This window comes from Methylobacterium planeticum (assembly GCF_008806345.1).
Taxonomy (GTDB): domain Bacteria; phylum Pseudomonadota; class Alphaproteobacteria; order Rhizobiales; family Beijerinckiaceae; genus Methylobacterium; species Methylobacterium planeticum.
This window is the reverse complement of the sequence record NZ_VZZJ01000017.1, coordinates 53,538-110,514: the sequence shown is the minus strand read 5'-3', so window position 1 is coordinate 110,514 and position 56,977 is coordinate 53,538. Positions and strand designations below refer to the sequence as shown.

Below are 56,977 nucleotides of genomic sequence, written 5' to 3'. Positions count from 1 at the left end.
GATCCTCGCGGGCGGCGCGGCCGGGGTGGCGGCGGCCTTCAACACGCCGCTGGCCGGCATCGTGTTCGGCATCGAGGAGCTCGGGCGCACCTACGAGGCGCGCACCACCGGCCTGATCGTCGCCGCCATCGTGGCGGCCGGCCTCACCTCCCTCTGGCTCGTCGGCAACTACACCTATTTCGGCACCGCGCGCGCGACGCTGGCGATCGGCCCGGGCTGGATCGTGGTGCCGCTCCTCGGGGTGCTCGGCGGCCTCGGGGGCGGCCTGTTCAGCCGCATCGTGATCCTGTTCGGGCGGGGGCTCCCGGGCCGGCCCGGCCGGCTCATCGCCCGCCGCCCCGTCGCGTTCGCGATGCTGTGCGGCCTCGGCGTCGCCCTCTGCGGCCTCGCCACCGGGGGCGCCGTCTACGGCACCGGCTACGAGGAGGCCCGCGCCATCCTGCACGGGGACGCGGCCGTGCAGGCCGGGTTCGCGCCAATGAAATTCGCCGCCACCGTCCTGTCCGCGATCAGCGGCATCCCGGGCGGGCTGTTCGCCCCCTCGCTCGCCGTCGGGGCCGGCCTCGGCGCCCACTGGCACGCCCTGTTCCCGGAGGTCTCCGTCGGCGCCCTCGTTCTCGTCGGCATGGTCGCCTACCTGACCGGCGTGCTGCAGGCGCCGATCACCTCCTTCGTGATCGTCACCGAGATGACCCAGGACCACGCCATGATGATCCCCCTGATGGTCGCGGCCCTGGTGGCGGACGCCGCCTCGAAGCTCGTCTGCCGGGGCGGCCTCTACCACGCCCTCGCCGACATCCTCCTGGCCCGGGCCGACCCCGCCGCGCCGCCGGCCGCGCGGACGGCGTGAGCCGGGAAGACGGCTTGGCCGCAGGCCGGAACGGTTGAGCTTCCGCCGGGTTATCGCTCGATTCCCTCGACTGCGACGGATTGCACGCCATGACCCTCCTGAAATGGGCCCTCATCTGCTTCGTGATCTCGCTGATCGCCGGCGGCCTCGGCTTCACCGGCATCGCCTCGGGCGCCGGGTCCCTCGCCCGCATCCTGTTCGGCCTGTTCCTGCTGGTCGCGATCGTCATCGTGGTGGTGGCCTTCGCCATCGGCCAGGCGGTGTTCTAGCGCCGTGCCGGCGCAGCCGCGCGCCACGGCCGGCCCAGCGACGGCCGGCCAGGCCACGACAGGCCAAGCCATGACGGGCCAAGCCATGACGGGCCAGACGATGGCCGGGACGGTCTGCCTCGTCACCGGGGCGACCTCCGGCATCGGCTACGAGACGGCGCTCGGGCTGGCCCGGGCCGGCGCCCGCGTCGGCCTCGCCGGGCGCGACGCCCGCAAGGTCGAGCGCACGATCCGGGAGATCGCGGCGGCGGTGCCCGGGGCGGAGCTCGACGCTTTCGTGGCCGACCTCTCGGCGCAGGCCGAGATCCGGCGCCTCGCCGCCGAGGTGCTGGCCCGCTATCCCCGCCTCGACCTGCTCGTGAACAATGCGGGGGCGATCTTCGACCGGCGCGAGACCACGGTCGACGGGATCGAGCGCACCTGGGCCCTCGACCATCTCGGCTACGTGCTCCTGACCCTCGCGCTCCTCGACCGCCTCAAGGCGAGCGCCCCGGCCCGGATCGTCAACGTCGCCTCGGCCGCCCATACCCGCGGGCGCATCGATTTCGACGACCTCGAGGGCGCGAAGCGCTACAGCGCCATCAAGGCCTACGCGCAGGCCAAGCTCGGCAACGTGCTGTTCACCGCGGCCCTGGCGCGGCGGCTCGCGGGCACCGGCGTCACCGTCAACGCCCTGCATCCCGGCGTCATCAACACGGGGTTCGCCCGGAACACCGGCGGCCTCCTCGGCTTCGGCTGGGGCCTGATCCGGCCCTTCCTCAGCGCGCCGGCGGACGGCGCGGCGACCTCGCTCCACGTCGCCACCGCCCCCGACCTCGCGGGGGTCAGCGGGCGCTACTTCGCCCGCTCCCGGCCGGTCGCCCCCTCGGCCGAGAGCCAGGACCGCGCCGTGCAGGAGCGGGTCTGGGAGATCAGCCTGCGGCAGGTCGGGCTGACGGCCTGACCCGACCGCCCGGTCAGGCCGTCCGCGCCAGCCCCGCCGTGAAGGCCGCGTGGCCGCGCTCGAGCTCCCCCGAGAGGGCCCTGGCGATCAGCGCCCGGGTCTCCGCCACGCCGTAGAGGGCGATGAAGGAGCCGAAGCGCGGGCCGCGCGCCTCGCCGAACAGCACGTTGTAGATCGTGGTGAACCAGGCCTGCGACACGCCGGGGCGCCCGTCCGGGCTCTTGGCCTTGCCCGACAGGTCCGGGAAGTGGCGCCGGCCGACCTCGTAGACCACCGCCTGCAGGGCCTCCGGGTCGGTCGAGCCCGCGTGCCCGGCGAGGGAGGCCGCGAGGTCCTCGAGCGCCGCGCGCTCCTCCGGCGTCGGGGTCCGGTAGGTCTTGGCCGGGCGCACGAAGTCCCGGTAATAGGCGAGCGCGTGGCCGACCAGCCGGTCGAGGCCCGGATGGGTCTGCGGGCCGATGCCGTCGGCGTAGCGGCGGATGAAGCCCCACAGCACCGCCGGATCCTCGGCATTGGCCACCGCCACGAGGTTGAGGAGCATCGCGAAGGTCAGGGTCGTGCCCTTGCTCCCCGCCCCGCCCCCGACCGTCTCGGGCGCGGGCGGGGCGCCCGCGTGCAGGTGCCAGACCGGGTTGCCGAGGCGCAGCTTCGGATCCTGGCCCGGGTAGCGGTCGAGGAAGTTCAGGTACTCGTCGACGTGGCGCGGGATCACGTCGAAGAACAGGCGCTTGGCCTCGCGGGGCTTGTTGTACATGAACAGGGCCAGGGATTCGGGCGTGCCGTAGGCGAGCCACTCGTCGATGGTGAGCCCGTTGCCCTTCGACTTCGAGATCTTCTGGCCGCCCTCGTCGAGGAACAGCTCGTAGTTGAAGCCCTCCGGCGGCTCGGCCCCGAGGGCGCGGGCGATCTGTCCCGAGAGCTTGACCGAGTCGATCAGGTCCTTGCCGGCCATCTCGTAATCGACCCCGAGGGCGACCCAGCGCATCGCCCAGTCGGGCTTCCACTGCAGCTTGGCATGGCCGCCGGTGATCGGGGTCTCGTAGGCCTCGCCGGTCTTCGGGTCGCGCCAGACCAGGGTGCCGGTCCCGGCGCGGACCTCGTCGATCGGCACCTGCATCACCTCCCCGGTGACGGGGTGGAGCGGCAGGAAGGGCGAGTAGCTCGCCGAGCGCTCGGCCCGCAGCGAGGGCAGCATGATCGCCATCACGGCGTCGTAGCGCTCGGCGACCCGCATCAGGGTCGCGTCGAAGATGCCCGCGCGGTAGCACGCGGTGGCCGAGCGGAACTCGTAGTCGAAGCCGAAGGCGTCGAGGAAGCGGCGCAGCTCCGCGTTGTTGTGGGCCCCGAAGCTGTCATGGGTGCCGAAGGGGTCGGGCACCCGGGTCAGCGGCTGGTTGAGGTGGCGCGCCAGGAGCTCCCGGTTCGGCACGTTGTCGGGCACCTTGCGCAGGCCGTCCATGTCGTCCGAGAAGGCGATCAGCCTGGTCGGCACCCGGTCCTGCGTCAGGACCCGGAAGGCGTGGCGCACCATCGAGGTGCGGGCGACCTCGCCGAAGGTGCCGATATGCGGCAGCCCGGACGGGCCGTAGCCGGTCTCGAACAGCACCTCGGATTTCGGCTCGCGCTCCAGGCGCGCCACGAGCTTGCGCGCCTCCTCGAACGGCCAGGACGCCGCGTGGGCGGCGGCCTCGATCAGGGCGGGGTCGAGGGAGAGCGGGGACGGCATGATCAGGAACGACAATTCGAAGACGGGGATTTCGCGACGGGCCGCACCCTAGTGCGCTTTGCCGGGCCGCGGAATTCCCCGCGGCTGTTTTTGTGGCGCCGCCGCGGCCGGCGCCCCGCCGTTCCTCAGAACGGCGAGACGGGGAAGAAGCGCAGGTAGATCTCGGCGTAGCGCCCGTCGTCCCAGAGGCGCTGGAGCGCGTCGTCGAGGGCGCGGGCGAGCGCCGCGTCCTCCTGGCGGGTGACGAGGCCGATGCCCTCGCCGAAGTAGCGGTTCTCCAGGTAGTCGCCGCCGATCAGCGCGCAGCAATTGCCGGATTCGAAGCCGCCGGCGAAGAGCGCCAGCCCGAGCCCGTCGGCGAAGACGTAGTCGACCTCGCCCCGGCGCAGCGCGCCCTCCGCCGCCGAGAGGTCGGTGAAGTCCCGCGCGGCCGCCTTCGGAAAGAAGGCCCTGAGGTAGGCCGCGTGCGCGCTGCCGGCGATCACCCCGACGCTCCTCTCCGCCAGCGCCGCCGCGGAGGGCGCCGGCAGGCCGCGATCGGTGCGGGCGATGAAGCGGGCCGGCCAGCGGAAGAACGGCCGCGTCGCGAGGAAGCGCGCGCGCAGGGCCGGGGTCAGGGGGATCGCCGCCGCGACCACGTCGCCCTGGCGCTCGTTCAAGGCGTCGAGCAGCGTGTCGAAGCGGCGCGCCTGCACCGTGCAGGTGATCGCCAGGCGCTCGCAGACGGCGCGGGTCAGCTCCACCACGAAGCCCGTCGGGTTCCCGTCCGGCCCGGCGAAGTGCAGCGGCGGGAACTCGTCATCCGTGAGGAAGCGGACGGCGCGGCCGGTCTGGGGCGCCTCGACCCGCTCGCCCCGGCTGCGCGGGTTCCAGAAGTTCGGGATCGCCACCGTCCGGGTCTCGGCAGCAGGGGGCGCCTCGGCCCGGACCGGGATGGTTGCGCTCGCAACGAAAATGGGAATGATGGCCCATCGGGCTCGGCGAAGCGGGCCGGATCGGCGTGTGGGTCGGTTCGCACCGATGAGGCGCTGGCACAAGGCGGAGAAGGGTCGGCTCACCCTCCTCCCCTAGCACCGTTCCGGAGCCGGCGGGAGCGGGCACGTGTCGTTCCTCGGGACACCCTCGCCGTGGTCCGGCGCGCGGGCGCTGCCGCCGGAGCTCGCCTTCCTGCTGGCGCAGGGCGGCGACCCGGCCGCCCTCCTGCGCGCGGCGGCGCTCGCGCGTGCCAGCGGCAGCGACGGCGCCACCGCCCTGCTGCATGCGGGGCTGATGAGCGAGGAGGCCTATTACCGGGCCCTGGCGCGCGCCCTCGGCGCACCCTTCCTCGACGGGCCGATCCCGCTCCGGGCGGGCCTGCGCGTCCCCGACAGTCTCGCGGCCGGCTTCGCGCCGCTGGCGGCCGGCGCGCCCGCCGCCTTCGTGCTGGCGCCGCGCGGCTCCGAGATCGCTGAGTGGCTCGCCGGCCGCAGCCCGCCGGGGCGCGTGCCCGCCATCACCACGCCGACGCGCCTGCGCGCGGCGGTCTTCGCGGCGCTGCCGGAGCGGATCGCGGCCTACGCCTCGGACGCGCTCGGGGTGCGGCGGCCGGACTGGGCCTTCCGCCCCGGCCTGCGGCCGAGCCAGGCCGTCCTGATCGCCCTCCTGGTGGCGACGCTCGCCTGCCTCTGCGCCTGCCTGCCGCCCCTGGCCGTCCTCTGCGTCACCTGCGCGGGGCAGAGCGCCTTCCTGGCGATGGCGACCTTCCGGCTCGGCGCCCTCTGCATCGTCGCGCCGGTGGCGGCGCCCGAGCCGGGCCCCCTCGCCGAGCCCGACCTGCCCGCCTACACGGTGCTCGTCGCCCTCCACCGGGAGGCCGCCGTGGTGCCGCGCCTCGTCGCCGCCCTGACGCGGCTCGACTATCCGGCGACGAAGCTCGACATCAAGCTCGTGATCGAGGCGGACGATGCCGGGACCGCCGCGGCGATCGCCGCCGAGGCGCTGCCGCCCTGGTTCGAGGTCGTGGTGGTGCCGCCGGGCCTGCCCCGCACCAAGCCGCGGGCGCTGAACGCCGCCCTGCCGCTGGCCCGCGGCGCCTGCCTGGTGGTCTACGATGCCGAGGACGTCCCCGAGCCGGGCCAGCTGCGCCGGGCCGCCGCCCGCTTCGCCCGGGGCCGGCCCGACCTCGCCTGCCTGCAGGGCCGCCTCGTCATCGACAACGCCGCCGATTCCTGGCTCACCCGCTGCTTCGCCCTCGAGTACACCGCCCTGTTCGACGTCCTCGGCCCCGCCCTCGCCCATTGGCGCCTGCCGACGCCGCTCGGGGGCACCTCGACGCATTTCCGCACGGACATCCTGCGGGCGCTGCACGGATGGGATGCCTGGAACGTCACGGAGGATGCCGATCTCGGGATGCGCCTCGCGGTCGCGGGCTACGTCGTCGGCGACCTGCCGAGCGCCACGATCGAGGAGGCGCCGGCCGAGATCCGCCCCTGGCTGCGCCAGCGCACCCGCTGGATGAAGGGCTTCCTGCAGACGAGCATCACCCACGGCCGCCGGCCCTGGCGCAACCTGCGGGCGCTCGGACCCCTCGGGACGCTCTGCGCCCTCGCGCTGGTGCCCGGCACGGTGGTGTCGGCCCTGATCTACCCGTTCTTGATGGGGGCGGCCGCGCACGCCTTCCTGCTGCGCCCGGTGCCGGCGGGCCCCGAATTCTGGCCGAACCTGCCGACCGGCCTCGCCATCACGATCTTCCTCACCGGCGTTGCCGCCATGCTCCTGCCCGCCGCGCTCGGGGCGCTGCGCCGGGGCTGGATCGACCTCGTGCCCTTCGTGCTGGTGCTGCCGTTCTACTTCCTGCTCGTCAGCCTCGCGGCCTGGCTCGGGGTGATCGAGCTGATCCGCGCCCCGAACCGCTGGAACAAGACCGAGCACGGCCTGTCGCGCACCTCCCGCAGCGGCGCCCTCGCGCGGCGACCGGCCGGACCCGGTCCCGTCAGATCCGCTTCGCCAGCTCGGCCGCGGTCTCGTCCGCCGGGCGCTGCAGGTTGAGGGCGCCGATGAAGCGGTTCCGCCCGTCCATCACGTAGACCAGCGCCGTGTGCTCCATGGTGTAGTCGTCGCCCTTGGCCGGCACCTTGCGCGCGTAGGCCCGGTAGGCCTTGACCGCCGCGGCGACCTGGTCGGAATTGCCGGTCAGCCCGACGATGCGCGGGTCGAAGCTGCCGAGATACTGCTTCAGGCTGTCCGGCGTGTCCCGCTCCGGGTCGACGGTGATGAACGCGACCTTCATGGCCCGCGCCTTGTCGCCGAGGGCGGCGAGCACGTCGGAGATCTGCTGCAGGGTCGTCGGGCAGATGTCCGGGCAGTGGGTGAAGCCGAAGAACACGAGGTGCGTCGCCCCCGCGAAGTCCCGCTCGGTGACGGTCCGGCCGTCCTGGCTGACCAGGGTGAAGGGGCCGCCGACGCTCGCGGTCGCGACCGGCGCCCGCTCCGGCGCCAGGGTCAGCACGGCCGCCGCCGCGAGGCCGATCAGCCCGGCGAGGAACGCCCCGAGCGGCAGGAGCAGGCGGCGCGTCCGGTCGGAGAGCATGGGTTGTCCTCACCACAGGCGGCCGCCCCGGGGCGGCCCGGGCGTGGCGAACCACGCGGGCGCCCCCCTGGCAAGGGGGCATGCGGTCGCCGCGGGGTTGCGCGCCTGCGGCCGGGCCCCCGGCCGTGCCGCCGCGCACGCGGGGCGGGCCCCCGGCCGCGCCGCGGCCGTCAGGATGCCGCGGCGGCCTGGTCGGCCTCCGCCGGCAGGATGGCGGCGCCGCGGGAGAGCGCCTCGCCCACCATCAGGATCGCCGGGCCGTCGTAGCCGGAGGCCTCGATGCGGTCGGCGAGGTCGGCGGCGGTGCCGCGCACCACGGCCTGGTTCGGGCGCGTGGCGTTGAAGGTGACGAGGGCGGGGGTGCCCGGCGCCAGGCCCTCCGCGATGGCGCGGGCGAGCAGCACCCGCAGGGTGCGCTTGGGCATGTAGACCACCGTGGTCACGCTCGGATCGGCGAGGGCGCCCCAGTTCAGGTCCTCGGGCAGCGCCCCCCGGCGGTCGTGGCCGGTGACGAACTGGAGGCGGCGCGCCGCGTCGCGGTGGGTCAGCGAGACCCCGAGGGAGGCCGCCGCGCCCTGCGCCGCGCTCACCCCCGGCACCACCGTGACGGGGATGCCGGCGAGGCGGCAGGCATCGATCTCCTCGCCGGCCCGGCCGAAGACCAGGGGGTCGCCGGACTTGAGGCGCACCACCTGCTTGCCGGTTCGGGCGAGCTGCACCATCAGGGCGTTGATGTCGTCCTGGCGGCAGGAGGGGCCGTGCCCGGTCTTGCCGACCAGCATGGTGCGGGCCTCGCGCCGGGCGTAGTCGAGGATCTCGGGGGCGACGAGGTCGTCGTACAGGATCACGTCGGCGTTGCGCAGCGCCCGCAGCGCCTTGAGCGTCAGCAGTTCGGCATCGCCCGGCCCGGCGCCCACCAGGGTGACGGCCCCGCCCTTCGGGGCGGCCTGGGTCTCGCCGAGGAGGTCGGCGAGGTCGCGCGCGCCCGGGGCGCGGTCCGGCTCCGCGAAGGCCCGGTCGGTGAAGCGCTCCCAGAAGACGCGGCGCTCGGAGAAGCCGTGGAAGCGGGCGCCGACCGTCTCGCGCCAGTCGCGGGCGGCGGCGACCCAGGTGGCGAAGCCGCGGGGCAGCATCGCCTCGATGCGGGCCCGCACGGTCTGGCCGAAGACGGGGGCGGCGCCCTCCGTCGAGATGCCGACCACGAGGGGCGAGCGGTTAACGATGGCGCCGAACTTGACGTCGCAGAGATGGGGCCGGTCGACGGCGTTGACGATGGCGCCGGCGGCGCGGGCCGCCGCCACGAAGGCCACGCACTCCGCCTCGTCCTCCAGGGCGCCGATGCAGAAGGCCGCCCCCGCCAGATCCTCCGGCGTCCAGGCGCGCCGGTGCAGGGTGACGCGGCCGGCCACGACGTCGCCCGGCACGGCGGCGAGCTCCTCCGTCGGCTCGGGGGCGTAGACGTCGACCTCGGCGCCGGCGGCGGCCAGGAGCTTCACCTTCCAGGGCGCGCCGCCGTTCGAGCCGGCCAGGACCGCGCGCTTGCCCTGGAGCGGCACGAAGACGGGCAGGACCGCGAGGGGCTCAAGCCCTTGGCCGCGCGTCTCGCGGGGCTGGCGGGGTGTACTCATGGTGTCGATGCCGATCGGAGTTCAGGCTGGTCCCGTGAGGCGCCGCCCCTCGCGGGGCGGGCTCGGGGCTGGGGATGGTTCGGGCGGGATCGCGGCGGTGCCCCCGGCGCGGCCCTCGGCCTCCGGCTCCTCCCCGCGAGGGGGTGGAGGGAGGCGGCTCCCCCCAAGATGGCCCTCAAGCCGCGCTGCGCGCAAGCGGCTCGGGCAGGAGCTTGCGGATCTCCGGTATGCAGGAGCCGCAATTCGTGCCGGCCTTGCAGGCCGCGCCCACCGCCTCGACGCTGCCGGCGCCCGCCGCGATCACCCCCGTGATCACGTCGAGGCCGACGCCGTGGCAGGCGCAGACCGTGGGGCCGGCGGCCGCCGCGGCGGCGCGGCCGGAGAGCAGGGCGCGGCGCGCCGGCGCCTCGGGCTCGGCATCGGCGAACAGCGCCTTGGCGGCCTCCCAGTCGGGCTTCGCCTCGGCGGGCGCCAGCGACAGGCAGGCGACGAGGCGCCCGGCCTCGTAGACGGCGCAGCGGTAGCGGCCGCGGGCGTGGTCGGCGTACTCGGCGAGGTCCAGGCCCTGGAAGGCGCCGCGCATCATCAGGGCGATCTCGCGGGAGCCGTCCTGCGTGGCGAATTGCAGGGCCGAACCGCCCAGGATCGTGGCCCGCGCCCACCACCAGCCGGCGGGGGGCGCGTGCTGGTCGCGGGTCAGCAGGAACCCGCGCGAGCGGTAGGCCACGGGCCTGACCCGGGCGGGCGTCGCCTTCAGCTCGGGCTGGCCGGAGACGGGATCGGGCACGCCGCGCACCACCGCGCCGACCCGGGCCCTGGAGGCGGTGGCGTCGCTCCAGTGCATCGGCATGAACAGGCTGCCGGGGCGCACCCCCTCGGTGACCATCACCTCGAGCTCGGCGCCGCCGTGCTCGCTCGCGACCTCGCAGAGGCCGCCGTCCACGAGGCCGAGGGGCCCGGCGTCGTCGGGATGGATCTCGCAGAAGGGCACCGCGCGGTGGGCCGAGAGGCGCTGGCTCTTCCCCGTGCGCGTCATCGTGTGCCAGTGGTCGCGGACGCGGCCGGTGTTGAGCACCAGCGGATAGGCCGCGCTGGTGTCCTGGGCGAGGGCCGGCGGCTGCACCGCGACGAAGCGGGCGCGCTGGTCGAAGGTGAAGAAGCGCCCGTCCGCGAAGAGCCGCGTGCGGCCCCTCGTCCCGGCGGAGCCGCGCTTGGGGAGGGGCCATTGCACCGGCAGGTTCGTCGTGTAGGCGCCGTCGCTGATGTCGCTCAGCGCCCCGATGTCGAAATCGCGGGTGCCGTTGTTCTCGAAGGCCGAGAGCGCGGCGTGCTCGCGGAAGACCGCCGCGACCGACAGGTAGGAGAAGCCCCGGCCGTGGCCGAGGCGCCGGGCGACGTCGCTGAGGATCGCCCAGTCGGGCCGGGCCTCGCCGGGGGCCTTGAGGAAGCTGCGCTGGCGCGAGATGCGGCGCTCGGAATTCGTCACCGTGCCGTTCTTCTCGCCCCAGGCGAGGGCCGGCAGCAGAACCGTGCGCCGCCCCGCCGCCCGCGCCGTGTCGCTGTCGGCCATCACCTCGGAGACGACGTAGAGGTCGAGCCTGCGCAGGGACGCCCGGATGGCGTCGGCGCGGGGCATCGACACCAGGGGGTTGGTGCCCATCACCCACAGGGCCTTGATCTTGCCCCGCTCGATCGCCTCGAACAGGGCGACGGCCTTCATGCCCTCGCCCGTGATGATGCGCGGCGCCCCCCAGAAGCGGCGCACCCGGTCCACTTCCTCGGGGGCGAAGTGCATGTGGGCCGCCAGCATGTTGGCAAGGCCCCCGACCTCGCGCCCGCCCATGGCGTTCGGCTGGCCGGTCAGCGAGAACGGGCCCATCCCGGGCTGGCCGATCCGCCCCGTGGCGAGGTGGCAATTGATGATGGCGTTGCCCTTGTCGGTGCCCTGCGCCGACTGGTTCGCGCCCTGCGAGAAGGCCGTGACGACGCGCGGCGTGCGGGCGAACAGGTCGAAGAAGCCGCCGATCTCGGCCTCCGGCAGGCCGGTCGCCAGGGCGGTGGCGGCGATGCTCGGCGCGATGGCGCGGGCGCGGTCGAGGGCGGTGTCGAAGCCCGCCGTGTGCTCGGCGATGAAGCGCTGGTCGAGGGCGCCCCGGTCGGCGAGGTGGACCAGGAGGCCGGAGAACAGGGCCGTGTCGGTCCCGGGCCTGAGGCCGAGGAAGAGGTCGGCCTCCTCGCCCGTCTGGGTGCGGCGGGGATCGATGACGACGAGCTTGGTGCCGCGCTTCGTGCGCGCGTCGACCATGCGGCGGAACAGGATCGGGTGGCACCAGGCCGTGTTCGACCCCACCAGCACGATCACGTCGGCCTCGTCGAGATCCTCGTAGCAGCCCGGCACCGTGTCGGAGCCGAAGGCGCGCCGGTGCGCCGCGACCGCGCTCGACATGCAGAGCCGCGAGTTGGTGTCGACGTGCGGGGTGCCGAGGAAGCCCTTCGCGAGCTTGTTGGCGACGTAGTAATCCTCGGTGAGGAGCTGCCCCGAGAGGTAGAAGGCGATCGATTCCGGGCCGTGCCGCTCGGCGGTCCGGCGCAGGCCGCCCGCCACCGCGCCGAGGGCCTGCTCCCAGGAGACCCGGGTGCCGTCGAGCATCGGGTGCAGCAGGCGGTTCTCCAGGGACAGGGTCTCGCCCAGCGCCGAGCCCTTGGAGCAGAGGCGCCCGAAATTCGCCGGATGCTCGGGGTCGCCCGCGATCCCGGCGCCGCCCTGCCCGTCCGGGGTCGCGAGCACGCCGCAGCCGACGCCGCAATAGGGGCAGGTGGTCCGCACGACGGAAGACGGCTCCGGCACTTGGACGGTCATGGCAGGATCCTCAGGCGTGGTCGCGGTCGGCGGCGTTCGTCGGTCGCGCGGGCCGAAGGCCTCGCAGCAAGAGCCGGGCCGGCCGGCGCGGGGTCCCCTCCCGGCCGGGAGGGGACGGGGCTTGCGCGCTCAGTACACGTCGGCCTGGTAGCGGCCGGTCTTGCGCAGGGCGGCGAGGTAGGCGACCGCCTCGTCCGGGTTCTTGCCCCCGTGCTGGGCCGCGACGTCGATGATCGCCCGCTCCACGTCCTTGGCCATGCGCTTGGCGTCGCCGCAGACGTAGAAATGCGCGCCGCCCTCGAGCCACTTCCAGAGGTCGGCGCCGTTCTCGCGCATGCGGTCCTGGACGTAGGTCTTCTCGGCTCCGTCGCGGGACCAGGCCAGCGACAGGCGGGTCAGGACCTTGTCGTCGCGCAGCGTCGTCAGCTCGTCCTTGTAGAAGAAGTCCGAGGCCTGGCGCTGGTGGCCGTAGAACAGCCAGTTGCGGCCCGGCGCCCGGGTGGCGGCGCGCTCGCGCAGGAAGGCGCGGAACGGGGCGATGCCGGTGCCCGGCCCGCACATGATCACGTCCTTGCCGAGATCCTCCGGCAGCGCGAAGCCGTGCGCCTTCTGCAGGTAGACCTTGACGGTGGTCCTCTCGGACAGGCGCTCGCCGAGATGGGTCGAGGCGACGCCGAGGCGCAGCCGCGAGCGGTGGTTGTAGCGCACCGCGTCGACCGTGAGGGAGACCCGGCCCGGGTCGGCCTTGGGCGAGGACGAGATCGAGTAGAGCCGGGGCTGCAGCTCGTCGAGGGATTCGAGGAAGACCTCGGCGTCGGGCCGCGCGCCGGGGAACTTGTGGAGGGCGCCGAGCACGTCGAGATAGGCGGCGTCGCCGTCCGGGTCCTCGCCGGCGGCCAGCGCCTGCGCCTTCCGGCGCGCCTCGCCGGCGGTGAGGAGCGAGAGCAGCTGGTAGAGGCCGTCCGGCGCCGCCCCGAGGGCGTAGTCAGTGAGCAGGCGCTGGCGCAGGCTCTTGCCGCCGATGATCCGCTCGGGCCGGGCGCCGAGCTCGGCGATCACCGCGTCGACCAGGGCCGGAGCGTTGGCGGGGAACAGCCCGAGGCTGTCGCCCACCGCGTAGGTGATCGGCGTGTCCGTGAGGTCGATCTCGATGTGCCAGGTCTCCTTCTCGCCCCCCGGCGCGTTGAGGCGCGTGCGCGACAGGAAGGTCGCCTCGACGGGGTTCTCGCGGCAGAAGCCGAGCGGGCCGAGATCGGCCGGCTTCGCGGGGGCGTCGCCGGCCTCGGCCTTCCTCGGGGCGGCGCCGGCGCCCGCGCCGAACTCCTCCTCGAGCTTCTTCAGCATCCGGAGGGTGTCCTTGCCGCCCGGCTGGCAGAGGTTCAGGCGCTCCTCGTTCTTGAGGAAGATCGCGTTGGCGTAGTCGGCGCAATTGTAGCCGCACTGGCCGCAATCCTGCTGGGCCATGGCGGCCATCAGCTTCTGCGGCTCGGGGCGTTCCCTGGCCATCTCCATCCGGTCGGTGATCGGCAGGGAGGGGTCGTGCCAGGGCGCGTCGTCGTTGTCGGCGAGCCGCGGGCCGCCGGGCGCCTCGCCGGGCGCGAGCGCCGTCGCGCCCTCGACGGCGGGGCCGAGGAGGGCCGCGAAGTAGCCCGAGAGCCAGGAGCGCTGGTCCGCGTTGAAGGGGGCGGTCTCCGGGATGAGGACGAGGGGGGGCGTGACGTGCTCGCTCATGCTGCGGCCTTCAGGACGGGCTGGTCTTCGGCCAGCGAACGCAGGGATTCGGGCCCGGTGCGGGCCGTGAAGGCCTGGAAGCTCTCGGCCCGGCTCTCGCGGTCCTTGAGGTAGACGCGCAGCAGCGCCTCGACCCGGCCGGGGCAATCCTCGGCCTTGACCGCCTTCCAGATCTCGGTGCCGATCTTCGGGCTGTCGCCGAAGCCGCCGCCGACCACGATGTCGTAGCCCTCGACGGTGTCGCCCTCCTCCGAGACCACCACCTTGGCGCCGATGAGCCCGATATCGCCTATATAGTGCTGGGCGCAGCTGTGATGGCAGCCGGTGAGGTGGACGTTCACCGGAACGTCGAGCTCCGTCAGGTTCGCCTCGATGTAGTCGGCGATGACGAGGGCGTGGCCCTTCGTGTCGGAGGCGGCGAACTTGCAGCCGCGGTTGCCCGTGCAGGCGACGAGCCCGGCCCGGATGCTCGACGCGCTGGTGGTGAGCCCGAGCGCCGCCACGCGGGCCTCGACCTCCGCCACCTTCGCGTCCGGCACGCCGGAGAACAGGAAGTTCTGCCAGACCGTCATCCGGATGGCGCCGTCGCCGCACTCGGCGGCGATGCGGGCGAGCGCCCGCATCTGGTCGGTGGTCATCTTGCCGACGGGCAGGATCACGCCGATCCAGTTCAGGCCCGCCTGCGCCTGCGCGTGCACGCCCACATGCGCGAAGCGGTCCATCGGCCCGCGGGGGGCGATATGGGCCGGATCGACCCGCGCGAGCCGGCGGCCGAGGACCTCCTCGACGGCGGCGAGGTACTTGTCGAAGCCCCAGGCGTCGAGGACGTACTTCATCCGGCTCTTGTTGCGGTTGGTGCGGTCGCCGTTCTGGATGAAGACCCGCAGGATCGCATCCGCCACCTGGTTGCACTCGGAGGGGCGCAGCACCACGCCGGTGTCGCGGGCGAGGTCCCGGTGGCCCGAGATGCCGCCGAGCACGAGGCGCATCCACACGCCGGGCTCGACGCTCGCGCCCTCGATCACCCGCACGGCCTGGAAGCCGATGTCGTTCGTCTCCTCCAGCACCGGCATGACGCCGCCGCCGTCGAACGCGACGTTGAACTTGCGCGGCAGGCCGTAGAGCGAGCGGTCGTTCAGGATCCAGTTGTGCCAGGACTTGGCGAGCGGGCGCGTGTCGAGGAGCTCCTGCGCGTCGATGCCGGCCACCGGCGAGCCCGTGACGTTGCGGATGTTGTCGGCGCCCGACCCGCGGGCGGTCAGGCCGAGGTCGATCAGGCCGTCGAGGAAGGGCTGGCCGTGCTCGGGCGTGATCTCGCGGACCTGCAGGTTCGCCCGGGTGGTGACGTGGCTGTAGCCGCCCCCATGCGCGTCGGCGAGCTCGGCGATGCCGGCGAATTGCCAGTGCTGCAGGATGCCGTTCGGGATGCGCAGCCGGCACATGTACGAGTTCTGGGCCGGCGCCACCCAGAACAGGCCGTGGTAGCGCCAGCGGAAATTGTCCTCGGGCTTCGGCCCCTTGCCGGTGGCGGCCTCCTCGATCAGCCGGTTGTGGCCCTCGAAGGGGTTCTCGGCCCGCTTCCACTTCTCCTGCTCGCAGAGCTTGCCGCCGGCCTTCGCGGTGGCGTCCTGCGCCCTGATGTGGATCGCGTCCGGGCCCGTGGGCTCGGCGGGCGCGCCGCCGCCCTGGCCGAGGGCGAGGCCCCCCGTCAGGCGCGCCGCCGCGATGCCGGAGGCGAAGCCTTCGAGGTAGCGCTTCTGCTCGGCGTTGAAGTCTTCAGCCACGATCAGCCTCCTTCACGCTGCGAGGGTCTGGGGGGCGGACGGCGAGGCTGCCGGGCGCCCGAACATGAGGTCGTCGAGATGATGGGTCACCGGCTCGCCGGACCGGATCAGGGCCTTGCACCAGCCCTGCTCGCCGATGTCGCCGACGAAGACCGCGCCGATCAGGCGCTCGCCCTCGACCAGGAGCTTGCGGTAGAGGCCGGCGCCGGGATCGCTCAGCACGATGGCCTCGGCGCCCTCGGGGGTGTCGACCACGCCGGCGGAGAAGACGGGCAGGCCGGAGACCTTCAGGCTGGTGGAGAGGGCGGTGCCCAGATAGGCGCCGGCCTCCCCCGCGAGGTGGCGGCTCAGCACCTCGGCCTGCTCGTAGGCGGGCTCGACGAGGCCGTAGATCATGCCCCGGTGCTCGGCGCACTCGCCGAGGGCGAAGATGCGGGAATCGGAGCTGGTCATCCGGTCGTCGACCTTGATGCCGCGCCCGATCTCGAGGCCGGCGCCCTGGGCCAGGGCCACCGAGGGGCGCACGCCCACCGACATCACCACGAGGTCGGCCGGCAGCACGGTGCCGTCGGCGAGGGTCAGGCTCTCGACCCGGCCGTCGCCGTCGATCGAGGCGGTGTCGGCCTTGAGCATCACCTTGACGCCGCGCGCCTCCATGGCGCGCTTCACGAGCCCGGCCGCCGCGTGGTCGAGCTGGCGCTCCATCAGGCGGTCCATGACGTGGAGGAGCGTCGTGTCGATGCCGAGCCGGGCGAGGCCCACCGCCGCCTCGAGCCCGAGCAGGCCGCCCCCGATCACGATGGCGCGGGCGTGCTCGACCGCCGCCTTGCGGATGGCCGCGACGTCGGCGAGGTCGCGGAAGGTGACGACGCCGGGCAGGTCCATGCCGGGCTTCGGCAGGCGGATCGGCGTGGAGCCGACGGCCAGGACGAGCTTGTCGAAGGGAAGGACGTGGGTCTCGCCGACGATCGCCAGGGCGTTCCCGCGGTCGATCGCCGTGACGGGGGCGCCGGTGATGAGGCGGATGCCGTGGCTCTCGTACCAGTCGAGGCCCCGGAAGGCGCAGGCCGCCTCGTCGACCTCGCCGCCGAGCAGCGAGGAGAGCAGCACCCGGTTGTAGGCGGCCACCGGCTCAGCGCCGACCACGGTCACGTCGTAGAGGCCCGGCGCGCCCTCCGTCAGGCGCTCGAGAAAGCGCAGGGAGGCCATGCCGTTGCCGACGACAACGAGGCGCTCGCGCATCGCTGCCTGGGAATCCGTCCGGGAAATCGCCATCGCGCGTCGGGTTCTCATCCTCGGTGGTCGTGGGCGGTCCGCCACGAAAAAAGCCGCTGCCGCTCGTCTCCCGGCCGGGCAGCGCCCGCTGAGACGACCGGATCAGCGGCCTCGCTGACGGTGCTGCCCGTCGCCATTGACGGACGTGAGGATGGGAGCAGGTTCCGTGCCAGACGCCGGACGGCCTCGTAAGGGATTGGAACGGTTCAGAAATATCGCGCCCCGAAGGACCCGCTCGGTCGCGTGGCCGGCGCGCGTGCGATGCACAAATTTCAGGCGACTGAACGCGAATGCGGCAAGCCGTACCGTCCTGCGCGTGGCCAAGCTTTAGGCATGGGCGAGCGATGCGCGGCAAGGCCCGGCGCGCGCCGGCACACCCGACCGCGGGCCGGCCTTCCCCGGTCGGCGGCGGTTCGGGGTGGGGCGGATCAGATCAGGATCGAGAGGGCCAGCGCGAGGCCGATCGTCGGGGCGGTGCCGATCGCGAGCGCCCAGTGCCAGAGCTTCGGGGCCGAGGGCCCGCGGTTGTCGTTCGAGGGGCGCGGCGGCACGGCCCGAAGCCTGACGTAGCGCGACAGCTCCACTCGGTCGTGCCCGGTGGGCGGCAGGGTCGAGCTGAGGGAGCGGCGGCAGCTTGGCATGGCGAGCTGACAACGATGGTCCGCTCCGCCCGTTCCATGCAGCCGCAGGTATGTACGAACGCGACCCATGCTACCGGTGCTTATCGGGCCGGGCCGAGATCCGCGGCCTCGAACAGGTCGGGCCGGTAGACCGCCTCGATGGCCTCCCGCAGGTCGGGGCCGGCGGGGACCTGGCCGGCCGCCGCCATCTCGGCGAAGAGCCAGCGCGCCTGGCCGGGGCTCGGCGCCTGGGCCGCGGCGCCGAGGCGGATGTAGTCGGGGGCCCGGCGCCGGCGCCCGTCGGAATCGACGATGACCTCGCCCTCGAGGCAGCGGGCGATCAGCCCCGCATCCTGGGCCAGATAGGAGCGGCGCGCGAGGCGGTGGGCCAGCTCCATCCGGTTGGCGCGCTCCCCGCACCAGAGGCCCGCCCGCGCCACCGCGCGCACGAGAGGCAGGGCCGCCCCGCCGAGGCGACCCGAGAGGGCCAGCACCTTCTCGGGGCAGTCCGGCACGATCTCGCAGCCGAGCGCCGCGATCCGCCCGATCCCGGCCGCCACCGCGACGCCGTTCCAGGGGGCGCCGGCGCAGAAGCCGTCGACGAGGCCCCGGGCCAGGGTCTCGACGCTGTGCTGGGGCGGCACCGCGACGAGGCGGATGGCCGAGAGGTCGAGGCCGCCCCGCATCAGCAGGTGGCGCAGCTGGTAGGTGTGGCTGGAGAAGGGATGCACGGTGCCGAGGGTGAGCGGGCGGCCGAGCGCCCGCCGGTCCGCGGCCACCCGCGCGAGGGCGCGCGCCACGCTCTCCAGCCCGTCGTCCGGGGGGGCCATCGCGTCCCACAGGGGCTTCGAGAGGGTGACCGCGTTGCCGTTGAGGTTGAGCCCGAGCGGCACGGCGAGGTCCGCGGGCGGGCCGCTCAGGCCCACCGCGCTCGCCAGCGCCAGGGGCGCCAGCATGTGGGCGGCATCGAGGTAGCCCAGCGCCAGCCGGTCGCGCAGGGTCGCCCAGGAGGGCTCGGCCGAGAGGTCGAGGTCGAGCCCCTCCTCGCGGCCGAAGCCCATCTCGGCCGCCGCGATGAGCGGGGCGGCGTCGCAGAGCGGGACGTAGCCGAGATGCAGCCTCATCCGAGCAGGTCCGCCGTGGTGACGATCGCGCGGGCGATGTCGGCGATCTTGCGCTTCTCGTTCATGGCCTTGCGCCGGAGCTGCTTGTAGGCCTCGTCCTCGGACAGGCCCTTGATGCTCATCAGGATGCCCTTGGCGCGCTCGATCAGCTTGCGGTCGGCGAGCTCGCCCCGGGCCTCGGACAATTCCCGCTGCAGCCGCGCGAAGGCGTTGAAGCGCAGGATCGCGATGTCGAGGATCGGCTTGATCCGCTCCTGGCGCAGGCCGTCCACCACGTAGGCCGAGATGCCCGCATCGACCGCGGCCTGCATCATGGTGGAATCCGAGCGGTCGACGAACATCGCCACCGGCCGCTCCGCCTGGCGCGAGACCACCGACATCTGCTCCAGGATGTCCCGGCTCGGGCTCTCGAGGTGGATCACCACGACGTCGGGCTTCAGGGCCGAGACCCGCTCCAGCAGGTCGGCCGTGTCGGGGATGATCACGACGCGGCCGACGCCGGCCGCGCGCAGACCCTCCTCCAGGATGGCGGCGCGGGCCCGGCTGGGGTCGATCACGGCGACGGTGAGGCTGGATTCGGTCATCGGGGCCCGGCGTTGGGCATCTTGATTGGCGTCCGAGGGCGGTAGCGCGACGTCGATACCGGACGCAAGCCGCATGCCCCGGGGCCGGGCCCGGGCACATGCCCGACCGCGTCGGCGCCAAAATCGCCGTCGCGTTACCGAGCTGAAAGGAAACGGCCCAGGTTCCGCCGCAAAGCGCGGCGCATTCTCGGGGCGGTTCGGAGAGCAGGCGAGGTGCGCGGTGAGTCGCTTGATTCGGCAATGCCCGACCGACGCGATGCCGAGCGGCCTCGCCTCCGGCGACCGCTCGAGCGTCACCCTGCCCTTCCTGCCGACGCTGGTGACGGCCCTCGTGGTCGCGGGCGCCTCCTTCCTGTGCCGCGAGCCGGCGCAGGACAGGCCGGCGCAGGACAGGCCGGCACCGGCGGTCGAGCAGGTCCTGGTGATCGATCCTCAGGCCTACCCCGAGCCCGCCGCGCCGCCGCCGGGCCCCCGCGCGCCCGCCGCCCTCGCCTTCGCGCAGGCCTACCCCCTGCTCCCCGCCGAGCCGCGGGCGACGGCGAGCCGCCCCGCCCCCCGGATCGCCGCGATGCCGCCGCGGCGCCCGCCCTGCCTGCGCTGCGAGGCGACCCCGCGCCGGCCCGAGCCTGTCCTGGCCGCCCGGCCCGCGGAGGCGAAGGCCTGGGAGAAGGCCGTGGAGCCCGCCAGCCCCGACCAGGCCGAGGCGGAGGCCGAGGAATCGCTCCTGCCCGACCTCGCCCTCCCCTTCGCCCCGACCCTCGCGCCGGCCGCGCGGGCGGCCGGCCGGGCCGCCGACCTGGTGCGGACCGGCGCCGCCGCCCTCGGCGGCTCCGTCAGCGTCCTGGTCGACCGGCTGCGCTGACGGGGCCGGACCGGGTGTGCGCGCCCGCACCCGCCGCGGCGCCCCGGCACGCAAACGCGTGAGCAGGGTGGACCCTGGGGCCTCCCGGGACTAGGTGGACCTCGTCGCGGCTTGGCCGGCCCCGTCCGCTCGAGGGATTTCCGGGGAGACCCGGACTCCACCCGGGGATCCGGCGGGCCCGGGCGCGGCCCTCCCCCCGGGAACAGGGACCAGCATGGCAGCGAGGATCGAGGATTACGCCCTCGTCGGCGACGGGCGCACGGCGGCTCTGATCAGCCGGGACGGCAGCGTCGACTGGTTGTGCTGGCCGCGCTTCGACGCCTCCGCCTGCTTCGCGGCCCTGCTCGGCACGCGGGATCACGGCTTCTGGCGCATCGCGCCGGCCGCCAAGCACGTCGAGACGACGCGCCGCTACCGGGACGGCACCCTGGTGCTGGAGACGCGCCACAAGACCCGCGAGGGCGAGGTCCTGATCATCGACTACATGCCGGCCGGCGACGGCTCGCACCTGATCCGCCTCGTCGAGGGCGTGCACGGGCGCGTCGCCATGCGGATGGACCTGTCCCTGCGCTTCGATTACGGCTCGGCGGTGCCCTGGGTCTCCCACAACGAGCTCGGGGACCTCCGGGCGGTCTCGGGCCCCCACAAGGTGGTCCTGCGCACCAAGGCCCCCCTCCACGGGCTCGGCCAGACCACGGTCTCGGAGTTCACGATCCGGGCCGGCGAATCCCTGGCCTTCACCCTGAGCTACGGCGCCTCCCACGAGGACGACCCGCCGCCGATCGAGCCCCGCAAGGTCCTGGCCGCCACCGACAGCTTCTGGCGGGACTGGTCGCGCCATTGCGCCTGCGGCACGCCCTGGGACGACGTCCTCAAGCGCTCGCTCCTCACCCTCAAGGCGCTGATCTACATGCCGACCGGCGGGATCGTGGCGGCGCCCACCACCTCCCTGCCCGAGCAGCTCGGCGGCGTGCGCAACTGGGATTACCGGTTCTGCTGGCTGCGCGACTCGACCTTCACGCTGCTGGCGCTGATGGATGCGGGCTTCGTCGAGGAGGCCCGGGCCTGGCGCGACTGGCTGCTGCGGGCGGTGGCCGGCAACCCGGAGCAGGCCCACATCCTCTACGGCATCGCGGGCGAGCGGCTGCTGCCTGAGATCGAGCTCGACTGGCTGCCGGGCTACGAGGGCTCGAAGCCCGTGCGGGTCGGCAACGCCGCGTCGGCGCAGTTCCAGCTCGACGTCTACGGCGAGCTGTTCGACGCCCTCTACCAGGCCCGCCGCCGCGGCATGGCGAGCGACCGCGACGGCTGGCGCGTCGGCCTCGCCCTGATGCAGCATCTCGAGAAGGTCTGGAACGAGCCGGACGAGGGCATCTGGGAGGTGCGCGGCGGGCGCAAGCACTTCGTGCACTCGAAGGTGATGGCCTGGGTCGCCTTCGACCGGGCCATCCGCTCGTACGAGGAGGACCACCAGCTCGCCGGCGACGCGCCGGTCGAGCGCTGGCGCGCCCTGCGCGACCAGATCCACGCCGAGGTCTGCCAGAAGGGCTTCGATCCGGAACTCAACAGCTTCGTCCAGTATTACGGCTCGAAGCGCCTCGACGCGAGCCTGCTGCTGATCGCCCATATGGGCTTCCTGCCGCAGGACGATCCCCGCGTCGTCGGAACCGTCGAGGCGATCGGGCGCGGGCTCCTGCGCGACGGCTTCGTGCTGCGCTACGACACCGAGGGGCAGGCCACGGACGGCCTGCCGGGGGGCGAGGGCGCCTTCCTGCCCTGCAGCTTCTGGTACGCGGACAATCTCATCGGCCTCGGCCGCTGCGACGAGGCCCGCACCCTGATCGAGCGCCTGATCGGGGTGTGCAACGACCTCGGGCTGGTTGCGGAAGAGTACGATCAGGTGGAGAAGCGCCTCGTCGGGAACTTCCCGCAGGCCTTCAGCCACGTCGCGCTCGTGAACACGGTCCTCAACTACAGCCGGGCCGTCGGTCCGGCGAAGGAGCGGGGCGCGGCGGCGAAAGTCCAGGCTGCCCCTCGGGCACGGGCCGCGTCCGCCGCGGGCCCCGCGTGAGGGGTGCGACACCGAACGTGATGATCAGGAATTAGGAAGGCCCAGACATGAGCGGCGCAGATTCCGGCCCGAAGGCGGCGTTGAGCGAGGTCGAGAAGCTCAGCATCGACACGATCCGCACGCTGGCGATCGACGCGGTGCAGAAGGCGAATTCCGGCCATGCCGGCGCCCCGATGGCGCTGGCGCCCGTCGCCTACACCCTGTGGAACCGGTACCTGCGCTACGACCCGGCCCACCCGCACTGGCCGAACCGCGACCGGTTCGTGCTCTCGGCCGGGCATGCCTCGATGCTGCTCTACGCGATCCTGCACCTCGCCGGCGTCGCCCGCGAGGACGGCGGCAACGAGCCGGCCGTGCGCCTCGAGGACATCAAGCAGTTCCGCCAGCTCGACAGCCGCACGCCGGGCCACCCCGAGTACCACTTCACCACCGGCGTCGAGACCACCACGGGCCCCCTCGGCCAGGGGGTGGCGAACTCGGTCGGCATGGCGATGGGCGGTCGATTCCTCGGCGAGCAGCTGAACAAGCCCGACCTGCCGCTCTTCGACTACAACGTCTACGCGATCTGCTCGGACGGCGACCTGATGGAGGGCGTCTCGGCCGAGGCCGCCTCGATCGCCGGGCACCTGCGCCTGTCGAACCTGTGCTGGATCTACGACAACAACACCATCACGATCGAGGGCCACACCGAGCTCGCCTTTAGCGAGGAGGTCGCGAGCCGCTTCCTCGCCTATGGCTGGCAGGTGCTGCGCGTCGCCGACGCCAACGACGTGCAGGCGATCCGCTCGGCCCTCGAGACCTTCCTGCAATCCGCCGACCGGCCGACCCTGATCATCGTCAACTCGATCATCGGCTACGGCGCGCCGAACAAGCAGAACACCGCCAAGGCCCACTCGGACGCCCTCGGCCCGGACGAGGTGAGGGGCGCCAAGCGCGCCTATGGCTGGCCCGAGGACGCGCAGTTCCTCGTGCCCGACGGCGTGGTGGAGCATTTCCGCGACGGCATCGGCCGGCGCGGCGCCGAGCTCTTCGCGCAGTGGGAGGGCTTCCTCGGGGCCGCGAAGGCGAACGATCCGGAGCATGCCGAGGACATCGCGGCCTTCCTGGAGGGCCGCCTGCCCGAGGGCTGGGACCGGGACATCCCGGTCTTCCCGGCGGACGCCAAGGGCCTCGCCACCCGCGAATCCTCCGGCAAGGTGCTCAACGCCATCGCGCCGCACGTGCCCTTCATGCTCGGCGGCTCGGCCGACCTCGCGCCCTCGAACAAGACGAAGCTCGAATTCGAGGGGGCCGGCACCCTGTCGCCCTTCGAGCCGGGCGGGCGCAACATCCATTTCGGGGTGCGCGAGCACGCCATGGGGTCGATCGTGAACGGCCTCGGCCTCGTCGGCCTGCGGGCCTACGGCGCCACCTTCCTGGTCTTCGCCGACTACATGCGGCCCCCGATCCGCCTCGCCTCGCTGATGGAGCTGCCGATCTTCCACGTCTTCACGCACGATTCGATCGGCGTGGGCGAGGACGGCCCGACCCACCAGCCGGTGGAGCAGCTGCTCTCGCTGCGGGCGATCCCGGGCCTCGTCACCCTCCGGCCCGCGGACGCCAACGAGGTGGCCGAGGCCTACCGGGTGATCTTCGGCCTCAAGGACCAGCCGGCGATCCTGGCGCTGTCGCGCCAGCCCCTGCCGACCCTCGACCGGAACACCTACGCGAGCGCGGCCGGCGTCGCCAGGGGCGCCTACGTGCTGGCCGGCGGCGCGGAGACGCCCGACGTGATCCTGATCGGCTCGGGCTCGGAGGTGCAGCTCTGCGTCTCCGCCTACGAGGCCCTGAAGGAAGAGGGCGTCAAGGTCCGCGTCGTCTCGATGCCGTCCTGGGACCTGTTCGAGCGCCAGGACGAGGCCTACCGCAACAGCGTGCTGCCCCCCGAGGTGTTGGCGCGCGTCGCCGTCGAGCAGGGCTCGGTGATCGGCTGGGACCGCTACGCCGGCTCCGCCGGCACGGTCATCGGCATGCACACCTTCGGCTCCTCGGCGCCCCTCTCGGACCTTCTCAAGAAGTTCGGCTTCACCCCCGGGAAGGTGCTCCAGGCCGCCCGCGACCAGATCGCCCGGCACAAGCGCTGAACGGCCGGCGGCGGGGCGGGCCGGAAGGTCTGCCATGCGTGCCGGACGGTCTGGCAGCGCTCCGGCGTAGCCCCATCTTGAGGGGGGAGGCGCCGGCCGCACCGGCCGCCCGATTTTCGCGGCTCCCGGCCGCGCAAGCCGTCCCGCGCCGGCCGGCGGCGCGGGACGGGGCGCGCAGGGGCGCGCGGCAGGGTTTGAGACAGGGACCGGCGTCGCCGCTCCGAGGGGCGCCGCAACACGACCATCGCGGGAGAGATCGGCATGAACGCGCTCAAGGCCCTCCACACCGAATACGATCAGGCCGTCTGGCTCGATTTCGTGGCGCGCGGCTTCATCGCCGAGGGCAAGCTCAAGGCGCTCGTGGAGAATGACGGCCTGCGCGGCGTCACCTCGAACCCGTCGATCTTCGAGAAGGCCATCGGCGCCTCGAGCGAGTACGACGGCTCCCTCAAGGCCGTGCAGGAAGCCGGCGACCGCCGCGTCATCGACCTCTACGAGGGCCTCGCCATCGAGGACATCCAGAGCGCCGCCGACGTGCTCCGCCCGGTCTACGAGGCGAGCGACGGCGCCGACGGCTACGTCAGCCTCGAGGTCTCCCCCTACCTCGCCCTCGACACCGAGGCGACCCTCGTCGAGGCGCGCCGCCTCCACAAGGCGGTCGCCCGCGACAACCTGATGGTGAAGGTCCCGGCGACGCCCGCCGGCCTCCCGGCGATCCGCCGGCTCACCGCCGAGGGGATCAGCATCAACGTCACCCTGCTGTTCGCGCAGGACACCTACGAGGCGGTCGCCAACGCCTTCATCGACGGGCTGTCCGAGCGGGCCGCCAAGGGCGAGGACGTCTCCCGGATCGCCAGCGTCGCGAGCTTCTTCATCAGCCGCATCGACGCGGCGATCGACAAGCGCCTCGACGAGACGATCGCCGCCGCCAACGACCCCGACGAGAAGGCGGCCCTCGAGGCCCTCAAGGGCAAGGTCGCGATCGCGAATGCCAAGCTCGCCTACCAGCGCTACAAGCGCGTCTTCTCGGATGCCCGCTGGACGGCGCTCGCCCGGAAGGGCGCCAAGGCGCAGCGCCTGCTCTGGGCCTCGACGGGCACCAAGAACAAGGCCTACTCGGACGTGCTCTACGTCGAGGAGCTGATCGGCCCCAACACCGTCAACACCATGCCGCCCGCCACCATGGACGCGTTCCGCGACCACGGGACCGCGCGGGCCTCGATCGAGGAGGACGTGGCGGGGGCCGAGGCCGTGATGGCGCGGCTCGCACGCGCCGGCATCGACATCGACGCGGTGGCGCGCCAGCTCGTCGAGGAGGGCGTGCAGCTCTTCATCGACGCGGCCGACAAGCTTCTCGGCGCGGTGGCCGACAAGCGCGCCGCGCTGCTCGGCCACCGCCTCGACGGACAGACCCTCTGCCTCGGCGAGCCCCTCAAGGCCGAATCCGCCAAGGCCGCGGAGGCCTGGCGCGCGAGCGGCGCGATCCGGCGCCTCTGGGCCCACGACAGGAGCGTGTGGTCGAACGCCGACGAGGATCGCTGGCTCGGCTGGCTCCGCATCGTCGAGGACGAGCGGGAGAAGGCCGCCGATTACGCCGCCTTCGCCGCCTGGGTGAAGGAGCGCGGCTTCACCGATGCGGTGGTGCTCGGCATGGGCGGCTCGAGCCTCGGGCCCGAGGTGCTGGCCGAGACCTTCGGGCATCGCGACGGCTTCCCGCACCTGCGCATCCTCGACTCGACGAACCCCGACGAGGTCCGCGCCGTCGAGGCGGCGGTGGCCCTGCCCTCGACGCTCTTCATCGTGGCGAGCAAGTCCGGCTCGACCCTGGAGCCGAATGTCTTCCGCGACTACTTCCTGGGCCGCATGAAGGCGGTCGTCGGCGACGCGGCCGGTTCCCACTTCGTCGCCGTCACCGATCCGGGCTCGGCGATGGAGAAGGCCGCCCAGGCCGACGGTTTCGCCAAGATCTTCCACGGCGTGCCGCAGATCGGCGGACGCTACTCCGTGCTCTCCGCCTTCGGGCTGGTGCCGGCCGCCGCGATCGGCATCGACGTCGCCGAGTTCCTCGACACCGCCCGCATCATGGTCCGCTCCTGCGGCCCGGCCGTGCCCCCGGCCCGGAACCCCGGCGTGCTGCTCGGCACGGCCCTCGGCACCGCGGCCAGTACCGAGGGGCGCGACAAGGTCACGATCATCGCCTCGCCGGGGATCGCCAGCTTCGGCGCCTGGGCCGAGCAGCTCATCGCGGAATCGACGGGCAAGCAGGGCAAGGGCCTGATCCCGATCGACGGGGAGCCCGTCGACGTGCCCGCCGTCTACGGACGCGACCGCTTCTTCGTGTATCTGCGCCTCGACGGCTTCGCCGACCTGCAGCAGGACGAGGCGGTGCGCAACCTCGAGCGCGAGGGGCACCCGGTCGCCCGCATCACCCTCGAGACGGTCGAGCAGCTGCCGCAGGAATTCTTCCGCTTCGAGATGGCCACCGCCGTCGCCGGGGCGGTGCTCGGCATCAACCCCTTCGACCAGCCCGACGTCGAGGCGAGCAAGATCGAGACGAAGAAGCTGTTCGAGGCGGCGGAGGCGAGCGGCGCCCTGCCCCCCGAGACGCCGCTCTTCGAGGACGCGACGATCGCCCTTTACGCCGATCCGAAGAACGCCGCCGCCCTGCCCCAGGCGGCCGAGGGCCTCGAGGCCGCGATCCGGGCCCAGCTCGCGCGGGTCAACGAGGGCGACTACCTCGCCCTCCTCGCCTACGTGGCGCGCAGCGAGTCCCATCAGGCGGTGCTCCAGCGCGCCCGCATCGCGGTGCGCGACAAGCGCCGCGTCGCGACCTGCCTCGAATTCGGGCCGCGTTTCCTCCACTCGACGGGGCAGGCCTACAAGGGCGGCCCGGATTCCGGCGTCTTCCTGCAGGTCACCGCCGATCCGACCGAGGACCTGGCGATCCCGGGACGCAAGCTCGGCTTCGGCACGGTGGTTGCCGCGCAGGCACGGGGCGACGTCGCGGTTCTCGCCGAGCGCGGGCGCCGGGCCCTGCGGGTCCACATCAAGGGCGGCGATGTCGCGGCGGGCCTGAGGCGGATCGCGGCGGCGATCGAGGGCGCGGTGGGCTAGCGCCGCTCCACCGCGACGGGCTCTCTCCGCCCCCGGCGGGGAGGGGCCGGAGGCGGGGGCGGCAGGCTTGAGATCCCGCCTCCTCCGGGACACCCCTACGGGATCGGCGATCCCCCTGACCCCTCCCCGCACCGGGATGAGGGCAATCGGAGAGCGAGCATGCAACTCGGAATGATCGGGCTCGGGCGGATGGGCGGCAACATCGTCCGGCGCCTGCTGCAGAACGGGCACGAGGCGGTGGTGTTCGACCAGAACCCGCAGGCCGTCGCCGCCCTCGTCGAGGAGGGGGCCACCGGCGCCGACAGCCTGGAGGATTTCGTCGCCAGGCTCGCGCCGCCCCGCGCCGCCTGGGTGATGCTGCCCGCGGGCGAGATCACCGAGGCGACGGTAGGGCGGCTCGGCAGCCTGATGCAACCCGACGACGTGATCATCGACGGCGGCAATTCCTTCTACAAGGACGACCTGCGCCGCGCGGCCGAGCTGCGGCAGACGGGCATCCACTACGTCGATGTCGGCACCTCGGGCGGCGTCTGGGGGCTCGAGCGCGGCTATTGCATGATGATCGGCGGCGACAGGTCGGCGGTCGACCGGCTCGACCCGATCTTCGCCACCCTCGCGCCCGGGCTCGGCACGGTGGCGCGCACGCCGGGGCGCGAGGGGCGCGACCCCCGGGCCGAGCACGGCTACATCCATGCCGGCCCGAGCGGTGCCGGCCACTTCGTCAAGATGGTCCATAACGGCATCGAGTACGGCCTGATGCAGGCCTATGCCGAGGGCTTCGACATCCTGAAGCACGCGGGCTCGCAGGACCTGCCCGAGGCGCAGCGCTTCGACCTCGACATCGGCGACATCGCGGAGGTCTGGCGCCGGGGCAGCGTCGTCTCCTCCTGGCTCCTCGACCTCACCGCGCAGGCGCTGGCGGGGGACGAGCAGCTCGAGGCCTTCTCGGGCTTCGTGGCGGATTCCGGCGAGGGCCGCTGGACCCTTAATGCCGCGATCGAGGAATCGGTGCCGGTGAACGTCCTCTCGGCGGCCCTCTACGCCCGCTTCCGTTCCCGCGAGCACGCGAGCTACGCCGACAAGCTCCTCTCGGCCATGCGCAAGGGCTTCGGCGGCCACGTCGAGCCGAAATAGGGCCGGGCCCCGGCGCGGCGGAACCTCGCCCCCGCCCGCGCGATACCCCCCTCGCGCGATGCGGAGATTGCGGTGACGATTCCCCTGCCCCCCGGTGCCCAGGTCCTGCCCGACGCGGATGCGGTCGCGCGGGCGGCGGCCGACCATCTCGTTGCGGTCTGCGCCGATGCCCCGGGCGACCGGATCGCCATCTGCCTCTCGGGCGGCTCGACCCCGAAGCGCCTCTACGCGCTGCTGGCCGGCCCGGACTACCGCGCGCGGCTGCCCTGGGACCGGATCCACTGGTTCTTCGGCGACGACCGGGTCGTGCCCTGGGACGACGCGCTGAGCAATGTCCGGATGGTGCGCGAGGCCTTCGGCCACGGCGCACCGATCCCGGCGACGCATCTCCACTTCATCCCCTCCGACCTCGGCGCGGAGGCGGGCGCGGCGGCCTATGCCCGGACCCTGCGGGACTTCCACGGATCGGACCGGCTGGAGCCGGGCCGCCCCCTGTTCGACCTCGTCCTGCTCGGCCTCGGGGAGGACGGCCACACCGCCTCCCTGTTCCCGGGCAAGCCGGCCCTCGACGAGACGCGGTCCTGGGCCGCCCCGGTGCCGGAGGCCGGGATGAGCCCGTTCGTTGCGCGCATCACCCTCACCTACCCGGCCCTCGGCTCCGCCCGCTGGGTCCTGTTCCTGGTGACGGGTGCGGGCAAGCGCGAGCCCCTGCGGCGCCTCGCGGACGGCGAGGATCTGCCGGCGGCCCGCGTGGCCAGCGCCGGCCAGATGGTCTGGCTCCTCGACGCGGCGGCCGCGGAGGCGTGATCGCGCCGGCACCGCCGGTTATTTGCCGATGCGGGGACCGTTCGCCTTAAAATCGCCGCAGCGCGCCGGGCTCCGTCGAGGCCGAGCATTCCGCTCGTCTATCCGGAATTCGCCGCATGCTCCGCGCCGGGCTGATCCGCCTCGTCAAAATCTCCGCGCGACGCCTCGGTCTGCGGCGGCGCAGCCGCGTCGCGCCGGGCCCCCTGCGCGTGGTGGACCGGCGCACCGGCCCGAGCGCCGCGGGGGGCGCCCTCTTCGGCGGCCTCCTCGCCCTCGCGGTCCTGGCGGCCCTCAGCCTGCCCCTGGTGTTCGCGCGCGGGTCCGCGCCGGACGCGCAGGCCGAGGCCGAGGTCGCCTTCGTGGGCGCGGCGAGCGACGAGGCCCCCCAGCCCGGGCAAGCCTCCGCCCAGGCCGCCGCGCCCGAACCCGTCAGGGTCGAGGCACCCGCCCCGGCGGACGCTCCCGCACGGGTCCAGTCCGCCTCGGCCGAGGCGGGGAAGCGCGGCGGCATCGACCTGCCGGTCCTGGAGGCGGCGGCCGAGGCCGAGGCGCCCCCCGTGGCCGCGCCCGTCCCGGCGAAGCCCGCCCCCCGGAAATCCGCCGCGCGCAAGCCCGCGACGAGCGTCGCGCGGGCCAGCCCCTGAGGGCCCGCGAGCGCCCCTGAGGGCCGCAAGAGCCACTGAGGCCTGCAAGTGCCCCTGAGGGCCCGCAAGAGCCCCTGAGGGCCTGAGATCAGACGAAGTGCTTGGAAAGCTTCAGGCCCTGGGCCTGATAGTTCGAGCCGGCCCCGGCCCCGTAGAGGGTGGCCGGCACCTCCGCCATGCGCTCGTAGACGAGGCGGCCGACGATCTGGCCGTCCTCGAGCAGGAACGGCACATCGCGGGAGCGGACCTCCAGCACCGCGCGGGCGCCGGAGCCCCCGGCCTCCGCGTAGCCGAAGCCCGGGTCGAAGAAGCCCGCGTAATGCACCCGGAACTCGCCGACCAGGGGATCGAAGGGCACCATCTCGGCGGCGTGGTCGGGGGGCACCACCACCGATTCCTTCGAGGCCAGGATGTAGAACTGGCCGGGATCGAGGATCAGCATCCCGGAGCCGTCGGCCGCCAGAGGCTCCCAGAAATCGGCGCTGCGGTGGGCGCCCGGGGCGTCGACGTTGACGAGGCCGGTATGGCGCTTGGCGCGGTAGCCGATCAGCCCGTCGAAGCCCGCGAGGTCGACCGAGACGGCGACGCCGCCCTGGAAGGACGGGGCGGCGGCGCTGACGAGCGGCGTGCGGGCGTGGAGGCCGGCGAGCTCGACATCCCGCAGGCGCACCTCGCCGCGGCGGAAGCGGATCTGCGACAGGCGCGAGCCCGTGCGCACGAGAACCGGGAAGGTCCGGGGCGAGATCTCGGCGTAGAGCGGGCCCGCATAGCCCGCCTCCACCTGATCGAACGCGATGGCGTGGTCGGTGATGACGCGGGTGAAGACGTCGATGCGCCCGGTCGAGCTCTTCGGGTTGGCGCCGGCCGAGAGGTCGGCGGGGAGCGACAGGGCCTCCTGCAGCTCGGCGATGTAGACGCAGCCGGTTTCCAGGACGGCGCCGGCCCGCAGGTCGATCTGGTGGAACGCGAAGGCCTCGATGCAGGTCGAGACGCGGCGCGCGGCCCCGGGCAGGAAGCTCGTGCGCACCCGGAAGGCGCGCTTGCCGAGGCGCAGGTCGAGGCTCGCGGGCTGGATCTGGTCGGCGGCGTAGGGGCTCGCGGGGCGGATCGCCCCGGCCCGCGTCAGCGCCTCGATCGCCTGCGCCGGCAGGATGCCCGCGACCGTCGCGGCGGCCGGATCCGGCGTCGTGTTCCTGCTCACTGCCCGCACCCGTCCCGTTGCCCGACCCCTCGTCTTGTCCCGCGCGAAGGCCTAAGGCCGGGTTAAGTCGGGGTCGCGCCCGATCCGGAGGACGATCCGCGCGAAGGCGAGGCGGGCGCAGGCGCCGATCGCCACGAGGCCCGCGAGCGCGCTCGCCAGGAGCGGGAAGGCCGGGGGCCAGGCGAGGAGCGCCAGGGCCGCCGCGGCCGCGGCGCCCGCGAGCCCGACCCCCGAGCCGAGGCCGAGGACCAGGGAGGGCAGCCCGCGCAGCCGCGCCGCGATCCCGCCGCGCCGCGCCGCGTGCGCCGCCGCGGCCCGGGCCAGGGCATCGAGCAGGAGGGCGCCGAGGAGCGCGGCGGCGGCCCAGGCGTTGCGCTCGGGCGCGAGCCAGCCGAACAGGAGCGCGAGGCCCGCGAGGGCGGCGTGGCCGAGGCCGAGCCCGAGGCGGCCCCGCGCGGCGCGCCCGGAGCGTTCCGGCCTGTCCGCAAGGGTGTGATGCAGGGGGCGCAGGGCCTCCTCGACCATGCCGTGGGCTTCCTCGTTCCGCGACGTACTCCACCGCGATTGACGGCGTTTTCGCCGCCACGTACCACGACGCTCCGAGCCTGTCGCGGTGCTTCGCCGGATGTGCGAGCCGGCGCGCACGCGGCCAGGGAGGCAGACACAAGCGATGTACAAGGCCGAGACGCGCGGAATCAGCGTGACCGTGATGCCCCGCTTCGTGGAGGAGGAATCTTCTCCGGGCGAGAGCCGGTACTTCTTTGCCTATACGGTCGAGATCGTGAACAACGGCTCCGAGCAGGTCCAGCTGCGCTCGCGCCATTGGCGCATCATCGACGGGCACGGCGCCTGCCAGGAGGTGCGCGGGGCCGGCGTCGTCGGCAAGCAGCCGGTGCTGGAGCCCGGCGAATCCTTCAGCTACACCAGCGGCTGCCCGCTCACCACGCCGGACGGGCTGATGGCCGGCAGCTACACCATGGCGACGATCGCGGGCGAGAGCTTCGAGGCCGAGATCCCGGCCTTCTCCCTCGATTCCCCCCATGTCCGGCGCAGCCTCCACTGAGACCGGCGTGGGCGGCCGTCCGCATTGAGCCCGCAACCGCCGGTCGCCCGGCGCATTGGACCAGTGGCGGGTCCGCCCTGCGAGGGAGACTGACGCGATGGCGGGACATGGTGAGCGCCGCGAGGGGCCTCCCCCGGCGCGGCTGGCGGCCCTCGAGATCCTGGAGCGGCTCGTCGCCTTCGACACCGAGAGCTCCCTGTCGAACCTCGCCCTGATCGACTGGGTTTCGGGATACCTCGAGAACTGGGGCGTGCCGCACCGGCTGGTGCCGAACGCGGCCGGCGACAAGGCTGCCCTGTTCGCCACGATCGGCCCGATGCAGGATGGCGGCGTCGTCCTCTCGGGCCACACCGACGTGGTGCCGGTGACGGGACAGGCCTGGACCTCCGACCCCTTCACCCTGCGGGTCGCCGACGGCCGCGCCTACGGGCGCGGGGCCGTCGACATGAAGGGCTTCTGCGCCCTCGCGCTCGCGGCGGTGCCCGACTTCCAGGCGGCGTCCCTCCGCCGGCCGATCCACATCCTGCTCTCCTACGACGAGGAGACGACCTGCCTCGGCGTCGCCGACACGATCGCGCGCTTCGGCGCCGACCTGCCGCGCCCGGGCGCGGTCATCGTCGGCGAGCCGACCGACCTCGAGGTCGCCGACGCCCACAAGAGCATCGTGACCTACTTCACCACCGTGCACGGCCACGAGGCGCATTCCGCCAAGCCGATGCTCGGGGCCAACGCCGTGATGGCGGCGGCCGATCTCGTGAGCGAGCTGAACCGCATCGCCGACCTGATGATCGCCCGGGGCGATGCCAGCGGGCGCTTCGACCCGCCCGCCACCACGGTGCATGTCGGCACGATCCAGGGCGGCACCGCCCGCAACATCCTGCCCAAGGTCTGCACCTTCCACTGGGAGTTCCGCGGCCTGCCCGACCTCGACATCGGGGAGATCCCCGGTCTCTTCGCCCGCAAGGTCGAGGCGGTGACCCGCGAGCGCCTGAACCGCTACGGCGATTTCGGGCGGATCGACACCCTGGAGGAGGTCGCGGTGCCGGGCCTCGCCCCCGATCCCGGCTCCGAGGCCGAGCGGCTGGCGTTGCGGGTGGCGGGGCGCAACCGCACGATCTCGGTGCCCTACGCGACGGAGGCCGGGCGCTTCCAGGTCGCCGGCATTCCGACCGTGGTCTGCGGGCCAGGCTCGATCGACCAGGCCCACCAGCCCGACGAGTCCATCACCCTGCAGGCGCTGGAGGACGGGGCGGCCTTCATGCGGCGGCTGGCCGAGGCCTGTGCCGCATGAGCCGCACGGGCGATTCCGGGCGGGTCAAGCTGCGGCCCCTGGAGCGCGAGGACCTGCTCTTCGTGCACCAGCTCAACAACAACGACAGCATCATGCGCTACTGGTTCGAGGAGGCCTACGAGTCCTTCGCCGAGCTGGCGCAGCTCTACGAGCGCAACATCCACAACCAGACCGAGCGGCGCTTCATCGTCGCCACCGAGCGCAACGAGTCGGCCGGCATGGTCGAGCTCGTGGAGATCAACCACCTGCACCGCCGCTGCGAGTTCCAGATCGCGCTCCATCCGGCCTTCCAGGGCCGCGGCTTCGCCGGACAGGCCACCCGGATCGCCATCGACTACGCCTTCAGCGTCCTCAACATCCACAAGCTCTACCTGCACGTGGACAAGGACAATGCCCGCGCGGTGCGCATCTACGAGCGCTGCGGCTTCGAGCCCGAGGGCGTCCTGCGCGACGAGTTCTTCGTCAACGGCAAGTACCGCGACGCGGTGCGGATGTGCCTGTTCCAGCCGCACTACCTCTCGCGCCGCGGCGGCGGCGAGATCGCGGAGCCGGTGCTGAAGACCTGAACGGCCGGCCTCGGGCCGACGCGCCGGGACCCCGCCCGGGGCGGGCGAGGGCCCGGACATCGGAAAAAGGGGCCGGCGAGCCGGCCCCTTGGGTGATCGAAGCCTCTCTGCTCAGCGGCTGCCGGCGGTCCCGCCACGCTCGCCGCCGGAGCGGCCGCCGGCATTCGTCCCACCGGCATTCACGGCACCGCCGCGCTCGCCGCCCGGCTGGCCGCCCACGCGGTTGCCCGTGGTGGCGCCGCCGGTGCGCTCGGAGGCGTTGCGGATGCCGCCCTGGCCGCCGCCGCGCTCGCCCTGCTGCAGGGCATTGTTGCCGCGCATCCCTTCGTTGCGGGTGCCCTCGTTGCGGGTGCCCTCGTGGCGGCTGTCGGCGTTGCGCAGGCCGTCGCGCCCGCCGCGATCCGCCCGGACGTCGCGCTCACCGCGCTCCGTGCGCGAGACGCTCGTGCGGCTGCGCTCGCTGACATTCGCGCTGAGGGTGCCGCCGCGCCGTTCGCTCGTCGAGATCGTCAGGCGGCGATATTCGGGCGAGCCGTACACCACCCGCTGGCCGCGGATCGTCACGTATCGCGTGCCGCCCTCGCGGACGCTGACGAGGCGCCGGTACTCGGGGGAGCCGTAGACCACCCGATGCCCCCGGATGACCACGTAGCGGCGCGGGCCGGAACGCTGCTCGACGGTGACGAGGCGCCGGTATTCGGGCGAGCCATACACCACCCGGCGGCCGCTGATGAACACGAAGCGACCCTCGCGACGATGGTCGCTCGCGACGCGCTCGGAGCGGAGATCGGTGCGGCGGCTCTCGCCGACCCGCGTCGCGCGGTCGTGGCGGAGGTCGCCGCGCAGGGAATGCTCGCCGCCGCGATCGGCCCGGTCCGTCCGGGTCTGACGGTCGCCGGTCTGGCGCTCGGCATTCTGGCGGTCCGCACCCTGGCGGTCCGCACCCTGGCGCTCGCCGCTGCGGGCCTGCATGCCCCGGTCGCCGCCCTCGCGCTGGCCCGTGGCCTCGCGCCGGGCGCCCGGCGCCCCACCCGCCTCGGATCCGCGGGCGCCCGCGCCGCCGGCGCGCTCTGCCGCCATGCCGGACCGCGTCCCGCTGCTGCTCCCAGCGGTATTCCCACTCATCTGACCGCCGGCATTCTGCGCGAACACCGATGTGCTGAACAGCAATGCTGCCAGTCCGACTGCAAATGTCTTCATGACGTATCCTCCGATACCTTTTGACGCTTCGAAACGTCGTAGGCACCGAAAGGGTTCAACGAAAACTTCCGCATTCTTCGATCGCCAAACCTGCGGCTCAGCTTGAGTAAAGGAGGACTGAGCTTGGCCGCAGGAATGCGCTGGTTGGGCCGGGCCTCCGGGTCTCAGTGCCGGGCGCCGCCGTCGATCGCGGCCTCGACCTCGGCCGGATCGAGGTCGTAGCGGCGCGAGCAGAACTCGCAGGTGATGCCGATGCGCCCGTCATCCGCCACCATGTCGCGGCGCTCCTCCGCCGAGAACGAGCGGATCATGCCCATCACCCGCTCGGGCGAGCAGCGGCACTGCTCCGCCACCGCCTGCGCCTCGAACACCCGCACGCCGCGCTCGTGGAACAGGCGGTAGAGCAGCCGCTCGGAGGAGACGGCCGGATCGACGAGCTCGTGGTCCTCGATGGTGCCGACGAGGGAACGGGCCTCGACCCAGGCATCGTCCTCGGGCGCGCCCGTCGCCTCGAGATGGGCGTGCCCCTGCGGGATGTCGCCGGGCGGCAGGTCGGCGAGGCGCGCCCGGTCGATCGATTGGGGCAGGAACTGCATCAGCAGCCCGCCCGCCCGGTAGCGCGCGGCGCCGTTCTCGAACTCCTCCGCCACCGCGAGGCGCACCTCGGTCGGGATCTGCTCGGACTGGCGGAAATACTGGTGCGCCGCCTCCTCGAAGCTCTGGCCCTCCAGGGCCACGACGCCCTGGTAGCGGCTCGCCGCCGAGCCCTGGTCGATCGTCATGGCGAGATAGCCGCGGCCCACGAGGTCCGCCGCCTTGACGGGACCCGCGCCGAGGGACGCCACGCGCTCGGCGTCGAAGCGCGCCGTCGCGCGGACGCGGTCCGGCGCCTCGAAATCGACCACGATCATCTCGACCGGGCCGTCGGTCTTGGTCTGGAGCTGGAAACGGCCCTCGAACTTCAGCGAGGAGCCGAGCAGCACCGTCAGGGCTGCGGCCTCGCCGAGCAGGCGCGCCACCGGATCGGGGTAGCCGTGCTGGCGCAGGATCGTGTCGACGGAGGGCCCGAGCCGCACGACGCGGCCGCGCACGTCGAGGGCCTCGACGGCGAAGGGCAGGACGGCATCGTCGAGGCCTTCGCGGCCGTCGGCGGGGGTGGGCGATTTCTCGGTTCCGGAGGTCATGGCCTCTCCGCTCGTTCGGGTCCGACAGGTGCGGGCGCGCCGCCTCAATCCCCGCGAGGCCTCGACATCACGGATCGCGGCGCGGCCGGGACGGAGGGCGCGTTCCCTCGCCCGTGCGGGAGAGGGAGCCGCCGCGCCGCGGGGCGTGGATCGAAGCCGGGGGGAGAGGCGGTGCGCCCGCCTGACTCCCCATATAGGGAGCCTGCGCGGCGACCGCGAGACGTCCCGCTCAGAGGCCGTTCGCCCCGAAGCACCAGGCCAGGATGCCCTTCTGGGCGTGGAGCCGGTTCTCGGCCTCGTCGAAGACCACCGATTGCGGCCCGTCGATGACCTCGGCCGTGACTTCCTCGTCGCGGTGGGCCGGGAGGCAATGCATGAAGACGGCGTCCTTGGCCGCGGCCGCCATCAGCTTGGCATTCACCTGGTAGGGGCTGAGGAGGTTGTGGCGGTGATGGTCGTCGTCGTCGCCCATCGAGACCCAGCAATCGGTGACGACCGCCTCGGCCCCGTCCACCGCCGCGAACGGATCGGTGGTGACGTTGACGCGGGCGCCCTGCTCCTTCGCCCAGGCGAGGAGCGCGGGGGGGGCCGACAGCTCCGGCGGGGCCGCGATGTTGAGGGTGAAGTCGAGGCGCGCCGCCGCGTGCACCCAGCTCGCCAGCACGTTGTTGGCGTCCCCCGACCACGCCACCGTGCGGCCCGGGATCGGCCCGCGATGCTCCTCGAAGGTGAGGATGTCGGCCATGATCTGGCACGGATGCGAGACCTTGGTGAGCGCGTTGATCACCGGCACGGTGGCGTACTCGGCGAGCTCCAGCATCAGGTCGTGGTCGAGGATGCGGATCATGATCGCGTCGACGAAGCGCGACAGCACGCGGGCGGTGTCGCCCACGGTCTCGCCGCGGCCGAGCTGCATCTCGCTGCCGGTGAGCATCAGGGTCTCGCCGCCGAGTTCCCGCATGGCCACGTCGAAGGAGACGCGGGTGCGGGTCGAGGGCCGGTCGAACACCATCGCGAGGTTCTTGCCGGCGAGCGGGCGCTCCGCCGGGGGCTCCCCCCGGCGGCGGTGGCGCTTCATGGCGGCCGACGCGTCCAGCACGGCGCGCAGCTGCGCCCCGGAGAAGTCCTTGAGGTCGAGGAAGTGGCGGGGGCCGTGCCGGCCGGGGACCTGGGCGGTCCCGTTGATGTGGGCAGTCATCTCGATCGATCTTCGAAAACAGGTGATCAGGGGCGGCGCGCTTATTCGGCGGCCCCGCGCAGGGTGGTCTCCAGGGCGGAGGCGGACGCCTCCAGGCGCTCGACGGCGGTCGCGACATCCGCCTCCGTCACGATCAGCGGAGGCAGGAGGCGGACCACGTTGTCGCCCGCCGGGATCACGAGAAGGTGCTCGGCCCGGGCGGCGACCGCGAAGTCGGTGTTGAGCACCGCGAGCTTGAGCCCGAGCATCAGGCCCTGCCCGCGGATCTCCGTGAAGACCTGCGGGTGGCGGTCCTTGAGGGCGGCGAGCTTCTGCTTCAGCACGAGGCCGACGCGCTGGACATGCTCCAGGAAGCCGTCGGCCAGCACCACGTCGAGGACGGCGTTGCCCACCGCCATGGCGAGGGGGTTGCCCCCGAAGGTGGTGCCGTGCGTGCCCGCCGTCATGCCCCGGGCGGCCTCGCGCGTCGCGAGGCAGACGCCGAGCGGGAAGCCGCCGCCGATCCCCTTGGCCGCGCTCATGATGTCGGGGGTGATGCCCGACCATTCGTGGGCGAAGAGCCGCCCCGTGCGCCCGACGCCGGTCTGCACCTCGTCCATGATCAGGAGAAGGCCCCGCGCGTCGCAGAGCGCGCGCAGGCGCCGCAGGTCCTCGGCCGGGATCACCCGGACGCCGCCCTCCCCCTGTATCGGCTCGATCATCAGGGCCGCGGTCTCCGGCCCGATCGCGGCCTCGAGCGCGTCGAAATCCCCCGTCGGAACCTGGTCGAAGCCCTCGACCTTCGGGCCGAAGCCGTCGATGTACTTCTGCTGCCCGCCCGCCGCGATGGTGGCCAGCGTGCGTCCGTGGAAGGCGCCCTCGAAGGTGACGATCCGGTAGCGCTCGGGGTGGCCGTCGGCGGCGTGGTACTTGCGCGCCATCTTGATGGCGGCCTCGTTCGCTTCCGCACCCGAATTGGCGAAGAAGGCCACGTCCGCGAAGGTCGCGTCGACGAGCCGCTGCCCGAGCCGCTCGCCCTCCGGGATCTCGAACAGGTTCGAGGTGTGCCAGAGCTTGCCCGCCTGCTCGGTCAGCGCCGCGACGAGGTGCGGGTGGGCGTGGCCGAGCGCGTTCACGGCGATGCCGGCACCGAAATCGAGGTATCGCTCGCCCCCACGCGCGACGAGCCACGCCCCCTCGCCGCGCTCGAAAGCGATCGGGGCCCGGGCATAGGTCGGCAGCAGGGCGGAGGTCACGATGGCCGTCTCCGTGTCTGTCCAGGCGGGCGCAGGGGCCCGCCCCAAATGAAAGTGCCGCCTCGTCAAGGGGGCGGCACGCGCGCGATTACTATGAATCGGGCCCCATCTGTCAATCACGGGGCCGCTCCACGCCCGTGACATGGATTGATCCGGAGCCATTTTCGTGGGCCGATCTCAGCCGGGCCCGCACCGGCCCTTGCGGCGACCCACGCGCCTGTGCTGAGAGCGCGGCACGCGGCGCCCGCGCGGCGGTGCCGGATGAATTCGGGGAGCATCGGATGAGCACGGTCAAGGAACGCCTGGAGCGCCTGGGGCTGAGCCTGCCGAAGGCGGCGGCGCCGGTGGCGAACTACGTGCCCTTCGTGCGCACTGGGACCCTCGTGGTGATCTCGGGCCAGATCTGCTTCGGGCCGGACGGCAAGCTCGGCCCCGCCCATACGGGCAAGCTCGGCGCCGAGGTCTCGGCGGAGGACGGCATCGCCGCGGCCCGCCTCTGCGCCCTCAACGTGCTGGCCCAGCTCGACGCGGCGGTGGGCGACCTCGACCACGGCGTCGTAAAGTGCGTGCGCCTCGGCGGCTTCATCAACGCGGTGCCGAGCTTCGCGGGCCTCGCCGGCATCATGAACGGCGCCTCCGACCTGATGGTCGATCTCCTGGGAGACCGCGGCCGGCACGCCCGTTCCACCGTCGGCGTCGCCGAGCTTCCCCTCGACGCGGCCGTCGAGGTCGAGGCGATGTTCGAGGTGAAGTAGGTGGCCGCCTCGCCGGGCCCGAACGCCCCGGACTGGCTGACCGCGCGGCCGATCGCGCACCGGGGGCTGCACGACCGGGCGGCCGGCATCCCCGAGAACACGGTCGCGGCGGCGCTGGCTGCGGTGGCGGGGGGCTACGCCATCGAGTGCGACGTGCAGCCGAGCCTCGACGGCGAGGCGATGGTGTTCCACGATGCCGCGCTCGGGCGCCTGACCGGGGCGTCCGAGCCGATCGCCGCCCGCAGGGCCGCCGACCTCGAGACCCTGTCCGTCGCCGGAACCTCCGAGCGCATCCCGACACTCGCGCGCTTCCTCGCCGCGATTGGCGGCGCCACGCCGCTCATCGTCGAGATCAAGTCGCACCACACGGGCGACCTTGCGCTCACCCGGCGCGTCGTCGAGGTCGTCCGCGCCCAGGACGGCCCGGTGGCGCTGAAATCCTTCGATCCGGGCATCGTCGCGGCCCTGCGGGAGATCGCCCCCGGCCTGCCGCGCGGCATCGTCGCCGAGACCACCCAGGACGACCCGGCCTACGCGACGATGCCGCCGGCGACGCGCCGCGCCCTGTCGGACCTGCTCCATCTCGGGGAGACCCGCCCCGACTTCCTGTCCTGGCGGGTCGACGACCTGCCCTGCGCGGCGACGCATCTCTGCCGGCTGCTCGGCGGCCTGCCGGTGATGACCTGGACGGTGCGCAACGCGGACCAGCGGCGCAGGGCCGGGCGGCACGCGGACCAGATGGTGTTCGAGGGGTTCCGGCCCTGATCGGACCCTGGCCGGAGCTACTTCGGCAACGGCTGGAGCGCGTCCAGGAAGGCAGAGACCTCGCGCCGGTTCCATGATGCGCCGTTGTTCCAGAAATCGAGCAGCGCGCCATGGTTCAAGCGCACCCAGGCCATGACGCGCGGCGCCGCGATCCGGGACACAGCAGGGGGCAGGAAGTCGTCGCGGAGCTTCGGGTCGGGACCAACCGAGACGATGAGGCAGGGGAGCGTTCGCCCGGCCTTCCCCGGATACCATTTCACCCGCGGCCCATGCGCGCCGAGCGCGGTCGAGACGAACAGGGTTCCGGGTATGTTGGTATCCTGCTCATCGAGATTGGCCATCTCGATCAGAACATCTTCGGCGAAATCATCGGGCGGTCCCCGTTGCGGGAGGTCCTGCGCCCGAGAGCGACTGGTGGGATCCATCGGTGTCCAGTCCGCGCGCCAGCTCCGGCTCAGCCATGTGGGACCGCTGGCCGCTTGGCAAGGCGATGCGGGGTTGGCGCGACGATGACACGATCTGTTGATGCCCGGAAGTCCCCTCCGCCTGCGACGGCGCCGCCCCGGCATCCCGCTTGCCCGGCCCCGGCGCGCGACTAGATTGGCCGGCATGGAAGAACGCGGCAGGGCGGCCGGGGCCGCGACGGAACTTCGGGTCCGTGCGGTCACGGGCCTCAAGGAGATCGGGGCCGCCGCGTGGGATGCCTGCGCCACCTCCCCGGAGACCCTCGGGGCGGGCGACGAGACCCACAACCCCTTCGTCTCGCACGCCTTCCTGTCGGCGCTGGAGGATTCGGGCTGCGTCTCGCGCCGAACCGGCTGGCTGCCGCTGCACGTCGCGGTCGAGCGGGGCGAGCGCACGATCGGGGTCGCGCCCTGCTACCTGAAGACCCACAGCCAGGGCGAGTACGTGTTCGACCACGGCTGGGCCGACGCCTACGAGCGCGCCGGCGGCAGCTATTATCCGAAGCTCCAGGTGAGCGTGCCCTTCACCCCCGTGACGGGGCCGCGCTTCCTGATCGCGCCGGGGGAGGATCCGGACGCGGCGGTGGCGGGGATCGTGGCCGGCCTGCGGGCGCTGCGGGCCGAGACGGAGGCGTCCTCGATCCACGTCACCTTCATGCGCGCGCGCGAATGGGCGCAGGCCGGGGCCCTGGGCCTCCTGCAGCGCACCGACCAGCAGTTCCACTGGGAGAACGACGGCTACGCCACCTTCGAGGATTTCCTCGGCGCCCTCGCCTCCCGCAAGCGCAAAATGATCCGGCGCGAGCGGCGCGACGCGCTCGCCAACGGCATCACCATCGAGACGCTCACGGGCCGGGACCTGACCGAGGCCCACTGGGACGCGTTCTTCGCGTTCTACAGCGACACCGGCGCCCGCAAGTGGGGGCGGCCCTACCTCAACCGGCGCTTCTTCTCCCTCCTCTCCGAGCGGATGGCCCAGCGCGTGCTTCTGGTGCTGGCCACCCGGGCGGGGCGACCGATCGCCGGGGCCTTCAACCTCATCGGCGACGTGGCGCTCTACGGTCGCAACTGGGGTTGCATCGAGGACCACCCCTTCCTGCATTTCGAGGTCTGCTATTATCAGGCGATCGATTTCGCCATCCGGCACGGCCTCAAGCGGGTGGAGGCCGGCGCCCAAGGGGAGCACAAGCTCGCCCGCGGCTACCGGCCGGTGCTGATGCACTCGGCCCACGACATCGCCGACCCGGCCCTGCGCCGGGCGGTGGCCGACTACCTCAAGCGCGAGCGCGCCCACGTGGAGGATGCCGCGGGCGTGCTCGATACCCTGACGCCGTTCCGGCGCGACCACCCTCCGACAGAGAGAGACGCGTAAGCATGAGTCCGCTCGACCGCATCAAGACCTACGCCGACGAACTGACGGCGCTGCGCCACGACATCCACGCCCATCCCGAACTCGGCTTCGAGGAGGTGCGGACCTCCGGCGTCGTGGCGGACCTGCTGCAGGGCTACGGCATCGAGGTGCATCGCGGCCTCGGCGGCACCGGCGTCGTCGGCGTGCTGAAGGGGCGCAGCGACAACGGCCGCCGCATCGGCCTGCGGGCCGAGATGGACGCCCTGCCGATCGAGGAGGCGACGAACCTGCCCTACCGCTCGACGGTGCCGGGCAAGATGCACGCCTGCGGCCATGACGGGCACACCACGATGCTCGTCGGCGCCGCCCGCTACCTCGCGGAGACCCGCGATTTCGACGGCACCGCGGTGTTCGTGTTCCAGCCCGCCGAGGAGGGCCTCGGCGGCGCCCGCGCCATGCTGAAGGACGGCCTCTTTCAGAAATTCCCCGTCGACGAGATCTACGGGCTGCACAATTCGCCGAACGGACCGCACGGCCGGCTCAGGACCCGTCCGGGCCCGATCATGGCCGCGGCCGACTTCTTCGACATCCGCATCATCGGCCGGGGCGCCCACGCGGCCGAGCCGCAACGGGGCATCGACCCGATCGTGGTGGCGACCGCGTTCGCCCAGGCGATGCAGTCGATCGTCTCGCGCAATGCCGACCCGCTGAAATCCTGCGTCGTCTCGGTCACCCAGATCCACGCGGGCGCGGCCTACAACGTCATCCCGGAATCCGCCCACCTCGCCGGCACCATCCGGACCTTCGACCACGCGATCCGCACCCTCGCCTCCGAGCGCATCCGCGAGCTCGCCAAGGGCTACGCGGCGGCCTACGGGGCGGAGATCCAGGTCGAGATCCAGGACGTGTTCTCGGTCCTCGAGAACAGCGCCGAGCAGGCCGCGGCGGCGGCCGAGGTCGCCACGGAGCTGTTCGGCCAGGACAAGGTCGAGGCCGATTGCACGCCCCGCATGGGCAGCGAGGACTTCGCCGACATGGTGATGGCGGTGCCGGGGGCCTATGCCTGGCTCGGCGGCACCCCCGGCCCCGGGCTGCACAACGCGTCCTACAATTTCGACGACAGCCTGATCCCGCTCGGCAGCGCCTACCTGGCACGCCTCGTCGAGCGCCGCACCGCCGCCTGAGACGATGGCCGGCCGCGCCCCGGGGCCCCGCGTGATTTTTCGCGCGACCCCGCGGCCGCGCCCGGGCAGAATGCGGCCATGACGACGCTCCACGACTTCACCCCGGACGGGCCGGACGGCACGCCCCATCCCCTGGCGCAGTACCGGGGCAAGGTCGTCCTCGTCGTCAACACGGCCTCGAAATGCGGCTTCACCCCGCAATACGAGGGGCTCGAGGCGCTCTGGCGTGAGCACCGGGCGGCGGGCCTCGTGGTGCTCGCCTTCCCGTGCAACCAGTTCGGGGCCCAGGAGCCGGGCGACGCCGCCGAGATCGCTGCGTTCTGCAGCCTGACCTACGATGTCAGCTTCCCGGTGCTCGCCAGGGTCGCGGTGAACGGGGCGAATGCCGACCCGCTCTTCCGCCACCTCAAGGGCGAGAGGCCGGGGCTCCTGGGCATCGGATCCATCAAGTGGAACTTCACGAAGTTCCTGATCGGCCGCGATGGCCGGGTCATCGGCCGCTACGCCCCCCAGACCAGGCCCGCCGCCCTCGATGCGGCGATCCGGTCGGCCCTGGCCGAGCGCGGCGGGATCCACGGCGAGGGGATCTGACGGGCCCTCAGGCGCGCGCCGCGACGGCCGGCTTCGGAGATCGGGCCGGCTTCGGGGCCGGGGTCGCCTGCGCCTGGATCTCGATGAAGACCCGCCGGACCTTGGCGCTGCGGGCCTTGAGGGCCGCGTCGAGGCGGGCCACGGCCTGCTCGACCTCGCCGGCACTGAGGTCGTCGGCCATGTCGAGGCTGACATTCACCAGGATGTCGTCGGGCCCGAGATGCTGGGTCAGCACCTCGTTGACGTGGTTCACGCCGGGCTCGCCCCGGACTACCGCCCGGATCGCCGCGACGATCTCGGGGTCGGCCGCCTCGCCGATCAGCAGGCCGTGCGTCTCGATCATCAGGAAGATCGCCATCCCGACGAGGACGAGTCCGATGCCGATCGAGGACCAGCCGTCGAGGACCGGCATGTCGAGGGTCTCGGCGAGGATCACGCCCGCGAGCGCGATGACGAGGCCGATCAGCGCCGCCACGTCCTCGACCAGGACGGTGAACAGGGCCGGGTCCTTGCTGCGGCGGATCGCCGTGATCGGCGGGCGCTCGCCCTTCTCAGCCCAGAACGACGCGAGGGCGACGTAGCAGGAGAACCCCTCGGCCGCGACCGAAAAGCCGAGGATCGCGAGGTTCACCCAGAATCCGGAGACGTGGTACCCGAGCAGGGTCGCGTCCGCGGCCGGCTCCGGGTGCTGGATCTTGTGGACGCCCTCGTAGATCGCGAAGGCACCGCCGCCGAGGAAGATGAACAGCGCCACGATGAAGGCGTAGAAGTAGATCTCGCGGCCATACCCGAAGGGGTGGCGGGCATCGGCCGGTTTCTTCGCCCGCTTCAGCCCGACGAGGAGCAGGATCTGGTTGGCGGTGTCGACCAGGGAGTGGGTGCCCTCGGCGAGCATGGCCGAGCTTCCGGTCAGGGCGGCGCCGACGAACTTCGCCGCCGCGATGGCGAGGTTGGCGCCGGCCGCCGTATAGATGGCGCTGTTGCTCTCATGGGCCATGCGGGCGTCTCCTGAGGGCGGAACCGAACCGCGCCCGGAAGCGCCGCCGAGCCTCGATTCCGCCAAGCCTTGCTGTACGGGAATGGAGGCTCAACGCTCCGGAGCGGGCGGCGGTTCTCCCGGAATGCCGGGCTGCCCGTGGACGCGCCCGGCGCGCGGGTGCATCGTGCCGCCCCATGTCTTCCCGACGGAGCCGCCATGAGCCGACCTGCCGAGACGAGCCGACCTGCCGAGACGAGCCGACCTGCCGAGACGCCGCCCGCCTACGACCCCGACAACATCTTCGCCAAGATCCTGCGCGGGGAGATCCCGGCCCAGAAGGTCTACGAGGATGCCGAGACCCTCGCCTTCATGGACGTGATGCCCCAGGGCGAGGGGCATACGCTGGTGATCCCGAAGGCGCCGGCCCGCGGGCTGCTCGATGCCGACCCGGCCTCGCTCGCGGCGCTGACCGCCACGGTGCAGCGCGTCGCCCGGGCCGTGAAGGCGGCCTTCGCGGCGGACGGCCTGACGGTGTTCCAATACAACGAGCCGGCGGGTGGTCAGACGGTGTTCCACCTACACGTGCACATCGTGCCCCGCCACGAGGGCGTGCCGCTGAAGCGCCACGAGGGGGGCATGGCCGACCCGCAGGTGCTCGCGGGCCATGCCGAGCGCATCCGCGCGGCCCTCGACGCCTGATTCAGGCGGCGGTGGCCGGGCTCGCGGGCTGGGACATGGTGGCGAGAACCCGACGCAGGGCCGCGTTCTCGCTCTCGAGCTCGCCGATGCGGCGCAGGAGGATCTCGAGCGAGGCGTCGAGGGCGGGGGCCGGCGGTGCGAGCGGAGGCGCGCTCGCCGCGGCCACCGGCTCCGCCCCGGCCGCTTCCGCGAAGGTGATCCCGACGGCGTCGTCCCGGCGCCAGCGCAGCATCGACCGATAGGTGCGATCCTTCTGCGGGATCAGCAGGTCGAACGCCTCCGGCAGCGTCGCGGTCTCGGTCAGGGCGAGCCGCGCGCCGGACGTGGAGAGGTCGCGCACGAGGCAATCCATGCTCGACGCGCCGTGGTTGAACATGATCCGGCCCTTGAGGAAGACCCTCTGGCGCGTCTCTTTGCGATGTTCCGACATGGGTCGGCCCTTGTGTTTCCGAATGCTCCCGATCCTCGCACGCCAGCCCTTAAGGAATGCTCGCCGCGATGCGCGAGACCCGCCCTCAGGCGCAGGTGAAGCGCCGGTCCACGGTCTGGAACAGGTAGAAGCCGTTGAAGCGGATCGCCGTGTCGGCCGCGCGGTCGTCGAAGTCGAGGGGCGCGCTGCTCTCGCCGTCGAGCTTGCCGCCGAAGGTCCAGCGGCCGCCGCCCAGGAAGGCCGGCACGGCGTAGGCTTCGGGCACCGCGCAGCAGAGGCCGTCCACACTCTTCAGGCGAAACAGGTTGTAGCTCCGCATCGGTGCACCTCCGCTGGGCTGCCCGGTCCCCGGGGCGGCGCTGCCACGGTTCCGGTCCTGTCACGGCAAGATCGTCTCCGCGGGCCGCGACTCGGCCGGGAGGTCATGCGCGAGGCCACGGCATAGTCGCACATTCGGTCGCGTTTGTGTCGATCAGGTTTCGGGAACGTTGCGCTCCAGCTCCGCCAGCCAGATCCGCGCGCTGGAATCGGAGGGCGCGCGCCAGTCGCCCCGCGGGGAGAGGGCGCCCCCGGCCGAGACCTTCGGGCCGTTCGGCAGGGCCGAGCGCTTGAACTGGCTGAAGCCGAAGAAGCGCGCGACGAAGACGCCGAGCCAGCGCCGGATCTCGGGGAGCCCGTAGGCCTGGCGCTTCGCCGCGGGGAAGTCCGGCGGCCAGACGCCGTGCTGCGCGTTGCCCCAGGCATGCAGGGCCAGGAAGGCGATCTTCGAGGGCCGGAAGCCGTGGCGCAGCGTGTAGAACAGGTTGAAGTCCTGCAGGGCGTAGGGACCGATCTTGGCCTCCGTGCCCTGGGGACCCGTCTCGGCATCGGCCGGCACCAGCTCGGGCGAGATCTCGGTGTCGAGGACCGCCTGCAGGGTCCGGCCGACCTCCGCCTCGAACTGGCCGGTACCGATCACCCAGCGGATCAGGTGCTGGATCAGGGTCTTGGGCACGCCGGCATTGACGCCGTAATGGCTCATCTGGTCGCCGACCCCGTAGGTGCACCAGCCGAGCGCCAGCTCCGAGAGGTCGCCGGTGCCGATCACGATCGCGTCGTTCTGGTTGGCGAGGCGGAACAGGTAATCGGTGCGCAGGCCCGCCTGCACGTTCTCGAAGGTGACGTCGTAGACGGGCTCGCCCCGCCCGAACGGGTGGCCCATGTCGGTGAGCATCTGCTTGGCGGCGGGGCGGATGTCGATCTCGGCGGCCGTGCAGCCGAGGGCCCGCATCAGCGCGTGGGCGTTGGCCTTCGTCGCGTCGGAGGTCGCGAAGCCCGGCAGGGTGTAGGCCAGGATGTTGGAGCGGGGCAGGCCGAGGCGGTCGAGGGCCCTGGCGACGACGATGAGGGCATGCGTCGAATCGAGGCCGCCCGAGACCCCGATGACGGCCTTCCGGGTGCCGGTGCTCTCCAGCCGCTTGGCGAGGCCCGCCACCTGGATGTTGTAGGATTCGTAGCAATCCTGCGCGAGGCGGGCAGGGTCCGCCGGCACGAAGGGGAAGCGCTCGACCCGGCGCAGCAGGCCGAGATCGTCGGCCGGCGGTTCCGCCCGGAAGGCGACGCGCCGGTAGGTGCCCTCGCGCATGCGGGCGTTGTCGTCGAAGGTGCCGGCCTGGAGACGGTCCTGCCGGATCCGGTCGAGGTCGATGTCGGCGAGGGTCGCGACGGGGCCGGCGGCGAAGCGCTCGCCCTCCGCGAGGCGCATTCCGAGCTCGTCGACGCTGGTCTGGCCGTCCCAGGACAGGTCGGTGGTGGATTCGCCGAGGCCGGCGGCCGCGTAGACGTAGGCGCAGAGGCCCCGCATGGCGGCGGCCCGGGTCAGGAGGGCGCGCGCCTCCGCCCGCCCCACCGTGATCGGGCTGCCCGAGAGGTTGGCGAGCACGCTCGCCCCCGCGAGCGCCGCCCGCATGCCGGGCCCCTCGGGCACCCAGAGGTCCTCGCAGACCTCGATGCCGACGGTGAGGCCCTCGATGTCGGCGGCCTCGAACAGGAGGTCGGTCCCGAACGGCACCGCATACCCGGCCACGCCGATCGCCTCGCCGGCGATGCCGGCACCGGGGGCGAAGTGACGCTTCTCGTAGAATTCCCGGTAGTTCGGCAGGTAGCTCTTCGGCACCACGCCGAGCAGGCGCCCGCCCTGGATCGCCAGGGCGCAATTGTAGATGCGGTTGCGCCAGCGCAGCGGCGCCCCGACGACCAGGAGGGGGCGCAAGCCCGCCGTGGCGCGCACCACCGTCCCGACGGCGGCCTCGACCGCGTCGAGCAGGGTGTCCTGCAGGAACAGGTCCTCGATCGCGTAGGCCGAGAGGTTCAGCTCCGGGAACACCGCCAGCACCGCCCCGTGGGCGTGGCATTCGCGGGCGAGACCGAGGGTTTCCTCCGCGTTGCGCTCCGGCTCGGCCGGGTGGCTGCGGCCCGTGCAGGCCGCGACCCGGGCGAAGCCGTGCCGGTAGAGAGAGCGGAAATCCGTCTGCGAGGGGGAAGGTGCCACCGTGATGCCAATTCGAGCGAGGATCCCTGCCTAAACCCTAGTGCGGTCGAGCGACTCTCTCCAGGGGGGCGCCCGCGGGGCGGCCGCCGCGCCCCACCGCTGGACCCGGCGCAGGACCCGGCGGAGGGGCCGATTTCAAGCGTCTGTTAACGACGATCGGCCTAACTGGGCCGGAACCGCTCCACCTGGGGCGAGCCCTTGTTCGAGTCATCTTGAGAATCCATGCGCGCATCGGGACGGCCTCCGTACTCCCATCGTGATCCCTCCCGCCCCGGCCGGGGCGGCGACCGCTCGGGCCTGTCGATCGGCGCCCTGGCGCACCGGCTGATGTCCCTGCGGGCGAGCCTGACCCGGCGCCTCGCCGGCGCGCCCGCCCGCCCGAGCTACGCCCTCGCGGGCACGCGACCGGCTCCGAGCTGGCTCACCGCCCCCCACGCCATGGTCGGCCGCGGCCACGAGGACGCCCCCGATTCCGACGAGGCCCCGGCGCGGGGCGCCCGGATGCAGGGCGGGCGCGAGCCGCATGTCGAGGCGCCCCGGCGCGACGGGGCGGACGCGGTCTGGGGCGTGCCGATGCCGGCCGTCCAGGGCTGGCCCGCGGAGGTCTTCGACGACCGGGCGAGCCCCGAGATGCTGGCGCGCGCCCCGCGTCCGGAGAGCCGGATCGATGTCGCGGCCTCGAGCCCCGGCGTGCTGATCCGCTCGCCGCGCCGCCCCGCCGCGATCACCCCCGAGGGCGTGATGCCGGGCCTGTCCGCCGCCTCCCTGGCGGCCTCCCTGTCGGCGTCGATGCCCGCCCCCGCGGCGGCCGAGCCCGAGCGGCCCGCCGTGCGCTACACCCGCACCCCCGACACCGTGCTGCACGAGCGGCGCCAGCGCGCCCTCGACGCGGAGCGGGCCGCCCTCGCCCAGGCCCAGGCCGAGGCGCAGGCCGCGACGCTCGCCATCGAGGCCGAGCGCGCGGCGGCGGAGCGCGCCGCCCAGGAGGCCGCCGAGGCCGCCTCGGCCGAGCCGCCGGTTCCCCTGTGGCGTCAGCCCTTCGTGCCGCCGCCCGGCGTCCGCTTCTTCCGCACCCCCGACCGGCGTCCGGCCAAGACCCCGGCTGATGGCCCGGCCGAGGCCGCGCCCGCGCCAGCTGCCGATGCGGGCCTGTCCGGTCCGTTCGCCGCCGCGCCGGCTCCGCACGCCCCGGCGCCCGAGCGAGACTGGTCCGAAGTGCCCGATTGGTCGGACCTGCAGCCCTGGTTCGAGGGCCAGGACTGGTCCGCCATGGAGGCCTGGGCGGCGATCCAGGCCGAAGCCGACAAGCGCGCCGAGGTGGCGACCCTGGAGGCCGGCCCCGACCGGGCCCCGGATTCCCATGCCGAGGGTGCGTCCGACCGCTTCGTCTCCGTTCCCCTCGACATCTCGCTCCTGCGCGCCCTGCCGCCGAGCCCGGTCTACGTGCTCGATCGCCTCGTGCGCTTCGACGGAACCCGCCTCCCCCGCCCGGCCGACGGCCAGGATAACGGCCAGGATAACGGCAAGCCGAACGGAGCGGTGATCGACGGGCCGGCGCCGGACCGCGCCGCGCAGCCGGCCGGATCGGCGGCGCCGGCCCATGCGCGCCCGGCCCTCTCCCTCGTCTTCGGTCCCGGCGCGGATTTCACCGCCCGGTCCGAGGCCGCCCCCGCCCCGATCGCCCCCGCACCGGATGCGGCGGCGCGCCCGCGGCCGGTCTCGGCCATGGCCGCCCGCGCGGCGATCCGGGGCGTCCAGCCGCCGTCGGCTCCCGCGGCTGCGGCGCCCGTGGCCGCGATGCCGATCGCGTCGCGCCCCGTGCTGCTGCGCGGCAAGGCGGCGCCCGAGGCGCAGGCCCCCGAAGCGGCGGCCCCGGACGCGCAGGTCCCCGCCCCGGTCCAGGCCGCGCCCGAACCCCTCGAGATGGAGCCGGTCCTCGACCAGACCCCCCTCCCCGCTCCGTCGATCCCGGTCATCGCCCCGCGCGCCATCCTGCCGGAGCCGCGCGCGAGCTTGATCCCGGCCGGGCGCCACCTCGCGGTGGCGACCATCCAGAACGCCGATTACGCGCATCCCTCCCTGGAGCTCCTGGCGATGCCGGTGGCGAGCGAGGGCGAGGAGGTCGACGCCGACGTGCTGGAGCAGAACGCGCTGAACCTCCAGCAGACGGTGCAGGATTTCGGCGTGCGCGGCGACATCCTGGCGGTGCGTCCCGGCCCCGTCGTCACCCTCTACGAGCTCGAACCCGCCCCCGGCACCAAGTCCAGCCGCGTCATCGGCCTGTCGGACGACATCGCCCGCTCGATGTCCGCCGTCTCGGCCCGCGTCGCGGTCGTGCCCGGCCGCAACGTCATCGGCATCGAGCTGCCGAACGAGACCCGGGAGACCGTGTACCTGCGCGAACTCCTCGCCTCGCCGGACTTCTCCGAGAGCAAGCACAAGCTCGCCCTCTGCCTCGGCAAGAACATCGGCGGCGAGCCGATCATCGCGGACCTCGCCCGCATGCCGCACCTGCTGGTGGCCGGCACCACCGGCTCCGGCAAGTCGGTGGCCATCAACACCATGATCCTGTCGCTCCTCTACCGGCTGAAGCCCGAGGAGTGCCGGCTGATCATGGTCGATCCGAAGATGCTGGAATTGTCCGTCTACGACGGCATCCCGCACCTGCTCTCCCCCGTCGTCATCGACCCCAAGAAGGCGGTGATCGCCCTCAAATGGGCGGTGCGCGAGATGGAGGAGCGCTACAAGAAGATGTCCAAGATCGGCGTGCGCAACATCGACGGCTACAACGCCCGCATGGCCGAGGCGCGCGCCAAGGGCGAGGTGATCCTGCGCACCGTCCCGGCGGGCTTCAACCGCGAGACCGGCGAGGCCGTGTTCGAGCAGGAGGAGATGGACCTGTCGGCGCTGCCCTACATCGTGATCGTGGTCGACGAGATGGCCGACCTGATGATGGTGGCGGGCAAGGAGATCGAGGGGGCGATCCAGCGTCTGGCCCAGATGGCGCGGGCGGCGGGCATCCACCTGATCATGGCCACGCAGCGCCCGTCGGTGGACGTGATCACCGGCACGATCAAGGCCAACTTCCCGACCCGGATCTCCTTCCAGGTCACGAGCAAGATCGACTCGCGCACGATCCTCGGCGAGATGGGCGCCGAGCAGTTGCTGGGCCAGGGCGACATGCTGTTCATGGCGGGCGGGGGGCGCACCACGCGGGTGCACGGGCCGTTCTGCTCGGACGCGGAGGTGGAGAGCGTGGTGGCGCATCTGAAGCGCCAGGGCCGGCCGGCCTATCTCGAGGCCGTCACCGCCGATGACGGGTCGGGCGAGACCGAGAAGGCCGGACGGGGCTCCAAGGCGGACCGGACCGAGCGGGCCGAGCGCCAGGAGGAGCCCGAGGAGACGGATGTGGCGGTCTTCGACGTCGGCAGCTTCGTGGCGAGCGGCGGCGGCGAGGCCGGCGGCGACCTCTACGAGCAGGCCATTCAGGTGGTGCTGCGCGACAAGAAGGCCTCCACCAGCTACATCCAGCGCCGCCTGCAGATCGGCTACAACCGCGCCGCCTCGATCATGGAGCGCATGGAGATCGAGGGCATCGTCGGCCCGGCCAACCACGCCGGCAAGCGCGAGATCCTGGTCGAGGGCGGGCCCTCCTCCATGATGTCCGGCGGCGTGATGTACGACGACGATTGATCTCCGCGCCGGCCCTTCGGGGCCGGCGTCGCATATTCGCCACAGGGCGGGTCTCTAAGCATGGGGCCTCCCGCCCCCTTCTCCCGCTCCCGGAGTACGCCCACGATGATCGGCCGCCGCCAGAGCCTGCTTGCCGCGTCGCTGCTCGTCCTCGCAGGCGGCCTCCTCCAGCCCGACCCGGCCGCCGCGCAGGTCTCGTCGTTCCTCGACGGCCTGTTCGGCCGCAAGGAGGAGCCCGCGCCGGAGCCCGCCCCCGCCCCGAAGGCGCCCGCGCCCGCCCCCGCCGCGCCGAGGAAGCCCGCGCCGAAGCAGGTCAAGGAGGGCGGCAAGGAGGCAAAGGAGGCCAAGGGTGCCGAGAGGGGTGCCGAGAGGGGTGCGGACAAGGGGGGCGAGAAGACCGGCGGCCCGAAGGCCTCGGCGCACAAGGCGGCGCCGGGCGAGGCGAAGGTCGCCGCCGTCGGCGCCCCGAACGCCGCCGCCTTGCCGGCCGAGGATGCCGATCCCGCCACCGTGCTGGCTCAGGCCAACGCCTATTTCAACGGGATGACGACCCTCACGGGCAACTTCGTCCAGATCGGCGCCGACGGGCGCCGCATCGGCGGCAAGCTGACGCTCGCCAAGCCCGGCCGCCTGCGCTTCGACTACGATCAGCCCTCGCCCCTCGAGGTCGTCGCCGACGGCACCTCGGTGGCGGTGCGCGACCGCAAGCTCTCGACGCAGGACCTGTACTTCATCTCGCAGACGCCGCTGAAATTCCTGCTGCGCGAGAAGATCGACCTCGCCCGCGACCTCTCGGTGACGGACGTCTCGAACGATCCGGGCGGCATCCGCATCGCCCTCGAGGACCGCTCGACCCTCGGGGGCACCTCGAAGATCCAGCTGTTCTTCGATGCCGAGATGAAGACGCTGAGCCAGTGGCGGATCACCGATCCGCAGGGCTACCTGACCACGGTGCAGCTCTCGAACCTGCAGAAGGGCAAGGCCGTCGACGGGATGCAGTTCGTGATCAATTACGGGCGCGCCGAGGACAAGGCGCTGCAGCAGCAGATGCAGCGCCCGTAAGCGCGCCGCCTCAGGGCATCTGCAGCCCGAGATCCGCCGGGCGCCAGCGGTCGAGCTCGCGGTCGATCGCCCCCTCGGTGCCGCGCAGGAAGTCGGCGGCGGGCAGGCCCGGAGCCAGGGCGTCGAGGTAGCTCACCACGACGGTGCCGGCGCGCGTCCGCGAGCCGCTCGGCCAGTACAGGCCGGAATTCACCGCCACCGGCAGCACCCGCAACCCGAGGCGGCCGTACAGCAGCTCGACGCCGCGCTTGAACTGCACCGGATCGCCGATCGTGCCGCGGGTGCCCTCGGGGAAGATCAGCACCGAGCGCCCGGCCGCCACCGCCGCCCGGCTCTCGTCGATCATCGTGCGCAGGGCCTGGGTGCCGTTCGCCCGGTCGATGATGATCATCGGCGAGCGGCGCAGGAACCAGCCGACGACCGGGATCGTGATCAGCTCGCGCTTGGCCACGATCGCGACATCCGGCACCAGGATCAGGAAAGCCAGGGTCTCCCAGGCCGATTGATGGTTGGCGACGATCAGGCAGGGCTCGCGCGGGATGCGCTCCCGGCCCTCCTCCACGTAGGTGAGCCCGACGAGGTGGCGCAGGCCGAACAGGATGCCCCGGGCCCACAGGCGCGTCGCGGCGCGGATCGGCCGGGCCGGCGAGCCGGAGGCGGCGAACACCAGGAGGGGTGCGAGGAACAGCGCGGTCCAGGCAGCCCAATAGGCGTTGAAGAGCACGGAGCGAGGGTGCGGCACGAAGCGGCCTTCTGCGGGTGTCAGCCCGGGGCCATAGCCCCTCCGCGGCCGCCGCGCACGGGAATTCGGTTCGGGCGGCCCGCGGCGAGACGCGCCGCCGCACCCGCTCCGGCCGGCGGCGCGCCCGCGCCGAACGGATCCCAAGCCCTCGCCAAGCTCGAAAAATCCGCTATCGAGGGGCCCTCGATCCTTCGCGAGTCCCCGCCCTTGCGCTTCACCGTCAGCACCTGGAACATCAACTCGGTGCGCCTGCGCATCGACCACGTCCTGCGCTTCCTCGCCGAGGAGCGGCCGGACGTGCTCTGCCTGCAGGAGACGAAGTGCCCGGACGACGCCTTTCCGCTGAAGGCGCTGCGGGGCTCGGGCTACGAGCACGTCGTGTTCGCGGGCCAGAAGGGCTATAACGGCGTCGCGATCCTGTCGCGCCATCCCCTCCTGACCCGCGCGGTGATGTCCTTCTGCGAGCGGGCCGATGCGCGTCACATCTCGGCGGTGCTCGGACCGGAGGCGGGCCGGGCCGCCGGCATCGTCCTGCACGATTTCTACGTGCCGGCCGGCGGCGACGTGCCGGATGTCGGGCTGAACCCGAAATTCGCGCACAAGATCGACTTCCTCGACGCGCTGCGCGCCTGGGGCGGGCGCCGGGTGTCGGGCCCGGCGATCCTCGTCGGCGACCTCAACGTGGCCCCGCTGGAGCACGATGTCTGGTCGCACAAGCAGCTCCTCGACGTGGTGAGCCACACCCCCATCGAGACCGAGCGGCTCGAGACCTTGCGCGGCGAGGCGGGCTGGATCGACGCGGCCCGCCTCCTGACGCCCGAGCCCGAGAAGATCTACACCTGGTGGAGCTACCGCTCGCCCGACTGGGCCGCCGCCAACAAGGGCCGCCGCCTCGATCATGCCTGGGTCTCGCCGGACCTCGCCGGCACCGTGCGCGGCGTCACGGTCGCCCGCCATGCCCGGGGCTGGGACCGTCCCTCGGACCACGCGCCGGTGACGCTCGCCCTCGAGCTCTGAGGCGCGCCCGGAACGCTCTGCGCGGTCCGGGCATTCTCCCGGCACGATGCGGGCTTGCGAGGCTCGCGAACCCCTCACCGCGAGCCGCCCCACCCCATGCGCAAGATCCTCATCGCCTTCCTGTTGCCCAAGGTCATCCAGTTCCTGCGCCGCCGCTACGGCGGCGGCCGCGCCGGGAACCGCTCGTACTGAGGGAAAGCGCCTTCCTCCGCCGCCTGACGGCGGAGATCGATGTCCACCGCATCCCGGGGCCGCAGGGCGGAGCCCGGGATGCGGGGCCCGCCTCCGGTCGACGGCCTCACGCGCGCGGCGCGGCGCCGGGCTCCCCCGAATGGCGCCCGTAGCCAGCGTAGATCGCGAGCCCGATCCCGAGCCAGACCGCGAGGCGGATCCAGGTGTCCCCCGGCAGCCCCGCCATCAGGGCGAGGCAGGTCAGGATGCCGAGGCCGGCCACCAGGGGCGCGGCCCGGACCCGGAACGGGCGCGGCCGGTCCGGCTCGGTCCGGCGCAGGATCAGCACCGCGGCACAGACGAGGATGAAGGCCAGCAGGGTCCCGATGCTGACGAGCTCGCCCAGGATGTCGATGGGCACGAAGGCGGCGACGAGGGCCGTCAGCACCCCGATCAGCCCCTGGCTCAGGGCCGGCGTCCGGGTCACGGGATGGACCCGCGCGAAGGTGTCCGGCAGGAGCCGGTCGCGTGCCATGGCGTAGAAGATCCGCGCCTGCCCGTAGAGGGCGGTCAGCGCCGAGGTGGTGAGGCCGACCAGCGCCCCCAGCTTGATCACCACCGCGAAGGCGCCGAGCCCGATCGCGTCGATCGCCTTGGCGATCGGGTCGGCGACGTCCAGCTCCCGGTAGGGCACGAGGCCGGTCAGCACCGCGGCCACCGCCACGTACAGGATCGTGGTGAGGACGAGCGCCCCGAGGAGGCCGATCGGGGCGTCCCGCTGCGGCGCCCGGGTCTCGCCCACCGCCGTCGCCACGGTCTCGAAGCCGATGAAGGCGAAGAAGACGACGCCCGCGCCCCGCAGCACCCCGCTCCAGCCGAACGCCCCGAACGTGCCGGTGTTCGGCGGGACGAGCGGCGACCACAGGGCGGGGTTCAGGTGCGCGGCGCCGACCGCCACGAAGGCCAGGATGATCGCGACCTTGAGCGCCACCAGGGCGGCGTTGGCGCGGGCCGCGTCCCGGTTGTCGCGCACGAGGAGTGCCGTCAGGGCGAGGACGATCCCGGCGGCGGGCAGGTTCACGAGCCCGCCCGCGCCCGGGGCGGACGCGAGCCTCGTCGGCAACCTGAGGCCGAGATCGGCCAGCAGGCTCTGCGCGTAGCCCGACCAGCCCACCGCCACGGTCGCGGCCGCCATGGCGAACTCGAGCACGAGGTCCCAGCCGATGATCCAGGCGCAGAACCGCCCGAGGGTGGCGTAGGTGTAGGTGTAGGTCGAGCCCGGGACCGGGATCATCGCGGCGAGCTCGGCGTAGCAGAGGCCGACGAAGGCGCAGGCGACCGCCCCGAGGAGGAAGGACAGGACCAGGGCCGGCCCGGCATATTGCGCGGCGGCGGTGCCGGTCAGCACGAAGATCCCCGCCCCGACCGTGGCCCCGACCCCGATGCAGACGAGGCTGAAGGCCGTGAGGTTGCGCGCGAGCGGCGGCCCCGCCGCCGCGTCCGCGTGCTCGGCGAGGATCCGGGCGATCGGCTTGCGGCCGTTGCGGCGGGTGACGGCCATGATTCGCACGCGCTCGCTTCCCTCGGCCCGCACCGGGGCTCGCTTGACCCCAACCGGGCGACCGTTCCGGCGGCAAATCCTGCGCCAGGGTGGAGGCCGGGGACAGCGCGGCGAGGGGCCGCCTCCGGGAGGACTGGCGCTGCGGACGGTTTCGTGTATGGTCCGCGCGACCTCGACCCGGCAACGGGCGGGGCTTGAACCGCTTGGGGGTTAGACCCTGCTGGACGACATCCCGGCAGTGGCCAAGGCCCGAGCACGCGCCGCTCCCTCACGGGGCGGCCCGCATCCAGACACCCCATCCCGAAAGGCCAAAGGCGATGTCGATCAC

General features: G+C 73.0%; 48 protein-coding genes (2 of these 48 only partly in view). 24 read left to right on the top strand and 24 right to left on the bottom strand.

Annotated features, from left to right (window positions below; all coding sequences use genetic code 11):
• The 3 genes from F6X51_RS18565 to F6X51_RS18555 form a co-directional block, all read left to right on the top strand.
• Positions 1-850 carry the 3' portion of a chloride channel protein gene (locus F6X51_RS18565; RefSeq protein WP_150965159.1) on the top strand. 488 nt of this gene lie to the left of the window's left edge, so only the last 850 of its 1,338 coding nucleotides appear in the window; its start codon lies off the left edge, out of view; its stop codon occupies positions 848-850.
• 89 nt (positions 851-939) lie between these two features.
• Positions 940-1,119 carry a DUF1328 domain-containing protein gene (locus F6X51_RS18560; protein ID WP_056469231.1) on the top strand — a complete coding sequence of 60 codons (180 nt, stop codon included), beginning with the start codon at positions 940-942 and terminating at the stop codon, positions 1,117-1,119.
• A gap of 100 nt (positions 1,120-1,219) precedes the next feature.
• Positions 1,220-2,062, top strand: coding sequence for an SDR family oxidoreductase (locus F6X51_RS18555; RefSeq protein WP_150965174.1), 843 nt, complete (start codon positions 1,220-1,222; stop codon positions 2,060-2,062).
• Positions 2,063-2,075: 13 nt separating this feature from the next.
• Here F6X51_RS18555 and F6X51_RS18550 read toward each other — a convergent pair whose 3' ends face one another.
• Both F6X51_RS18550 and F6X51_RS18545 read right to left on the bottom strand, forming a co-directional pair.
• The gene (locus F6X51_RS18550) at positions 2,076-3,788 is read right to left on the bottom strand and encodes a lysine--tRNA ligase (RefSeq protein ID WP_150965158.1); all 1,713 of its coding nucleotides are present in this window, start codon (positions 3,786-3,788) and stop codon (positions 2,076-2,078) included.
• Between the two features lie 125 nt (positions 3,789-3,913).
• Positions 3,914-4,723 carry a transporter substrate-binding domain-containing protein gene (locus F6X51_RS18545; RefSeq protein WP_246696883.1) on the bottom strand — a complete coding sequence of 270 codons (810 nt, stop codon included), beginning with the start codon at positions 4,721-4,723 and terminating at the stop codon, positions 3,914-3,916.
• Positions 4,724-4,889: 166 nt separating this feature from the next.
• Here F6X51_RS18545 and F6X51_RS18540 point away from each other — a divergent pair, with 166 nt between their 5' ends.
• Positions 4,890-6,815 carry a glycosyltransferase family 2 protein gene (locus tag F6X51_RS18540; RefSeq protein WP_191970167.1) on the top strand — a complete coding sequence of 642 codons (1,926 nt, stop codon included), beginning with the start codon at positions 4,890-4,892 and terminating at the stop codon, positions 6,813-6,815.
• On the opposite strand, the gene F6X51_RS18535 is transcribed toward F6X51_RS18540, so the two are convergent.
• The 9 genes from F6X51_RS18535 to F6X51_RS18495 all read right to left on the bottom strand — a co-directional run bounded on the left by F6X51_RS18535 (position 6,760) and on the right by F6X51_RS18495 (position 18,962).
• Positions 6,760-7,356 carry an SCO family protein gene (locus F6X51_RS18535; RefSeq protein WP_150965157.1) on the bottom strand — a complete coding sequence of 199 codons (597 nt, stop codon included), beginning with the start codon at positions 7,354-7,356 and terminating at the stop codon, positions 6,760-6,762. The two genes, F6X51_RS18540 and F6X51_RS18535, sit on opposite strands and share 56 nt — an antisense overlap.
• Positions 7,357-7,526: 170 nt before the next feature.
• Positions 7,527-8,984 carry a siroheme synthase CysG gene (cysG, locus tag F6X51_RS18530; RefSeq protein WP_150965156.1) on the bottom strand — a complete coding sequence of 486 codons (1,458 nt, stop codon included), beginning with the start codon at positions 8,982-8,984 and terminating at the stop codon, positions 7,527-7,529.
• Between the two features lie 175 nt (positions 8,985-9,159).
• Entirely contained in the window at positions 9,160-11,844 is a 2,685-nt protein-coding gene (locus F6X51_RS18525; protein ID WP_150965155.1) for a nitrate reductase, read from the bottom strand.
• A gap of 129 nt (positions 11,845-11,973) precedes the next feature.
• Entirely contained in the window at positions 11,974-13,575 is a 1,602-nt protein-coding gene (locus F6X51_RS18520) for a sulfite reductase subunit alpha (protein ID WP_150965154.1), read from the bottom strand.
• Entirely contained in the window at positions 13,572-15,359 is a 1,788-nt protein-coding gene (locus F6X51_RS18515) for a NirA family protein (protein WP_150965153.1), read from the bottom strand. The genes F6X51_RS18520 and F6X51_RS18515 overlap by 4 nt, the downstream gene beginning before the upstream one ends.
• Positions 15,360-15,371: 12 nt before the next feature.
• Positions 15,372-16,601 (bottom strand): NAD(P)/FAD-dependent oxidoreductase, encoded by a 1,230-nt coding sequence (locus F6X51_RS18510; protein ID WP_150965171.1) that lies wholly within the window; start codon positions 16,599-16,601, stop codon positions 15,372-15,374.
• Positions 16,602-17,062: 461 nt separating this feature from the next.
• Complete coding sequence (locus tag F6X51_RS18505) at positions 17,063-17,275, bottom strand: hypothetical protein (RefSeq protein ID WP_150965152.1); 213 nt, start codon at positions 17,273-17,275, stop codon at positions 17,063-17,065.
• Positions 17,276-17,355: 80 nt separating this feature from the next.
• On the bottom strand, positions 17,356-18,378 hold the full coding sequence (locus tag F6X51_RS18500; protein ID WP_150965151.1) for a CmpA/NrtA family ABC transporter substrate-binding protein: 1,023 nt from the start codon (positions 18,376-18,378) through the stop codon (positions 17,356-17,358).
• Positions 18,375-18,962 (bottom strand): ANTAR domain-containing response regulator, encoded by a 588-nt coding sequence (locus tag F6X51_RS18495; RefSeq protein ID WP_150965150.1) that lies wholly within the window; start codon positions 18,960-18,962, stop codon positions 18,375-18,377. The genes F6X51_RS18500 and F6X51_RS18495 overlap by 4 nt, the downstream gene beginning before the upstream one ends.
• Positions 18,963-19,182: 220 nt before the next feature.
• Between F6X51_RS18495 and F6X51_RS18490 the strand changes: the two genes are divergently transcribed.
• The 7 genes from F6X51_RS18490 to F6X51_RS18460 all read left to right on the top strand — a co-directional run bounded on the left by F6X51_RS18490 (position 19,183) and on the right by F6X51_RS18460 (position 29,717).
• Positions 19,183-19,824 carry a hypothetical protein gene (locus F6X51_RS18490; RefSeq protein ID WP_150965149.1) on the top strand — a complete coding sequence of 214 codons (642 nt, stop codon included), beginning with the start codon at positions 19,183-19,185 and terminating at the stop codon, positions 19,822-19,824.
• Between the two features lie 214 nt (positions 19,825-20,038).
• Positions 20,039-21,895 carry a glycoside hydrolase family 15 protein gene (locus tag F6X51_RS18485; RefSeq protein ID WP_150965148.1) on the top strand — a complete coding sequence of 619 codons (1,857 nt, stop codon included), beginning with the start codon at positions 20,039-20,041 and terminating at the stop codon, positions 21,893-21,895.
• Between the two features lie 47 nt (positions 21,896-21,942).
• A complete protein-coding gene (gene tkt, locus F6X51_RS18480; RefSeq protein WP_150965147.1) occupies positions 21,943-24,018 on the top strand; it encodes a transketolase in 2,076 nt (691 codons plus the stop codon).
• A gap of 261 nt (positions 24,019-24,279) precedes the next feature.
• On the top strand, positions 24,280-27,132 hold the full coding sequence (locus F6X51_RS18475; RefSeq protein ID WP_150965146.1) for a bifunctional transaldolase/phosoglucose isomerase: 2,853 nt from the start codon (positions 24,280-24,282) through the stop codon (positions 27,130-27,132).
• Positions 27,133-27,291: 159 nt separating this feature from the next.
• Positions 27,292-28,266 carry a phosphogluconate dehydrogenase (NAD(+)-dependent, decarboxylating) gene (gene gnd / locus F6X51_RS18470; RefSeq protein ID WP_150965145.1) on the top strand — a complete coding sequence of 325 codons (975 nt, stop codon included), beginning with the start codon at positions 27,292-27,294 and terminating at the stop codon, positions 28,264-28,266.
• A 78-nt stretch (positions 28,267-28,344) separates the two neighbouring features.
• Positions 28,345-29,073 (top strand): 6-phosphogluconolactonase, encoded by a 729-nt coding sequence (gene pgl, locus F6X51_RS18465; protein WP_150965170.1) that lies wholly within the window; start codon positions 28,345-28,347, stop codon positions 29,071-29,073.
• Between the two features lie 116 nt (positions 29,074-29,189).
• Positions 29,190-29,717, top strand: a complete 528-nt coding sequence (locus F6X51_RS18460; RefSeq protein WP_150965144.1) for a hypothetical protein — start codon at positions 29,190-29,192, stop codon at positions 29,715-29,717.
• A gap of 88 nt (positions 29,718-29,805) precedes the next feature.
• Here F6X51_RS18460 and F6X51_RS18455 read toward each other — a convergent pair whose 3' ends face one another.
• Entirely contained in the window at positions 29,806-30,918 is a 1,113-nt protein-coding gene (locus F6X51_RS18455) for a 2'-deoxycytidine 5'-triphosphate deaminase (RefSeq protein ID WP_150965143.1), read from the bottom strand.
• Between the two features lie 51 nt (positions 30,919-30,969).
• Positions 30,970-31,443: a hypothetical protein gene (locus F6X51_RS18450; protein WP_150965142.1), complete on the bottom strand. Its 474-nt coding sequence runs from the start codon at positions 31,441-31,443 to the stop codon at positions 30,970-30,972.
• Between the two features lie 145 nt (positions 31,444-31,588).
• Between F6X51_RS18450 and apaG the strand changes: the two genes are divergently transcribed.
• From apaG to speG, 3 genes are all read left to right on the top strand, one after another.
• Positions 31,589-31,981: a Co2+/Mg2+ efflux protein ApaG gene (gene apaG, locus F6X51_RS18445; RefSeq protein ID WP_150965141.1), complete on the top strand. Its 393-nt coding sequence runs from the start codon at positions 31,589-31,591 to the stop codon at positions 31,979-31,981.
• Between the two features lie 97 nt (positions 31,982-32,078).
• Complete coding sequence (gene argE, locus F6X51_RS18440; RefSeq protein ID WP_150965140.1) at positions 32,079-33,272, top strand: acetylornithine deacetylase; 1,194 nt, start codon at positions 32,079-32,081, stop codon at positions 33,270-33,272.
• The gene (speG, locus tag F6X51_RS18435; protein ID WP_150965139.1) at positions 33,269-33,838 is read left to right on the top strand and encodes a spermidine N1-acetyltransferase; all 570 of its coding nucleotides are present in this window, start codon (positions 33,269-33,271) and stop codon (positions 33,836-33,838) included. The genes argE and speG overlap by 4 nt, the downstream gene beginning before the upstream one ends.
• A gap of 111 nt (positions 33,839-33,949) precedes the next feature.
• Here speG and F6X51_RS28015 read toward each other — a convergent pair whose 3' ends face one another.
• The 4 genes from F6X51_RS28015 to F6X51_RS18415 form a co-directional block, all read right to left on the bottom strand.
• Positions 33,950-35,038 carry a hypothetical protein gene (locus F6X51_RS28015; RefSeq protein ID WP_191970166.1) on the bottom strand — a complete coding sequence of 363 codons (1,089 nt, stop codon included), beginning with the start codon at positions 35,036-35,038 and terminating at the stop codon, positions 33,950-33,952.
• Between the two features lie 164 nt (positions 35,039-35,202).
• A complete protein-coding gene (locus tag F6X51_RS18425) occupies positions 35,203-36,222 on the bottom strand; it encodes an Hsp33 family molecular chaperone (RefSeq protein WP_150965138.1) in 1,020 nt (339 codons plus the stop codon).
• 229 nt (positions 36,223-36,451) lie between these two features.
• Positions 36,452-37,420, bottom strand: coding sequence for an ornithine carbamoyltransferase (argF, locus tag F6X51_RS18420; protein ID WP_150965137.1), 969 nt, complete (start codon positions 37,418-37,420; stop codon positions 36,452-36,454).
• Between the two features lie 41 nt (positions 37,421-37,461).
• Positions 37,462-38,655 carry an aspartate aminotransferase family protein gene (locus tag F6X51_RS18415; protein ID WP_150965136.1) on the bottom strand — a complete coding sequence of 398 codons (1,194 nt, stop codon included), beginning with the start codon at positions 38,653-38,655 and terminating at the stop codon, positions 37,462-37,464.
• Between the two features lie 281 nt (positions 38,656-38,936).
• On the opposite strand from F6X51_RS18415, the gene F6X51_RS18410 reads away from it, so the two are divergent.
• Complete coding sequence (locus F6X51_RS18410) at positions 38,937-39,410, top strand: RidA family protein (RefSeq protein WP_150965135.1); 474 nt, start codon at positions 38,937-38,939, stop codon at positions 39,408-39,410.
• Positions 39,411-40,175, top strand: coding sequence for a glycerophosphodiester phosphodiesterase family protein (locus F6X51_RS18405; RefSeq protein WP_150965134.1), 765 nt, complete (start codon positions 39,411-39,413; stop codon positions 40,173-40,175).
• 17 nt (positions 40,176-40,192) lie between these two features.
• Here F6X51_RS18405 and F6X51_RS18400 read toward each other — a convergent pair whose 3' ends face one another.
• On the bottom strand, positions 40,193-40,516 hold the full coding sequence (locus F6X51_RS18400; protein ID WP_210250319.1) for a hypothetical protein: 324 nt from the start codon (positions 40,514-40,516) through the stop codon (positions 40,193-40,195).
• Positions 40,517-40,784: 268 nt separating this feature from the next.
• Between F6X51_RS18400 and F6X51_RS18395 the strand changes: the two genes are divergently transcribed.
• The 3 genes from F6X51_RS18395 to F6X51_RS18385 all read left to right on the top strand — a co-directional run bounded on the left by F6X51_RS18395 (position 40,785) and on the right by F6X51_RS18385 (position 43,765).
• A complete protein-coding gene (locus F6X51_RS18395; protein ID WP_150965132.1) occupies positions 40,785-42,011 on the top strand; it encodes a GNAT family N-acetyltransferase in 1,227 nt (408 codons plus the stop codon).
• A 2-nt stretch (positions 42,012-42,013) separates the two neighbouring features.
• Entirely contained in the window at positions 42,014-43,174 is a 1,161-nt protein-coding gene (locus F6X51_RS18390) for a M20 aminoacylase family protein (protein WP_150965131.1), read from the top strand.
• A gap of 78 nt (positions 43,175-43,252) precedes the next feature.
• A complete protein-coding gene (locus F6X51_RS18385) occupies positions 43,253-43,765 on the top strand; it encodes a glutathione peroxidase (RefSeq protein WP_150965130.1) in 513 nt (170 codons plus the stop codon).
• Positions 43,766-43,772: 7 nt separating this feature from the next.
• Here the strand turns inward: F6X51_RS18385 and F6X51_RS18380 are convergent, their stop codons facing one another.
• A complete protein-coding gene (locus tag F6X51_RS18380; protein ID WP_150965129.1) occupies positions 43,773-44,762 on the bottom strand; it encodes a cation diffusion facilitator family transporter in 990 nt (329 codons plus the stop codon).
• Positions 44,763-44,960: 198 nt separating this feature from the next.
• Here F6X51_RS18380 and F6X51_RS18375 point away from each other — a divergent pair, with 198 nt between their 5' ends.
• Positions 44,961-45,443, top strand: coding sequence for an HIT family protein (locus F6X51_RS18375; protein ID WP_150965128.1), 483 nt, complete (start codon positions 44,961-44,963; stop codon positions 45,441-45,443).
• A 1-nt stretch (position 45,444) separates the two neighbouring features.
• Here the strand turns inward: F6X51_RS18375 and F6X51_RS18370 are convergent, their stop codons facing one another.
• From F6X51_RS18370 to F6X51_RS18360, 3 genes are all read right to left on the bottom strand, one after another.
• Positions 45,445-45,873, bottom strand: a complete 429-nt coding sequence (locus tag F6X51_RS18370; protein WP_150965127.1) for a PilZ domain-containing protein — start codon at positions 45,871-45,873, stop codon at positions 45,445-45,447.
• Positions 45,874-45,958: 85 nt separating this feature from the next.
• Positions 45,959-46,192: a hypothetical protein gene (locus F6X51_RS18365; RefSeq protein ID WP_150965126.1), complete on the bottom strand. Its 234-nt coding sequence runs from the start codon at positions 46,190-46,192 to the stop codon at positions 45,959-45,961.
• 153 nt (positions 46,193-46,345) lie between these two features.
• The gene (locus F6X51_RS18360) at positions 46,346-48,403 is read right to left on the bottom strand and encodes an NAD(+) synthase (RefSeq protein ID WP_191970165.1); all 2,058 of its coding nucleotides are present in this window, start codon (positions 48,401-48,403) and stop codon (positions 46,346-46,348) included.
• Positions 48,404-48,625: 222 nt separating this feature from the next.
• Here F6X51_RS18360 and F6X51_RS18355 point away from each other — a divergent pair, with 222 nt between their 5' ends.
• Both F6X51_RS18355 and F6X51_RS18350 read left to right on the top strand, forming a co-directional pair.
• Positions 48,626-52,096, top strand: a complete 3,471-nt coding sequence (locus F6X51_RS18355) for a DNA translocase FtsK (protein ID WP_150965124.1) — start codon at positions 48,626-48,628, stop codon at positions 52,094-52,096.
• Positions 52,097-52,201: 105 nt separating this feature from the next.
• On the top strand, positions 52,202-53,158 hold the full coding sequence (locus F6X51_RS18350; protein WP_150965123.1) for a LolA family protein: 957 nt from the start codon (positions 52,202-52,204) through the stop codon (positions 53,156-53,158).
• 10 nt (positions 53,159-53,168) lie between these two features.
• On the opposite strand, the gene F6X51_RS18345 is transcribed toward F6X51_RS18350, so the two are convergent.
• Positions 53,169-53,900, bottom strand: a complete 732-nt coding sequence (locus F6X51_RS18345; RefSeq protein WP_150965122.1) for a lysophospholipid acyltransferase family protein — start codon at positions 53,898-53,900, stop codon at positions 53,169-53,171.
• A 207-nt stretch (positions 53,901-54,107) separates the two neighbouring features.
• On the opposite strand from F6X51_RS18345, the gene F6X51_RS18340 reads away from it, so the two are divergent.
• Positions 54,108-54,917: an exodeoxyribonuclease III gene (locus F6X51_RS18340; RefSeq protein ID WP_150965121.1), complete on the top strand. Its 810-nt coding sequence runs from the start codon at positions 54,108-54,110 to the stop codon at positions 54,915-54,917.
• A 298-nt stretch (positions 54,918-55,215) separates the two neighbouring features.
• Here F6X51_RS18340 and F6X51_RS18335 read toward each other — a convergent pair whose 3' ends face one another.
• Positions 55,216-56,649: an amino acid permease gene (locus F6X51_RS18335; protein WP_150965120.1), complete on the bottom strand. Its 1,434-nt coding sequence runs from the start codon at positions 56,647-56,649 to the stop codon at positions 55,216-55,218.
• A 317-nt stretch (positions 56,650-56,966) separates the two neighbouring features.
• Between F6X51_RS18335 and rpsO the strand changes: the two genes are divergently transcribed.
• Positions 56,967-56,977, top strand: partial view of a 30S ribosomal protein S15 gene (gene rpsO, locus F6X51_RS18330; RefSeq protein WP_150965119.1) — the 5' portion only. It continues 259 nt past the right edge of the window; only the first 11 of its 270 coding nucleotides appear in the window; the start codon lies at positions 56,967-56,969; its stop codon lies beyond the right edge, outside the window.

Excerpts from the sequence above, each read along its gene's own strand:
- F6X51_RS18335 (WP_150965120.1), bottom strand. The coding sequence starts at position 56,649 with ATGGCCGTCACCCGCCGCAACGGCCGCAAGCCGATCGCCCGGATCCTC.
- F6X51_RS18355 (WP_150965124.1), top strand. The coding sequence starts at position 48,626 with ATGCGCGCATCGGGACGGCCTCCGTACTCCCATCGTGATCCCTCCCGC.
- F6X51_RS18395 (WP_150965132.1), top strand. The coding sequence starts at position 40,785 with ATGGAAGAACGCGGCAGGGCGGCCGGGGCCGCGACGGAACTTCGGGTC.
- F6X51_RS28015 (WP_191970166.1), bottom strand. The coding sequence starts at position 35,038 with ATGAAGACATTTGCAGTCGGACTGGCAGCATTGCTGTTCAGCACATCG.
- F6X51_RS18410 (WP_150965135.1), top strand. The coding sequence starts at position 38,937 with ATGAGCACGGTCAAGGAACGCCTGGAGCGCCTGGGGCTGAGCCTGCCG.
- F6X51_RS18370 (WP_150965127.1), bottom strand. The coding sequence starts at position 45,873 with ATGTCGGAACATCGCAAAGAGACGCGCCAGAGGGTCTTCCTCAAGGGC.
- F6X51_RS18385 (WP_150965130.1), top strand. The coding sequence starts at position 43,253 with ATGACGACGCTCCACGACTTCACCCCGGACGGGCCGGACGGCACGCCC.
- F6X51_RS18380 (WP_150965129.1), bottom strand. The coding sequence starts at position 44,762 with ATGGCCCATGAGAGCAACAGCGCCATCTATACGGCGGCCGGCGCCAAC.
- F6X51_RS18510 (WP_150965171.1), bottom strand. The coding sequence starts at position 16,601 with ATGCGCGAGCGCCTCGTTGTCGTCGGCAACGGCATGGCCTCCCTGCGC.
- F6X51_RS18365 (WP_150965126.1), bottom strand. The coding sequence starts at position 46,192 with ATGCGGAGCTACAACCTGTTTCGCCTGAAGAGTGTGGACGGCCTCTGC.
- F6X51_RS18560 (WP_056469231.1), top strand. The coding sequence starts at position 940 with ATGACCCTCCTGAAATGGGCCCTCATCTGCTTCGTGATCTCGCTGATC.
- F6X51_RS18555 (WP_150965174.1), top strand. The coding sequence starts at position 1,220 with ATGGCCGGGACGGTCTGCCTCGTCACCGGGGCGACCTCCGGCATCGGC.
- F6X51_RS18500 (WP_150965151.1), bottom strand. The coding sequence starts at position 18,378 with ATGAGGCTGCATCTCGGCTACGTCCCGCTCTGCGACGCCGCCCCGCTC.
- argE (WP_150965140.1), top strand. The coding sequence starts at position 32,079 with ATGGCGGGACATGGTGAGCGCCGCGAGGGGCCTCCCCCGGCGCGGCTG.
- cysG (WP_150965156.1), bottom strand. The coding sequence starts at position 8,984 with ATGAGTACACCCCGCCAGCCCCGCGAGACGCGCGGCCAAGGGCTTGAG.
- F6X51_RS18375 (WP_150965128.1), top strand. The coding sequence starts at position 44,961 with ATGAGCCGACCTGCCGAGACGAGCCGACCTGCCGAGACGAGCCGACCT.
- F6X51_RS18390 (WP_150965131.1), top strand. The coding sequence starts at position 42,014 with ATGAGTCCGCTCGACCGCATCAAGACCTACGCCGACGAACTGACGGCG.
- F6X51_RS18425 (WP_150965138.1), bottom strand. The coding sequence starts at position 36,222 with ATGACCTCCGGAACCGAGAAATCGCCCACCCCCGCCGACGGCCGCGAA.
- F6X51_RS18520 (WP_150965154.1), bottom strand. The coding sequence starts at position 13,575 with ATGAGCGAGCACGTCACGCCCCCCCTCGTCCTCATCCCGGAGACCGCC.
- F6X51_RS18350 (WP_150965123.1), top strand. The coding sequence starts at position 52,202 with ATGATCGGCCGCCGCCAGAGCCTGCTTGCCGCGTCGCTGCTCGTCCTC.
- gnd (WP_150965145.1), top strand. The coding sequence starts at position 27,292 with ATGCAACTCGGAATGATCGGGCTCGGGCGGATGGGCGGCAACATCGTC.
- F6X51_RS18475 (WP_150965146.1), top strand. The coding sequence starts at position 24,280 with ATGAACGCGCTCAAGGCCCTCCACACCGAATACGATCAGGCCGTCTGG.
- argF (WP_150965137.1), bottom strand. The coding sequence starts at position 37,420 with ATGACTGCCCACATCAACGGGACCGCCCAGGTCCCCGGCCGGCACGGC.
- apaG (WP_150965141.1), top strand. The coding sequence starts at position 31,589 with ATGTACAAGGCCGAGACGCGCGGAATCAGCGTGACCGTGATGCCCCGC.
- F6X51_RS18485 (WP_150965148.1), top strand. The coding sequence starts at position 20,039 with ATGGCAGCGAGGATCGAGGATTACGCCCTCGTCGGCGACGGGCGCACG.
- F6X51_RS18400 (WP_210250319.1), bottom strand. The coding sequence starts at position 40,516 with ATGGCCAATCTCGATGAGCAGGATACCAACATACCCGGAACCCTGTTC.
- F6X51_RS18460 (WP_150965144.1), top strand. The coding sequence starts at position 29,190 with ATGCTCCGCGCCGGGCTGATCCGCCTCGTCAAAATCTCCGCGCGACGC.
- tkt (WP_150965147.1), top strand. The coding sequence starts at position 21,943 with ATGAGCGGCGCAGATTCCGGCCCGAAGGCGGCGTTGAGCGAGGTCGAG.
- F6X51_RS18495 (WP_150965150.1), bottom strand. The coding sequence starts at position 18,962 with ATGACCGAATCCAGCCTCACCGTCGCCGTGATCGACCCCAGCCGGGCC.
- F6X51_RS18450 (WP_150965142.1), bottom strand. The coding sequence starts at position 31,443 with ATGGTCGAGGAGGCCCTGCGCCCCCTGCATCACACCCTTGCGGACAGG.
- F6X51_RS18525 (WP_150965155.1), bottom strand. The coding sequence starts at position 11,844 with ATGACCGTCCAAGTGCCGGAGCCGTCTTCCGTCGTGCGGACCACCTGC.
- F6X51_RS18535 (WP_150965157.1), bottom strand. The coding sequence starts at position 7,356 with ATGCTCTCCGACCGGACGCGCCGCCTGCTCCTGCCGCTCGGGGCGTTC.
- F6X51_RS18550 (WP_150965158.1), bottom strand. The coding sequence starts at position 3,788 with ATGCCGTCCCCGCTCTCCCTCGACCCCGCCCTGATCGAGGCCGCCGCC.
- speG (WP_150965139.1), top strand. The coding sequence starts at position 33,269 with ATGAGCCGCACGGGCGATTCCGGGCGGGTCAAGCTGCGGCCCCTGGAG.
- F6X51_RS18505 (WP_150965152.1), bottom strand. The coding sequence starts at position 17,275 with ATGCCAAGCTGCCGCCGCTCCCTCAGCTCGACCCTGCCGCCCACCGGG.